We start from the raw sequence: 57,671 nt of genomic DNA, 5'->3' as shown, positions 1-57,671 counted from the left end.
GTCACCTCGCTGCCCGTCCCGGACGTGGTGGGGCACGCGATGTGCGGCTTGAGGGGCCCGGGCACCGCTCTGCCCTCCCCTACCGGCGCGTTCACGTAGGCGAGGAAGTCCGCCGGATGCGTGGCGTAGAGGTTCGCCGCCTTGCAGGTGTCGATGACCGAGCCGCCACCCAGCGACACGTAGCCATCCGGCCGGGCCTCGGAGGCGAAGCGCGCCGCTTCCAGGAAGGACTGGTCCGTGGGCTCGACGTGCACGTCCGTGAAGACGACGACGTCCAGCCCGGCGGCGAGCAACGACTGGCGCACCTTTTCGAAGTGCGGCAGCCGCGCCACGCGCGCGTCGGAGAACAGCGCCACCCGCTTCATCCCGAGCGCCCGCGCCCGGTCGCCCACTTCCGCCAGGCAACCCGGGCCGAAGGTGATGCGGGAGGTATCCACCGTGAAGGCGCTGTCGCAGCCTTCCTTGACGGCGGGGTAGTGGCAGCAGCCCATGCGCGCTCCTTGGCGGACGTGTCCCGCCCCAATCTACAGGGCGGGACCGGGCTGGAGGTCAACGCGAAGTGCCGGTGTCAGGGTTTGTGCAAGACCGCCGAGTCGCCCACGAGCCACAGCTCCGACGAGGACGGCGCCCACACGCCCCGGAGGACGCGGCGGGTGCCCGTGGTCTCCGCGTTCCACGTCGTGCCGTCGAAGCGCAGCAGCGTCCCGTTGTCGCCCGTGGCCCAGACCTCGGAGGCGGAGCGCCCCATCAACCCGTTGAGCTGGGACGCGGTGCCGCTGGCCACGGCAGTCCAGACGGTGCCGTTGTAGCGCAGCAACGTGCCCCCTGCTCCCGCGGCCCAGACGTCGTTCGGCCCGCTGCCCCACACGGCCTTCAGGGACACGCTGGTGCCTGACGTCATCGTGCTCCAGGCCGTGCCATCCCAGCGCAGGACGGTGCCGGCCTCGCCCACCGCGATGGCCAACGAGGGTCCCTGCACCCAGACGCCGTTGAGCGTCACGCTGGCCCCCGTGGGCTGCCGCGTCCAGGTGGTGCCATCCGAGTGGACCGCCTCGCCGGACTTGCCCACGGCCCACACGTCCGTCGCCGACGCGCCGTGGATGGCGAACAGGTCCGGCGTCTCCGGATCACGCTCCTCGATGAAGCGGGTCCCATCGAACCGGAGGATGCGGCCGTAGAACGACGTCGTCACCCAGACCGCCGTTGGCGAGGCCGCGTAGACACCCGATACGTTGTCGGAGGTGAAGGACTCCAGCGGGATCTCACGCCAGCCGCCACCGTTCCAGTGCAGCACCCGGCCCGTATCCGCCACCACCCACACGTCCGAGGGCCCCGTGCCGTGGATGGCCCGCGCCGCCCCCAGCGTGATCAGCGGCGCCTTGAAGGTCCACACCTGGCCGTTCCACTTCTGCACCAGCCCACCCCGGCCGAAGGACCACACGTCGTCAGGCCCGCTGCCAGCGATGGGACCCGCGGAGTCCGCGGCCGTGTCCGTCCACTTCGTGCCGTTCCAGAAGTAGCCGAAGTCCTCTCCACCGGTCATCACCAGCGAGGGCGACGCGGCGTACACGTAGTACAGCTGATCCGACGAGCGCAGGGACTGCTCGACGCCGGTGGGCGTGGTGCGGAACACCTGGCCGAAGTCGTCGCAGATGAGGCAGGGGTCATCCGAGGCGACGGTCCAGACGTCGTTCGGGCCGGTGCCCGTCACCTGGTGGAAGTCGATGTCCGTCGTGCCCGCGTCAACGCTGGAGACCGCATTGCCGTCGTACCGGCGCAGCGTCCCGGACTGCCCCACCATCCAGACGTCCGACGGCCCGCTGCCCCACACGCCGTTGAGCCCCTGGGTCGTGGACACATCCACGCCCTGGAAGCCGCTGCCCCGGTCGCGCCGCACCGTGCCGTTGGCGCCCACGGCCCAGACGTCGCTCGGGCCGGAGGCCCACACGGACGTCAGGTCGCGCGTCGTCCCGGAACTCACGGGGGAGAAGGCTGCGCCTGTCGTGGAGTGGAGCACGGTGCCGCCCGCGCCCACCGTCCACACGTCCGTCGGCGTGATGGCGTGCACATCGCGCAACGGCGTCAGCGTCCCGCTGGCCACGCGCGTCCACTGCGTCCCATCCCAGTGCTGGATGAAGCCATCCTCGCCCACGGCCCAGCCATCATTGGCCGCGCTGAAGTGCGCCCCCAGGAAGCTGTAGCCGTGGGGCAGCGGGTACTCCCAGCACCAGCCGTCGCTGCACTCGCGGTTGGCGGCGGGGATGCCGCAGGTCTTCTCCACGCCGCGCCCACCGCACACCTCCGGCGCCGTGCAGGTGCCGCAGGAAATGGTGCCACCGCAGTCATCCGGTTCGACGCCGCACTCGGCCCCGGGGCTGCACGCCGTCTTCATCGAGCTGCAACCACAGACGTTCTCCTGGCCGGCGCCGCCACAGGTGGAGGGCGCCGCGCAGGTTCCGCAGTCGAGCGGCTGGCCACATCCATCCGTCGAGTCACCACAGTTGAAGCCCTGCGACTCGCACGTCCTCGGAACGCAGTCGACGTCATCGTCGCCACAGCCCGCGGCGAATGGCGCCACGAACAGGAGCATGAGTGGGAGGGCCACCCTCTTCCACGGAGAAAGGCTTGAACGCGGCGCATCCTGCAGGCGCGAAGTCCGCACCGCACCTGCCGCGAAGGAGTTGTCACGGGACATGGGCATCTCCAGACCGGACGCGGGCGTGAAACCCGCGAAACCACGTGGGGCGTGGCTCCGGTGCGGAAGAAGGTTGCAATCAGCGGTCCGTTTGGATCGCCGCACACACGCGGCGCTTGCGAAGGGCCGCACGATGACGCGGCCCGCCGGGATGACGCGCCGGGCTGCGACGAGATGCCTAGCGTGAGCGGAGGACCGTGGAGCAGCTGCTCCCGACGACAGGAAGGCCACCTCGATGCCCGCCATCCATGGAAACATCCAAGGGCTCAAGCCCAGCCAGCTTCAGCGCCTGGAGGCGACCTGGCGCCAGCACGTGCGGCCTGACGAGGTCGTGAGCCCCGAGCTTGCCGGCCATCTCTGCGCCCTCACCCAGGAGACGGGCCGCCAGGTGGGCGTGCTCGTCGACCGGCGCGGCGACATCGAGCACGTCATCGTCGGTGACGCGACCCGCCTGGACCTCCCAGACATCGGCCGCATGCGCGCGGGGGACACGCGGCTGCGAGGGCTGCGCCTGGTGCACACCCACCTGAAGGACGAACCGCTGACGCCCGACGACATCACCGACCTCGCGCTGCTCCGGTTGGATCTCGTCTGCGCCATCGAGACGCGTCCGGACGGCCAGCCGGGCAAGGTCTACCTGGGCCACCTCGATCCCGAGTCCGTCGGTCCTCGGGAGCGGTTCTGGAAGACGCGGAAGGCTTCGGGTCTCCACACGCTCGACGTGGACCCCGTGGCGCTGGCCGAGGAGCTGGAGGAGGCCTTCGGCCATGCGATCGCAGGCCGGGAGGTCACCCCGCAGGGGCGGGCCCTGCTCGTCGGAGTGGCGCTGGAGGGCCGCGCCGCCGCGGAGGCGACCATGGTGGAGCTGCGGGAGCTGGCGCGGACGGCGGGCATCGAGGTGCTCGACGTCGTCTTCCAGTCCCGTGAGCAGATCGACCCGCGCTTCGTCGTGGGCCGGGGGAAGCTGGAGGAGCTGAACCAGCAGGCGATGCGGCGGTTCGCGGACATGATCATCTTCGACCACGACCTGACGCCCGCGCAGGCGCGGCACATCAGCGACCACACGTCGCTGAAGGTGTTGGACCGCACGCAGCTCATCCTCGACATCTTCGCGCAGCACGCGCACAGCGCTGAAGGCCGGCTCCAGGTGGAGCTGGCCCAGCTGCGCTACCGGCTGCCCCGGCTCGCGCAGCGCGACGAAGGGCTCTCCCGGCTCACGGGAGGCATTGGCGGGCGGGGGCCCGGTGAGACGAAGCTGGAGATCGACCGCCGGCGGGTGCGCGACCGCATCGCGCTGCTGGAGAAGCGCATCGACGCGGTGGGAGCCAGCCGGCAGGTGCGCCGCAAGCAGCGCGTGCGGCATGACGTGCCCATCATCTCCATCGTTGGCTACACGAACGCGGGCAAGTCCACGCTGCTCAACCACCTGACGGACTCGGACGTGGTGGTGGAGGACAAGCTCTTCGCGACACTCGACCCCAGCAGCCGCCGGCTGCGCTTCCCGCAGGACCGGGAGGTCGTCATCACCGACACGGTGGGCTTCATCCGCGCGCTGCCGCGCACCCTGGTGAACGCCTTCCGCGCCACGCTGGAAGAACTGGAGGACGCGGACCTGCTGCTGCACGTGGTGGACGCGTCGGACCCCGCGTACCGGCTGCAGATGGAGGCCGTGGAGAAGATCCTCCAGGACCTGGGGCTTCAGGACACGCCGCGCCTGCTCGTGTTCAACAAGAGCGACCTGCTGGAAGGCGGCGTGGAGGGCGTCATGGCGCTCCTGGAGGCCCACGCGAGTGAAGGTGTCCCCATCAGCGCGCGCACGGGCGAAGGGCTCACGGAGCTGCTGCTGCGCACGGAGGAGCTGCTCTGGCACGAGGGCAAGGCGCTCACCGCCAGCGGCCGCTCGTTCCAGGAGGACTCCGTCCCCTATTGAGAGCAGGCCACGTCAATCCAGGGTGGTGCGCGACCGTGCGAGCGCCACACCCGCCACCCCGAGCACGAACAGGCCCAGCGCGAGCAGGTCGTTCCCCATGTCCGCGAGCACCTGGTCCTTGAGCAGCGCGCCCCGGACGATGCGCAGGAAGTGCGTGACGGGGATGATCTCCCCCAGCACCCGCGCCCACGGCGGCAGCCCCAGGAAGGGGAAGGCGAAGCCAGAGAGGAAGATGGACGGCAGCATGTAGAACATGGACATCTGCATCGCCTGCAACTGGCTGCGCGCCACGGTGGAGATGAGGTAGCCCAGCGACAGGTTGCCCACGATGAACAGCACGATGCCGCACGCCAATGCCAGCCATCCCGCGGGCGTGCGGGCCATGGGCACCGAGAACAGCCCCCGTGCCATGCCCAGGACGACGACGGTCTGCACCAGCCCCACGACGACGTACGGCGTGAGCTTGCCCACCATGATCTCCGCCGGGGTGGCGGGCGTGGACAACAGCGTCTCCATGGTGCCGCGCTCGCGCTCGCGGGTGACGGCCATGGCGGTCATCATCACCAGCGTCATGGACAGGATGATGCCCAGCAGGCCCGGCACGATGTGGAACGGCGAGCGGCTCTCCGGGTTGTAGCGCCGGTGCACCACCACCTCGAACGCGGGCGCGGCGGACCGGGGCGTCCCCAGTCCCAGCCGTTCGTTCCGCAGCGCCTCCGTGGGCAGCACGCTCACCGCGGCCAGCGCTCCGGCGGCGGCCTGCGGGTCGGACGCGTCCGCCTCCGCGAGGATTTGGGGGCGCTCCCCCTTGAGCAGCCGCCGCGTGAAGTCCGGCGGGATGGTGATGCCCAGCATCACCTGTCCCCGGCGGATGAGCTGATCCAACTCCTCGTCGGAGCGCGGCAGGTAGCGCACGTCCACGTAGCCGGTGCGCTCCAGCGTGGCGACGACGGAGTTCGCCAGGGTGCTGGTGTCGTGGGACAGCACCGCGGCGGGCAGGTGCCGGGGGTCCATGTTGATGGCGTAGCCGAAGATGAGCAGCTGCATCACCGGCATGAGGAGGATCATCGCGTAGGTGATGCGGTCGCGCCGCAGCTGCGTGAACTCCTTGAGCAGCACGGCCAGGATGCGCGGAAGGGAGCCCGTCATGACGTGTACCGTTCGTCGCGCTCGCGACCCATGAGCTGGATGAAGACGTCCTCCAGGGACGGCGGCACCTCGCTCCACCGGAAGGGCTCCTTGCGCCAGGGGACGAGCGCGGCCTCCAGGGCCTCGCGCTTCACCCCGCTGACGTGCACGGAGGCGCCGAACGCGGAGGCGCTGAGCACGCCGTCCGCCTGGGCCAGCAGGTGCGCCGCGCGGTCGATGCCCGGCCCCTCGCCCAGGAATGTCACCAGCCCCGAGTCGCGGATGATCGCGTCCGCCGTGCCCCGGGCGATGAGGCGCCCATACAGGATGTAGCCGATGTCGTGGCAGCGCTCCGCTTCGTCCATGTAGTGCGTGGACACCAGCACCGTGAGGCCACCCGCGGCGAGCGTGTGGATTTCATCCCAGAACTCGCGGCGGGCCTTGGGGTCCACGCCCGCCGTGGGCTCATCCAGGAGCAGCAGGCGGGGCTCATGCAGCGTCGCGGCGGCCAGCGCCAGGCGCTGCTTCCAGCCTCCGGAGAGCGCGCCCGCGAGCTGCTTGCGCCGGTCGAAGAGGCCCAGCCGGTGGAGCGTGTCCTCCACCCGCTCGCGCCGTTGCTCCAGCCCGTGGACGCGCGCGACGAAGGCCAGGTTCTCCTCCAGCGTCATGTCCTCGTAGAGGGAGAACTTCTGCGTCATGTAGCCCGTCTGGCGCTTGATGGCGTCGCCCCGGGCGCGGAAGTCCATGCCCAGCACGGTGCCCTCGCCGCTGTCGGGCGTGAGCAGCCCGCACAGGAGCCGCAGCGTCGTCGTCTTGCCGGAGCCGTTGGGTCCCAGGAAGCCGGTGATGCGCCCGGTGTCCACGGCGATGGATACGTCCCGCACGACGTGCCGGTCGCCGAAGGACTTGTTGAGCCCGCGCACGTCGATGGCCCGCTCGTTCATCGGTCCGCCTCCACCTGCGCGTGCTTCAGCGGCGTCACGTCGATGGGCTGCCCTGGCAACAGCTGCGTGGGCGCGGAGGGCACCGCCTCCACCAGGAACACCAGCTTCTGCCGCGTCTCCAGGCTGTAGATGATGGGTGGCGTGTATTCAGGGCGCGGGGCGACGTAGTCCACGCGCGCCGTCATCCCGGTGTCGCAGCCGTCGCAGGCGATGTTCACGGCGGTGCCCGGTGGGAAGGACGCCACCCTTCCCTGCGGCACGTAGAAGCGCACCTTCAGCTTCGCGTCCGGGATGATGCTGACGACGGGGGCGTTGGGCATGGCCCACTCGCCCTGCTGGAAGAGGACGTCCTCCACGCGGCCCACCACGGGGGACACGGGCGCCAGCTCCACGACCTGTTGCTCCGCGGCGGTGACACCCGCGCGTCCGCTGGTGAGCTGGGCGCGGACGACCTCCAGCTGCGCGCCCGCCGCCGCCACGTCCGTGCGGGCCACGTCGCGCTGGGCATGGGCCCGGGTCGCCGTCGCGCGCAGCAGGTCCAGCTGCTGGGGCGTCACGGCGCCTTCGATGGCCTTCTGGACGGCGACCAGCCGGGCCAGCTCCGCGTCCGCGCGGTCCGCTTCCGCCTGCGCGGCGGCGAGCGAGGCACGGGCGCGGGCCACGTCCGACTGCCGCGCGAGGAGCTGAGCTTCCACCTGCCCCACCTGCGCCCGCGCCTGGTCGGCCCGCGCCACCAGCGACGTGGGCTCCATGCGGAACAGCGGCGTGCCCACCGCCACGCGCTGCCCGCGCACCACCGCGACGGACGCCACCATGCCGGCCACCGGCGAGGACAGGTAGACGTTGTCGCTGACGACGTAGCCGGTGAAGCGCGGCGGCGGCTCCGGAACCGGCCGCCGCAGCCAGAGGATGCCGCTGACGATGATGGCCACCAGCACCGCCCCCGCGACGATGCCCCGCTTCGAGTGTTTCGACTTCCTCGCCGGTCCCACCCGTGCCTCCTGGCGCGGCCCTCGCCGCGAATGGAGCGCCCCCCTGAGCGCGGCGGGTCCACGCTACGCCTGCCCATCCCAGGGGGTCCGCTTCTGGTACACGGGCGTGTCCTGAACCCGTGTCCTGGCGTCACCTTGAGCACTGGACGTGCCAGCACCGAACGCCAGGGGAGCCCCCAGGGGCAGGGCCTTCACCTGTTCGGACTTCCGGCGCCGGGCGCCGGGCCGCCGGACAGGAAGGGGCGGGGCGCCTGGAGCGGGCCGGGCATCCACCAACGTCTGTCACTTCTCACGCACTGAGTCAGACGGACGCCCAGTCAAAAAATATCATTCCAATTGTGAACACCTCCAGGGAAGTCAGGTAAGAGCCTTCAGAGCAGGATGGGCGTCGGCCGCGCGACCCGCAGGCAAGACAGCCGTGATTCCACAGCCACGGGCTGGGACATCCATTGAATCTCCACAGATGAACCACTGCACATGTTTCGCAGTGACATGCGGCCACGGGCCGCGCCAGGGAGACGTATGCGGAAGCTGTCCATGATGGGTGTCTTGCTGTGTGGCGCGCTGGTGTCTGGGTGCCAGGGAGAGGACGGGGCGCAGCCCCCCAGCGAACAGCCCGGCGGCACCGGCACCGAGGCATCCATCGCGGCCACCCGGCAGGCGGTCGTCTCCCCGGAGCTCGCGGCGTCGCTGGCGTGCGTCGAGACGTATGTCAACGCGGGGACCTGCGACTGGGAACACTGGAGCGAGCTGTGGGAGACGTGCCAGACCTACGAGCACGCGGAGCTCGAGGACGGCCTCTTCCTGGATGAGGTGCAGTCGGAAAACTGCACGGCGGCCAACTGGCCCGCGCTGCGCGAGCAGCTCATCGCCCCCCGCTCTCCGCTCGTCCGCGTGCGGGAAAACTGTAACGGCGGCTCCCAGGTGATTCAGGAGGCCACGTCCAACGGCTGCCACACCCTCCCGCAAGCCGCGGGCGCCTCCTTCGTCGACGTGCCCATCGGCAAGGCCGTGACGCTCCACGCCGCCGCGGACTGCGGCGGCGACTCGGTCACTGTCGAGACCGACACGAACCTCTGTGAGACCTCGTTCGGGAGCGGCGCGAGCACGAACGACAAGGTGCGTTCGTTCCGGGTTCAGGACGCCGAGGCGCTTCCCTCGGAGAACCGCTACGACTGCGCTGGCGATGAGTCGACCTGCGTCAAGAACTACAACAGCGTCAGCAGGTTGGGCGCCATCAACAAGAAGCTCACCGTCCGGATCGTCCGCATGGCCCTGGATGGCAGGACGACGCCCTCGTTGGACGCCATCAGGAACACCGTCCGCAACCTGTCTGACTTCTACGCCGTCGCGTCTCGCAACCAGGTGAGCCTGGAGATCATCGGTTCGCAGACCGTGCAGGTGACCAGCGCAAACTGCACGACGGCGAAGAACCAGGCCCGCCAGAAGGCCAACTCGAACGCGTTCCTGACGGTGTATGTGCTGCCGGGTGGGGTGTGCTCCACCTCGAACGCCGGCTCGCGCAGCGTCTTCCTCAAGGGCACCCTGTTCCGGGACTACGCCCACGAGGTCGGGCACGTCCTCGGCCTCGCGCACGGCAACGTGCGGGACCCCTCTACCGGGAAGGTCAACTCGTCCGCCGACGCAAGCACGTACATGGGCACTTTCGCGTCGGACAACTACAACCTCCCGCAGCTGCACTGGCTGGGGTGGACGAAGAAGGAGGACCTCGTCCGGATCAACCCGGAACTCGACAGCAATGGTTCCACCGTGGTGACCCTCCGTCCGGTGGGGAGCAACGCCGAGAGCACCAGCAGCCACCCGCTGGGCGCGGTCTGGGATATTCCTGGCACGGATCAGCGGCTGTTCATCGCCGTCCCGAAGCCGCGCCTCAACGGCACGAACCAGATCGAGGGCGGCACGGTGTTCGCGTACCGGGCCCCCAAGTGCGAGGGCTGCACGGGCATGGCCATGGGCACGATGCAGATGGCGCGGTTCAACGCCAGCTCCGCCAACGAGCACGAAGCGAGCGGCCTCTTCATCCAGCGGGTGAGCTACGAGAGTGACTTCGTCCAGGTGGACGGGAAGAGCGTCGAGGTGTTCACCTCCGTCACGCTGAGCATCCGGCGGTAGCGGCGGCCTTCGTCCCGGAGGAACCGGGCCAGGGACTCCGCCCTCTTTCAGTGCGTGGCGGAGTCCTGTACGGCCATCGCGTGGCGCGTCCGCCCGCGCCCGCGCCCCCACCCGGCGTGCCAGCACGGAGCGCGAGGGGAGCCCCCCGGGGGCACAGGGCCATCACCTGTTCGGATTTCCGGCGCCGGTCGCCGGGCCGCCGAACAGGAAGGGGCAAAGCGGGCGCGGCCCCAGGGCACACGGGCTGGGGCATCCGGCTTGCTTGGGCATAGGGTAGCGCCCACGGTCCAGGAGGACGCGCCTTGCCTTCCCTACCCCAGCCCACGGCCGCCGGAGTCGAACAGGTCCAGCGCGAGGCGTTCTCGCGGATGTTCCGGCAGGTGACGAAGGTGCTGTTGTTCCTGAGCCCCCTCCCGGTGGTGATGGTGTCACTGGGGCTGATGGGTGACACGTCTGCGTGGCGCCCGTGGTGCGTGGCGCTGGCGTTGGGGCTGGTGCTGGTGGGGTTGGGGGTCGCCCTGTCGTGGCGGCGTCAGCCGGTGTTGTCGTACGAGCAGGGCACGGCCTTGCCGCTGGTGGCGTTCCCCCTGTTCACGGTGGTGAACCTGTCGCTGGGAGGGCTGGAGAGTCCGCTCATTCCCCTGGTGCTGCCGGTGGCCTTCGCCACGGCGATCCTCTTCCCGCCCGCGCGGTCCCGGAGGTGGGTGGGCTACCTGCTCGCGCTGCTGGGCGTGCAGGCGGCGGCGACCTTCACGGGCGCGGTGGAGGACCTGGTGCCCGCGCTCTTTGGCGGCGGCCGTCGCGCGGGACACAGCGATGCGCTGCTCCTGACGATGCTCACGGTGACGGCGGTCCTCGTGGTGTGGGCGAACTTCATCGGCACGACGCTGCGGCGCACGTACCGGGGCATGGTGCGCACGGCGCTGGATGCGCGGGATGAAACGCTGAAGGCGCACGAGGAACGGGTGCGCTCGCTCACCACGCTGTCCGGAGAGATTGCCCACGAGTTGAAGAACCCGCTCGCGAGCGTGAAGGGATTGGCCGCGATGATCGCGCGCGAGGTGGAGGGCCGGCCCGCGGAGCGGATGGCGGTGCTGCGCCGGGAGGTGGACCGGATGCAGGAGATCCTCGAAGGGTTCCTCAACTTCTCCCGGCCGCTGCTCCCGCTCAACGAAGCACATGTGCCCCTGGACGGCCTGTGCCGGCAGGTGGCGGAGCTGCACGAAGGCATGGCGGGAGAACGGGGCGTGGGGCTGAAGGTCGCGGAGGGGCCGCCGGTGGATGCGTGGTGCGACGCGCGCAAGGTGCGGCAGGTGATGATCGACGTGGTGCAGAACGCGCTGGACGCCGCACCAAGAGGCACGACGGTGGAGCTCCAGTCCTGGATGACGCCGGGAGGCGGAGGCCGCGTGGAGGTGCGCGACCGGGGACCCGGGCTCGCGGCCGAGGTGAAGGAGCGCGTCTTCGAGCCGGGCATCACCACGAAGCCCCATGGCTCCGGTCTGGGACTGGCGCTGTCGCGAGCGCTGATGCGCCAGCACGGCGGTGAGTTGAGCCTGCGCGCCCGCGAGGGCGGAGGCTGTGTGGCGGAGCTGCTCCTGCCGCCCGCGCCTCCGCCGGTCGAAGCGCCGCGAAAGGAGGCCCTGCCGTGAAGGCCCGCGTGCTGGTGGCGGATGACGACGCGGGCGTGCGCTACACGCTGCGCGGCTTGCTGGAGGATGACGGGCTCACCGTGGAGGAGGCGGTGGATGGCGAGGCCGCGCTCGCGCGCCTGGACTCGGAGCCGCCCGTGGACCTGGTGCTCAGCGACCTGCGCATGCCGCGCGTGGATGGCATGGAGCTCCTGCGCCGCGTCGCCGCGCGCCCGCATGCGCCGCGCGTCATCCTCATCACCGCGCACGGTTCGGAGCGCCACGCGGTGGAGGCCATGAAGCTGGGCGCGCTGGACTACTTCCGCAAACCCTTCGACGTGGACGACGTGCTGGCCGTGGTGCGCCGGGCGCTCGGGATGGTCCGGCTGGAGGCGGAGAACGAGCGGCTGTCCGGCGAAGTGAACCTGCTGCGCTCACTGGTCTTCGTGTCGCCGTCCATGGCGCGGCTGGCCCTGCTCATCCAGCGCGTGGGCCCCCGCGACGTCACCGTGCTCATCACCGGCGAGAGCGGCACCGGCAAGGAGCGCGTCGCAGAGGCCCTGGTGCGCGCCTCCCCGCGCGCGGACAAGCCCTACGTGCGCTTCAACTGCGCCGCGCTCACGCCGGAGCTCGCGGAGGCGGAGCTCTTCGGCCATGCACGGGGCGCGTTCACCGGCGCCGTGCGCGCCCGTCCGGGCCTCTTCCGCGAAGCCTCCGGAGGCACCCTGCTCCTGGATGAAGTGGGAGAGCTCGCCCTGCCCCTCCAGGCAAAGCTCCTGCGCGTCTTGCAGGAGGGCGAAGTGCGGCCCGTGGGCGAGGACCGCTCCCTCCCCGTGGACGTCCGCGTCCTGGCCGCCACCCACCGCGACCTGCCCCAGCGCGTGGCGGAGGGCCGCTTCCGCGAGGACCTCTACTACCGCCTCAAGGTCGTGACGCTCCAGGTGCCCCCGCTGCGAAGCCGCCCGGAGGACATCGCCGCGCTCGCGAAGCACTTCCTCGCCCGCCACACCGAGCGCTTCCGCATGCCGCCGGTGCCCCTGACACCCGCGCTGCTGGAGCGCCTCACGGCCCACTCCTGGCCCGGCAACGTGCGCGAGCTGGAGAACGCACTGGAGAGCGCCGTGGTGCTGTCCCCTGACGGCACGCTGGACCTGGAGCTGCTGCCTGCCGGAGGCCCCAGCACGTCCGCGCCGCAGGCCTCACCCAATGGAGGCACCTTGCGCGAGAAGTTGGACGCGCACGAGCGGGAGCTCATCCTCGCGGCGCTCGCGACGTCCAGGGGCCAGCGCACGGAAGCCGCGAAGTCACTGGGCATTGGCCGCGCCACGCTGCACGACAAGCTCCGCAAGCACGGCCTCCTGAACGAGGACGAGGAGCCGGAGCGCTGAAGGCTCACGGCTCCGGCGGCAGGGTATGGCGAGGCTGCCCGCGGGAAAGGGCAAGCGAGCCTCGAACAAAAACATGGCAGGAGCGTAACGACACCTCCGTGAACCATGTCAACGGTGACGGCCTCGTGGCTTCCCCGTAGCAGCGCGAATAAAACCAGACGCCTGCCCCGCAAATTCACGTCATCAATGGAAAACCAGTCGATCCATTGACATTCATCAAAGGTCAGATTTACAAATATTACAGACCTTCATCGACTCGAACGTCTTTCATCAGATGGTCGTGGCCATGTCCCTGGAGCCCCTCTGAGAGGGCTCCCGGGCAGAGCCGAAAGTCGTAGTGCGGCGGGGAGCGCGTCGTCAGCGGACGCGTGCGAGCACCGAGCCCTTTGAAGGAGCACCGACATGCAAGAATCATCATTGTCCCGGCGAGTGCCGTCCTGGCGCCGTCTGTCTGCCTTTGCGCTGGGCTGCACCCTGACACTTCCCACGGGCGCCCTGGCGGCGCCTCCCTCCCGGGGACCCCCTCCCACTTCACGCACCCCGGACGCGTCACCCGCGAAGCTCGTCGTGGACAAGACCCAGGGCGTGACGCCCGGAAGCCGCGTGTCCTCGCTCGTCACCGCCGCCGGCTTCGTCTTCCACCGCACCCAGCGCCCCGTGTCCTCGCTGCGCACCGTCACCGCGCCGGAGCCGGGCCTCCAGCTCCACGTCTGGAAGGAGCAGCAGCCGGACGGCACGCGTAGGGACTTCATGGCCTACACGCGCGGCGGCACGGAACTGCTCGGCCGCGTGCGCGACACCGAGTACGTGGTGCGGCTGGCGGAAGCCCCGTTTGATCCACTCCAGGGCGGCCCGTCCCTGACCGGCAACCTGCTCGCCGCGGACGCGGGCAACACGCTGCACCTGGTGCAGTTCCTGGGCACGCCCCTGCCCTCCTTCCGCGACGCCATCGAACGGGAAGGCGGCAAGGTGCTGCGCTTCCTCACCGACCACACCTTCGTCGTGGAGATGGACGGCGACACCCACAAGCGCGTGGCGGAGCTGCCCTACGTGCGCTGGGTGGGGCCCTACCATCCCGAGTACCGCCTGGAGCGCGAGCTGCGGGACGCCCTGCTGGGCCGCTCCGCCCGGCTGCCGGACGCGCAGCGCTACTCGCTGATGCTCGGCGAGCGGGGCGCGGCGCGGCAGGAGGCCCTGGCCCAGCGCGTGCGCGCCCTGGGCGGCACCGTGGACCTGGTGGAGCCGGGCGGTTTGCGCATCGAAGCGACGCTCACGCAGGACCAGCTCGCGCGGGTGGTGCGCGCGAACGAGGTGCAGTTCATCGACCGCTGGGGTGGCCCCGGCGAGGTGGACATGGACATCGTCCGCGAGCTGGGCGGCGCCAACGCGCTCCAGTCCCTCAAGGGGTGGACCGGCCAGGGCGTGCGCGGAGAGGTCTTCGACACGGAGCTGCGCACCACGCACCGGGAATGGCCCACCGCCCCCATCATCCACAGCACGGGCACGTCGTCGGGGTCGCTCCACGGCACCAGCTGCTACAGCAACAACTTCGCGCAAGGCGTGGACCCCGCAGCGCGCGGGATGATCCCCAGCGGCCAGGGCATCTTCTACCTCTACAGCGAGTCCACCCAGTTCGGCGGCACCAAGTCCCGCTACACCGCGAACCAGGAGCTCACCGATCCGGCGGGCCCCTACCGCGCCGTGTTCCAGACCTCCAGCGTGGGCAGCACGCTGACGACGTCGTACACGACCCTCTCCGCGGAAGTGGATGACTACCTCTTCAAGAGCCCCATCCTCAGCACCCAATCCCAGAGCAACGCGGGCAGCCGGCAGTCCCGCCCGCAGGCCTGGGCGAAGAACATCGTCTCCGTGGGGGCCTTCCAGCACCTCAACACCCTGTCGCGCGCGGATGACCGCTGGGGTTTCAGCGGCAGCATCGGGCCGGCGGCGGACGGCCGCATCAAGCCGGACCTGTCGTTCTTCTACGACTCCATCCACTCCGCGCACGGCACCAGCGACTCCGCCTACACGGAGTTCGGCGGCACCAGCTCCGCCACGCCGCAGACGGCGGGCCACTTCGGCCTGCTGTTCCAGATGTGGCACCAGGGCGTGTGGTCCGGCCATGGCACCAAGGCGGACGTCTTCGCCAGCCGCCCGCAGATGGCCACCGCCAAGGCGCTGATGATCAACCACGCGTACCGCTACAACTGGCTCGCGGGCGGCGCCAACGCGGACATCGACCGCTTCAAGCAGGGCTGGGGCACGTCCGACGTGAAGCGCCTGCTGGACCGCGCCCCCGTCACCAGCATCATCGACGAGACGGACGTCGTGGGCCCGCTGGGCATCAAGGCCTACAGCGTGAAGGTCGCCACCGGCCAGACGGAGCTCAACGTCACCCTGGCCTACACGGACCCCATGGGCACCGTGGGCGCGGCCCAGGCGCGCATCAACGACTTGTCCCTGCGCGTGACGGCGCCCGACGGAACCGTCTACTGGGGCAACAACGGCCTCACCGCGGGCAACACCTCCACCTCCGGCGGCACGTCCAACAAGGTGGACACGGTGGAGAACGTCTTCCTCCAGAACCCGGCCGCGGGCCTGTGGAAGGTGGAGGTGCTGGGCGACGAGGTGGTCCAGGACAACCACCTGGAGACGGCCGCGGTGGACGCGGACTACGGCCTCGTCGTGAACGGCGGCGTCATCCTGGTGGGGGACGTGTCCGGCAACGGCTGCATCAACGACGAGGACCTGAACCTCATCAACGCCTCCTTCGGTCAGACCGTGCCGCCCGGCAACCCCGCGTACGACCTGGATGGCAGCGGACGCATCGACGTCTTCGACCGCAACCTCGTCCTCCAGAACTACGGCAAGGGCTGCCCGTAGGGCCCCGCCCGCTTCGCTCGCAGTGCTTCCCGCTTCACCGCCGCAAGGTCGTTCATTTCCCCTGACTCCCAGGAGGTCGTTCCATGCGTCTTGAATTGAAGCGTCGTTCCCTGTCCCAGGCCGCCGTGGCGCTCGCGTGCGTGGGGGGGCTGTGCTCCAGCGCGGCGATGGCCGACGAGCACGTCCTCATCCTGTTGGACCGCACGGGCAGCATGGGCTCCACGTCCGTTCCCGGCCTCACGCGCCTGCAGGTGGCCAAGGCGCGCATCGACGGCTATCTGCAGATCATCCCCAGCGTGACGACGAAGTACGCGTTCTGGACCTTCGAGAACGCCGGGCCCACGCAGGTCTTCAGCTTCGCGGACAACAAGACTCCGGCGCAGATCAGCGCCGCCGTCAACGCGGTGACCCTGGGCGGCAACACGCCGCTGGCCGGCTCCGTGTGCGCCGCGGTGGACGCGCTCATCAACTACCTGCCCAACCAGCTCCACACCAAGCGCATCTACCTGGTGACGGACGGCGACGAGAATGCCACCGCCAGCCTGGACCAGTGCTACGGCCCCTGGAGCGCGGGCGTATGGCCCAACCTGACCGTGGGCAGCTGGCAGGAGAAGGTCCGCAACAAGGCGTGCACGGGCAGCGCCACCTCCGCGGGCCCCTGCGGCATCTTCCCGGCCCCCTACCCGCCGGGCCTCACGCTCATCGCGGACATCGACTTCCTCTTCGAGGACTACGTCCCCCTCCAGGGCGAAGCCCAGGCGCGCGAACCGGACGACGCGGCGAAGACCGTGATGGGGCCCTACCAGGTCGGCGCCAGCGCCGCCGCCGAGGTGCCCTTCTTCAACGGCCTGGCGCAGGCCACCCACGGCCGCTACGCCTCCATCACCCAGAAGACGCCGCCTGCCCAGGCCACGCCGCTCCCGGGTGACGCGAACCTGGATGGCTGCGTGAACGTGGCGGACCGCACGAAGGTGCTGGCCGAGTACGGCACGAAGGTCCCCACGGGCACGGGCTCCGACTTCAACCGCAACGGCACCGTGGACACCGGTGACTACCAGACCGTGCTGAACAACTTCGGCCGCGGCTGCACCACGCTGCGCGAGTAGTCATTCCTCGCCGTGCACGGCCGGGCGCGGGGAACCTCCCGTGCCCGGCCGCTCGCGCGTGCAAGGGCTTCAAGACATGCCGTCCGTGGACGGTCCCTGCTGGTTGCCTGGGGACCCGCGCTCCCGCCCGGACGGACGGGTTCATTCTGGAGGGAGCAGGGCTTCGGGCCCGGGATGGTGCGTGCATGGTGGCTCCCGCGTGGTCGACGATCCGGGGCGTGGTCCTGGCGGTCCTGCTCTCGGCGTGCTCGGGCGATCCACCGGAAGAGCGTCCGGACGCAAGCAACCCGGATGCGGGCCTCGTGGACGCGGGCACCGGAGACGCCGGGCAGCCGCCCCTGGATGGCGGCACGTCACCGGAGGACGCGGGGACGTGCGGGGACGACGACCCGTGCACGGTGGAGCAGCGCGACGACGCCGGCCGCTGTGTCGTGTCGCCCGCGCCGGATGGCACCGCGTGTGACGACGGCGACGCCTGCACCACGCAGGACCAGTGCGTGAGCGGGGTGTGCGGGGGTTCGCCCACGACCAGCGCGCCCACGACGTACGGCACGGCGTGGAGCCATGGCCCGTCCCCGGCGGAGCGCTCCACGGCGCCCCTGGAGGGACTGGCGGAGTTCGTGTCGGACGACCGGCTCCTGTTTGGCGACCGGCTGGGCGGCAGTGGCCTGTCGGTGTCGCTGGTGCGTGTAACGGAGGACGGACTGACGCGGCTGGATCATGCGGCCCTGGACATCCGGGTGGACCGCTTCTTCGGCACCACGGACTGGTCCGACCGGATGCTCACCTTCTTCGTGCCCCTGGGCCCGGACCGCGTCCTCGTCGTCGGGAGCCGGCAGCGGCTGGAGCTGCTGGGCCTGGAGGGCGACCGCCTCACGACGCTGGCCCGGCTGCCCCTGCACCCCAGCAGCAACAGCATCCTCGGGGGCGCGGGACGGGGCGCGCACTTCTGGCTGTGCAACGGCAGCGCGGTGACGCCCTACCGCATCGACCCCGGCAACGTCCTGGTGGCGGATGACGCGCACAACCTGCAACTGCCTGGCACCTGCAACTCGCTGTCGGTGTCCCCGGATGGCAACACGCTCTGGGTGGGCACGACGCGCGGGCTGGCGCCGGTGGACATCACGAAGCCTGAAGAGCCGGTGCTCAAGCCCACGCTGCTGTCAGGCCTGTCCTTGTTCCAGGCGCAGGGCGACGGCACGTTCGTGGTGGCGCACGAACTGCTGCGCTACGGGCAGATGGGCCGCATCCTGGTGTACCGGCAGTCCGACCTGGGCGGCACCGCGACGCCCACGCCGGTGAAGTCCTTCCTCCCCGTGGAGGAGACCTCCCGCTGGGAGCGGCCCGTGGGCTTCGTCCTCCTCCAGGATGCGCTCCTGGTGGAGTGGGTCCGGCTGACCGGCCCCACGCGGGCCTACGTCGTGGAGCGCCACGCGCTGAACGCCAGTGGCGTGTCGTCCGTGGTGGCCACGCAGCCCCTGCGCCAGAGCGAGGAGGTGGGGCTGACGCTCTCGCCGTTCCAGCTCGCGGGACGGGGACGGCACGCCGTCCTCCAGCCGTGGCGGCGCGTGGTGGCGATGGAGGGCACGGACGCCCTGCGCTTCCGCACGGGCATCCATCACGGCTCCTTCGAACGCGTCCAGGCCGCGCCCGATGGCTCCCTTCTCGCGGTGGGCCCCTTCGGCTCGCACCGCGTGAGCGTGGACGATCCGGCGGCGCCCGCCGTCCTTTCGGGCGGCACGACGTTGGCGGCGGACACGCAGCGGCTGCGCATCGCGCCCGCGCGTCCGGGGTCGGCCACGCGCGACCTGGTGACCCTGCCCGCGGCCGGAGCCAACGTGCACCAGGAGGCGGGCACGGCGGTGATGAGCTGCCTGCGCTCGTCGGTGGACGGGCTCCTGGAGCCGGACGGACAGGTGCGCCTCGCCGGAGGACCGGCGGTGCTGGCCTCCGCGAAGGGACAGCTCTTCCAGGCCGCGCCCATCCCCTCCGGAGGCTTCAAGCTGCGGCGCTTCGCGTTGGACGTTGCCTGCGCGGGGCAGGACCTCGCGCCGGCCTCCGAGCAGACCGTCACGGTGGATCCGGCGCCGCCGGACACGCGCAAGGGCCATGCGCTCGCGGTGGACGGGGACCGTTCCGAACTGTTGCTGGGGGAGATGCACTACGTCTCACCGGACAAGCCCGCGCGCATGCCGCTGCTCTGGCGCTCGTGGTCCGGCGAGGGCGGGGTGGCCACTGGCGAGCTGACGGGGAGCACGGATCAATTCACGGCCATGGCGCTCGCGGGAGGCAGGGGCCTGGTCATCGAGAACGGGCGGGAGGTCTACCTGCTGGAGCGCGCAGGGACGCGCATCGAGACCCGGGCCCACGTCAACCTGGCGGAGCGGTCAGCGCCGGTGGACGTCTCGCGCATCCTCGCCTTCGACGGAGCGGTCGCGTACCTGGCCATCTCCACGGTGCCGTCAGGCGTGCTGGCGTTGCGCGCCGACGACCTGTCGGAGATCGGCCGCTACCCGACGCCGGCCCCCGTGCGCTCCCTGACCTTCGCGGGCTCGCGGCTCGTGCTGGGGATGAACGAGGCGCTGACAGTGGCCGCGCCCGCCTGTCCCGCCGCTCCGGTGCCACGGGCCCGTTAGGGCTCGCGGGGGGCAGCGGAAGTCCCATCCCGGACGCATGGCGTTGACGCGCCCGCGCCCGCATTGACCTGTCCGCCAGGAATGACAGAGAACCCGCGAGGAGCGTGACGCAGGAAGGAGCGGGGGCATGCAGCTCGACAGGTCCGACCACGAGTCCCTGGCCCGCTGGGCCGCCGACTGCGCCGAGCACGTGCTCCCCTACTTCGAGCAGCAGTTCCCGGAGGACCACCGTCCCCGCCGGGCCATCGAAGCAGCGCGAGCCTGGCAACGGGACGCACTGTCGATGGACGAAGCACGCGCCGCCGCCTTCGCCGCGCACGCCGCCGCCCGGGATGCCACCTCGCACGCCGCCGCATGCGCCGCGGCCCGCGCCGCGGGACATGCCGCCGCGACCGCCCACGTCGCCACCCACGCGCCGCACGCCGCCACCTACGCGGCCACCGCCGCCGCCCACGGCGCGGCCGAAGCCACCGGCGCCGCGGAAGCCACCGCTCGCGAACGCGCCTGGCAGCGCCAACAGCTTCTGGAACACCTCCACGCGATGGCGTTTCCAGCCCGCGGCAATCCCTGAACGCACTGCGCGTGCGCGACGCAATCCGGCCATGACGCCTGGCGGGCAATGGCGGAGCCGCGTCATTTGACAAAGCGAGTAAAATCAGATTTCCATTTTTACCATGAACTTCAAGAAGCCGGTGTTGTGCACGATGGTGTTGGCCTCTGTCGCCTGTGGTGGCGAGGCGTTCGAGGGTGACGCGGTATCAGCGGAGGACCTGGCGGCCACGCGGCAGGCGGCCTTCTCCGGCGTGAACGGCACGGTGTGCGAGGAGAGCGCGTACAACTGCAAGCTGCGGCCCTCCGGCGGCAACCGCGTGGAGACCAACGACGCGGATGACGACGACTCGTGGGGAATCACCACGGGCGTGCCCATCCGCGACGGCAACGGCACCGTGGTGGGCACGTCCACCCGGACGCGCTCCCTCTTCAACTACGGCCAGACGCGCACGTTCGCCGGGGAGCTGCACGCGTTCGCGACGTCGACGTCCAACTCCAGCTCCGGCTGGCTGCCCATGTCCGCCATCCTGGGGCGCACCTCCTTCGAGGAGAAGGTCGGCCACGTCTCCGCGCTGAGCTCCGGGCTGAGCAAGATGGCGTGCTACGCCGTGCGCAACTCGCACGACCCCGCGCTCGAAGTGAAGAAGGTGGTCTACGACACCACGTCGTCCAACGAGCGCGCGGGCGACTACCTGCCGCTCGTGCGCGCCAACGGCCTGCGCTCCGCGAACCTCACCTTCAACGTGCCGGGCTTCGGCCTGGGCGGCGTGGCGGTGGACCACTTCCCCGCGGGCACGAAGTTCCAGCGCCTGGACGTCCCGACGACCAATGGCGCCCCCTCCATCGACATCCCGCTCTGGGTGCTGGACAGCGCCGGGCGCTACCGCCAGCAGTCGGGGACCATGAAGTTCATCTACGGCTACGTCATCGCCGCCACGGGCACCCGCCGCAACGGCTGGATGGCCTATGACGCGCTCGAGGTCAGCTCCGGCTGCCCGTGAACCTTCGCGGTGCTGTAGGGGCCCGCGTTCCAGGACGCGGGCCCCGTCCTCAGCGGGCCTTCTTCGCGAGGGAGTGCACGACGAACCGGCCGTCGACGTAGTCGATGGTCCCCAGCTTCTTCCCATACACGCCGGCCGGCTCGTCCACGTTCGCCTTGATGGTGATGACGCGCCCCTTGCGAGGCAGGCTGAGGGTCACGATGGAGCCCGCCCAGTCCTGGAGGGTCTTCTCGCTCAAGCCCTTCTTGGCGTTCGCCTTGAGGAGGCCCGCGTCGGTGTAGAGCTGGACGGCCTCCGCGTCGGAGAGCTCCAGGGCCGTGTTGTCTGCCTTCAACCCCTCCGCGTCACACTTGAAGACAGCCGTGTGGCTCACGGACGCGCCCGAGGACACCACCACCAGGTGGTAGCCATTCGGGTTCTTGAACAAGGCGGCTTCGAAGGTCTCGATGAGGTCCGGGTTCTCGATGAGCGCGTAGCCATTCGGCACGTCACGCACCTTCAGGGACTCCGCGATGAACCGCGGCGTGATGGGCTCGCCGGAGTCCCGGGTGACGTCCAGTGTCCCGCCGTCCTTGTAGCGCTCGAACAGGTGGCGGAGCGCGACTTCGATGCTGGTGGTGGCGCACCCGGACTTCGCGGGCGCGGCTTCGGGGGCGGCTGAGGTCAGGGCCAGGATGAGGGCGGTCTTCAAGAGAATCACGGCGGCTCCTTTCAGCGGGGGTACTCCTCCAACCACGCAACGCCTCGGCGGACCAACCGGCGTGCGTCAAAGAGATATGACAGGGATTGGCCGACCGTTCCGGAGCGGCCGATTCCCTCCGCGAGGCATTGCTCTCCAATGCGCGTGAAGGGGTCCACGCTGGACGCGCGCAGGGCGTCGGTCACCGGCTCGCTGGTATCGAACTCCTCGAAGTCCACCCAGCGCCGCTCGCCGTTGACGAACAGCGGCCGCTGGTAGCGGACGACCCGTTTGCCGGGGAGGTCCGCCAGGTGCTCCGCGTGGTGCAGCACCGTGAGCGTCTCCAGCGGGGCTCCGAGCATCAGCACCTTGCCCTCCGCCTCCACCAATCTGGCCAGCGGTGACCCGGGGCCGTAGCCGTAGTGGAGGGGGTGGTCCGCGCAGAGCCACTCCGCGCGCGCGCCAATGGCGGCCATGCCCGCGTCCGGATGGCCGCTGCGGACCGCGCCCGGCCACGTCCGGAGCGTCTCCGCCAGGATGCCGTGGTCGCGGCTGGCCCGTGCGGTGCGCATGTCGAAGGTGGGGATCTCCTCCCGGAGGCGTGCGTCCTCGAAGTCCTCCGGCTCCACGCCCATCTCCCAGTCCAGGTACGCCAGGAGCGTGCCCCGGGCGCCCACCGCGTCGAGCAGCGCCTGCACCACGGTGTTCACCCCGCCCAGGACGGGCCCGAGGCTCCGGAGGCCGGCGTGGACCATCACGAGGTCGCCCTCCTCCAGGCCCAGCCGCAGCAAGGCCTCTCTCAAGTCGGTCCGGGTGGCGGGTGCCCTCGTCATGGTGCTCCGTCCTTCCTGTCGCGGCACACGGGAGGATAGCAACAGCCCCGCCCCCTGGGGCGCGGTAGGCCTGTCTGCCTCCACGCAGTCCCCTGGCACCATTGGGCGGACTGGGGGGCGCGAGGCGGGGTGAGCAGCCTCCCCGCGCGGGGGCTGACAGCCTCCGGCGAGGGGGAATCATCATGCAACGGATACGAGGTGGGGTCGTGACGTGGCCCCTGGCGCTGCTGCTCCTCGCTGGGACCGCCGCGAAGGCCAGCGACCCGGAAGCGGCGGAAACCTTCGAGGCCCGCGCCGTCCGGTGCGGAGACGTCCTGACCCGGAACACGCGACTCACGCGAGACCTCGTCTGTCCGGGCACGCCGGAGCCCGCGCTCCGGATCGCCGCTTCGGGCGTCGTGCTCGACCTGGGGGGCTACACCGTCCGCCGCTCCGGAACCGGGACGGATGATTCGACGGGCGTCGTGGCCGAACAGGGCAGCACGGTGCGCAACGGCAAGATCCGGGGCTTCTACCGGGGCTACGCGTTCGACGGCGCCCCAGTGCAGGTGCACAAGGTCGCGCTCGTCGACAATGTGATCGCCATCTACCACCGGAACGGTGGCGGGGGGCTCCTCCTCACGGACTCGAGATTGAGTGGAAACTCGCTGGGCTTCGGCAGTGAGTTCGACGCGACCTCCGGCTTCATCGACATCCGGGGGTCCCGGTTCGCCGGAAACGGGCTCGTGTTGTTCGTGGACTTTCACGACACCCGCATCTCCGGTTCGACCTTCACGTCGAACGAGAACGTCCTGTACTGCTACTCCGGCAGTATCCGCGTCAGGTCGAGCACGTTCACGGGGAATGCTTCCGTGGCGGACCTGACGTGGGACAACGGCCGCTTCGACAACTGCTACGAGCTGGTGTTCGAAAACTCCATCCTCGCGAACAACACCGCGTTCGGGACGCCCGAGCATCCCGACTGGCAGGCGTTCGACTTCCAGATGCGCGATTCGTGGGTCATGAACAATGGCGAGGGACTGCGCCTGGCGGCCCAGACGCTCGACGTCCGGAGCAACCTCTGGTGGGACAACGCAGGAGGGCTGACGCTGTCCAACCTGCCGGACTTCGAACCCGTCCCGCAGGAGGGCCCGGTCCGCGACAACCGCTTCCTGTCGAACGACGGGGACGGCCTGCGCGTCCTCCCAGGCAGCATCCCCACCCTCTCCCGCAACGTCTGCCGGGGCAACACGGGCTGGGGCATCCACGCGCCGACAGCCATTGACGGAGGCGGCAACGCCGCGCGCGGCAACGGCGCGGGAGGCTGCGTGGGCGTCGTCTGCGCCCCTTGAGGCATTCCTGACGGCGTCCACCACCCGGCCTGAAGAAGCGACCGCTCGGTCGTAGCGCGGGACCGCTCGGCAACCGGAAGGTCTTCCGGGCGGGCCCCGCCGCGATGCTCCCTGGCATGAACGCCTCGAGGCATCCTCTTTCAAGATGGGCCTTCGCCGTTGGGCTCGTCACGACCCCCATGGCCCTCGTCCTCTTCGCGCTGGCGGCCTGCATCGGCGCGTCGGCCTCGGGCTGGGGATACGCGCTGGGAGGCGTCCTGTTCTCGCTGGGACTCCTCACGAAGCCCTGGCGGACGCGGAGGGGGCTGGCCCGCGCGGGGCTGGGGCTCATCGTCGCCGTCGCGGCCGTCCGGCTCGCGGTGGCGGATGGCGCCCGGGTGCACACCGAGCGGATGCCGGTCCCGGGAACGCGCTACCTGAACCGGCTGGTGGACGAACGGGACGGAACGCTGCTCGCGGCCCACGCCCTCTTGCTCACACGGCGGCTTCCCGCCTCGGACACGGCCGGGTTCATTCCCGCGCTGGAGGCGGCTTTCGACCGGCTCTCCCGGGAGGAAGGCACGGTGGCCACCCCCGCCATCGCGACGTGGCTCGGGCTCCAATCCCCCGACGCCTTCGACACGGTGGTCATCACGCCGGAGCACCCCAGCTCCGACACCGCCGTGGTGATGCTGCACGGCTACACCGGCAACTTCACCGTGTATTGCTGGCAGCTGGCCCGGGCCGCCCGGGCCATCTCCGCCAGGACCGTCTGTCCCTCCGTGGGTCCCCAGGGAGACTGGTGGACCGACGACGGAGCGAGGACGCTCGAGCGGACCCTGGCCTGGCTCAAGGGCCAGGGCATCCGCCGCGTGTATCTGGGGGGTCTGTCCAACGGAGCCGTGGGCGCGCACGTGCTCAGCAGCCGGGTCGCGTCCGCGGGCATCGAGCTGCGGGGGCTGGTGCTGATCGCCGGTGCGCAGCGCCGGGCGTCGACGCCGCCAGTTCCCGTGCTGTTCGTGCAGGGGGCGCGCGACACGATGATGCCCGCACGCATCGCGAGGGACGCGGCCGCGCGCCTGGGAAGGCGCGCGACCTGGTTCGAGGTGGACAGCGGGCACTTCGCCTTCCTGGACCGCCATGCCGCCTGCGAGGAAGCCATCCGCGGCTGGCTGCTCCAGCAAGAGCAGCGCACCCGCGGGCAGACGTCACGGTGAGGGCTGCGCGGACACGCGGTCCTTCCCCGCCACCAGCACCTCGCGCCGCAACAACAGCCGGGCGTCCGTGTTGGGCAGGATGCGCACCTGGAAGCGCCGCTGGGCCATGTCGTCGGCCGTGAAGACGTTCCGGTCGCTCACGAGCAGGAGCGCCGTGGGCACCACGTACCGCGACGAGCGGTTGCCGTAGTAGTGCACCACCACGTGGTACGGCCCCGGCGCCGCCTTCCGCGCGTGGTACAGCTCCGGCCCCAGGCCATCCGTGATGTCCCAGTACAGCTGGCCACCCAGCGGCGTCCGCATGTTCCGGTAGAAGCACTTCTCCCCGTCCGGCTCGATGACCCACAGGTCGATGTCCGTGTTGTCCGAGTTCCAGTGCGTGGTGAGCTGGTAGTCGATGGGCCGCGCGTCCGCGAACATCGCATCGCCGTCGGGCCCCCGCAGTCCGGCGCGGCGCTCGCGGAGCACGCCAGCCACCTGCGCGAGCCGGGGCTGCCGCTCCAGTCCCGCCAGCATCCGCGCGTAGTGGAAGCTCGCCACCGTCCGCAGCTCGCTGCCATGCCGCTTCCAGGACCGCGCCAGGACGATTTCGTAGTTCCGGGCGGCCTCCGAATAACGCCCCGCCGCATCCAGCGCGAGCGCTTCCTCCAGGAACGCCTGCGCCTCGAAGGGGCGGTTGAGGCGCACGTGTTCGAAGAGCTCCGCCGCGGCCGGGTACTGCCCCAGCGCCAGCAGGCCATACCCCACCAGGCGCAGCGCCTCCGCGTCCCGGGGCCGCAGCTCCACGGGCGACGACAGCGCGCGCACGGCGCCCCAGGTGTCCCCGGAGAAGGCGCGTCTGCGGGCCACGGCCTCGTAGATCATCACGTCGTCCCGGTTCGCCTGCCGCGCCTTGCGATAGGCCAGCTCCGCCTGGAGCCGCTCGTCACCGCCCGCGTAGGGCGCGTCCTTCAGCGGCTGACGCCGCAGGAGCGCGGGCAGGCCCTTCTGTTCAGCGAGCCGGGCCACCACCGCGCGGCCTGGAGCGGGCACGTCGTCCAGCGCGATGCCCAGGAGCTTGTCGCGGCGCTGGTCCTCTTCCTTGCGCCGCAGCGACTCCAGGTTCGCCAGGTCCACCTGCTCGTCGCGGACGGCGTAGCGCGTGTAGTCGCCCTCGGACTCCAGCACGAGCATGGACGCGCGGGCGTTGGCCAGGCGGTAGTGCTGGCTGAGCGCCACCACCATCCGGTCCAATCGCTCATCATCCAGGGACACCAGCTGGGACACGAAGAGCTCCGCCCACGCGCGCGGCGCGAAGGCGCTGTCCTCGTCGAGCGGCAGGGGGATGCGCAGCGTGCGCTCGGGTCCGGTGCCCGCCTGGGTCACCACCTCCAGCGCAGCGTCGCCCTTGCCCGGCAGCCGCCCCGCGACCTGAAGCTCCTGCCCGGGGAAGACGAGCCGGGGCCGCCCCGCCACCACCAGGTCCTTCACGTCCGCGCCCACCACGGACACGCGGGACAACACCACGGACGCCGCGCGGTGCGCCTTCGCCGCGGCATCCACCTCCGCGGCGGACAGGACGTTCACGACGCGCCCGCCGCTGGAGCGCGCCAGCGCATCGAAGAGCTCCGTGTTCACCGCCGACTCACCGAAGCGGTACGTCACCCAGCGCAGCGCTTCCACGCACGGGTGCCGGGAGAGGAGCGCGTCCACGCGGCTCTGTCCCCAGGTGACGTTGCCGTCGGAGAGCAGGAAGGCCGTCACGCGCTCCCCGGCGGCGGAAGGCTTGAGCCATTCACGCCCGGCCTGATCCAGCTCCTCCAATGCGCCGTCCACGTGTGACGCGCCCTCCAGGTAGACGCGCTCCAGCTCCGCGAAGCTCGCCTGCCGGTGCGCCGCGTCGTTCGGGCGGAAGCCAGGCCCGTGCAGCCAGCGGGGACGCACGTCGAAGAGGAGCACCGCGTACTCCTTCAACGTCGCGTCCTTCTCCAGGAGGGCGCGCAGCGTGGCCGCCTGGATGGCCCAGGCGTTGCCGTCCTCGGAGGACAGCGAGGTGTCCACCACCAGCACCGCGCGGCCCGTGGGCGGGCCCTCCGCGCCGGAGGTGAGCCGTTCTGGCAGCCGCACCCGCGCGTGGAAGGCGCGGCCCGCGAGGCCCGCGGCGTCCGAGCCCACCAGCACGTCCGCGTCCTCGCCGCGAGGCTTCAGGGCCAGCCCCAACGCGCCGTCCCCCGCGAGCTTCGGGAAGTCGTAGACCTGCCACGCGCCCACCTTGCGCGCCTTCGCGCCCGAGTCCGGCTGCACCGCGACCTCCGGGGCCTGCCGCGGATCCACGTGGACGCGAGCGGTGACGCGCAAATCCTTGCCCGCGCCCGGAGGCAGCGGCCACGTGTAGCGCAAGCGGGTGCCGTCGAAGAGGAGCGTCTGCTCGTACGCGATGACGACGCGCTTGAGGGACTTGGGAGGCAGGGGGAAGACGCGGGCGCTGAAGGTGGACGCGCCCGACCATTCGAGCAGCGCGGGGTCCACGTTGCGGCGCACGACGTCCTCGTACACCTCCCGTGCGCGCTTCTGTTCCACGACACGGGCCTCCTGGATGTCACCCCAGGAGCGCTTCGCGCCACGGGCCGCGGGCGGCGCGGAGGCGGCGAGCCGCTCCAACTCCGTCGAGTCGTCGCCCAGGGGAGGCAGCAGGTCCGGCGACTGGAACAGCGAGGGCGAGTCCACCGCCACCGACCCCGAGTACAGCGCGAAGCCCGCCACCGTCGCTCCGCCGGGCAGCGGGTAATAGAACGTGCCTTCGAGGCTGCGGCCGGTGTCGTTCTCGAAGAGGTGGTCGACCACGGTCCGCGCCCGGGAGCCCTGGATGTACGTGACGACGCGCACGGAGCGGGCCTTGAGGGGCTGGTAGCGGCCGTCGTCGCTCATCACCAGCACCTTGGCGGCGCGAGGCGCGGCCTCCACGCGAGGAAGCACGGGCGTGGGCGCCTCTTCCGGTTCGGCGGCCTGCTTCTTCGCGGGTGCCGCGGCGCGCCCGCCGGAGCCGAATCCAACGCCAGTGCCACCGCCACCGGCTCCGGCCCCCCTGATGACCAGCATGGCGGAACGCAGATGCTCCTGCGACGCAGAAGGCGCGGCGGATGGCGCTGGCGCCGCGAGCCGGCCGCCAACGACGCCTCCGATGACACCTCCGGCGACGCCTCCCTCCACGCCATCGGCATCAGCGGGAGCCGGTGGCGCGGACCGTTCCTCTTCCGCCTGTGCACGCATCAAGCGTCTGGGCCTCTCGCGCGGCGCCATGTCCGCGCTCAGCGCGGAATCCATCACGTCCGCCTCCCCCAGCCCGGGCGCCTCGGGGGCGCGCGCGCTCGGCGGTGGGGCCGCGACTTCGAGGGCCGCCCCTGAGCGGGCAGCGTCCGGCGAGAGCGCCTGCACCTCTTCTTCGGAGAGCACCCGCGGATCCGCCACGGAGTCGCGCAGCGCCGCGAGGTCCACCTCGCCCGTGTCTGGCTGTCCCGCGGCGGTGACGGGGGCCACCAGCCCCGCCTTGGCGAAGGGCGCCGGAGCATCGACCGGGGCCTTGGCCGGAGCTTCGACCGGAGCGGTGGCCTTGGGCGGAGGACCGTCAGCGTCTCGTTTACAGCCCGAGGCGAGGAACCCCATCAGCAACAGGACGGCGGAAGCACGAAAAAGGCGCATGATTGGAACGCTAACCCATCCGCGAATGGCGAGCTGATGCCCGCCAAGACATGGCCCCCCCATGACACCGCCATGACGCGATAGGTTCCCCCAAAAAAGGGGATGCCCATGGACTGGTCTGCGGCGCAGTACACGCGATTCGAAGACGAGCGGAACCGTCCCATCCGGGACCTGCTCGCCCGGATTCCGACGTCCGAGGTGAAGCGGGCCGCGGACCTCGGCTGCGGTCCCGGCAACTCCACGGAGCTGCTGCGCGCCCGCTATCCGGAGGCCGCCGTCACCGGCATGGACAGCTCGCCGGACATGCTCACCGCGGCGCGCAAGCGGCTGCCGGACGTCCGGTTCGACCTGGGAGACCTCGCGGCCTGGAGCGATCCGGGCCCCTACGACGTCATCCTGGCGAACGCGGTGCTGCAGTGGGTGCCGGACCATTCCACCCTGCTGCCAGCGCTCCTTGGCAAGCTGGCGGAGGGCGGAAGCCTCGCCGTGCAGATGCCGGACAACCTGGATGAGCCCTCACACCGGTTGATGCGGGAGACCGCCAGCGCGGGTCCCTGGGCCGGCAAGTTGAAGGAAGCCGCGAACGCGCGGACGGTCCGCCAGGATGCCGAATGGTACTTCCGCAGGCTGCGCGAGGCCGGAGCCACGGTGGACATCTGGCGCACGACCTACTTCCACCCGCTGACCGGCGGCGCCGGGGCGGTGGTGGAGTGGTTCAAGGGCACAGGGCTGCGGCCCTTCCTCGAACCACTCGATGCGGGCGAAAAGACAGACTTCCTCGCCCGATATCAGACCGAGATTGACCGGGCCTACCCTGCCCTGCCCGACGGAACGGTCCTGCTGCCCTTCCCCCGGCTGTTCATCGTCGCGACGCGCTAGCAAGGCCGGAGGCGATGTTCCCCAGCGTGGCGACGGCGGCTTCGATGCGTGGCGTCCACGGCTGTCCGCAGCTCAGGCGGATGAAGTTCCGGTAGGAGTCCGGCCGCGCGGAGAAGATGGACCCGGGCGCGATGCTGATGCCCGCCTCCAGGGCCCGCGCGTTGACCGCGTGATCATCCACCGACGGCGGCAACTGCACCCAGAGCAGCAGTCCTCCCGACGGCAGCGCCACGCGCGTACCTGGAGGGAAGTGCTCCGCGACGGCGTGGGCCACGTGCTCCACCTGCGAGGCGAGGTTGCGGCGCAGGGCGCGCAGGTGTCTGTCATAGCCGCCGCTCTCCAGGAAGCGCGCGACCGCCTCCTGGGTCAGCAGCGGCGACGCCACGGTGTGCGCGAACTTGAGCAGCTCCACGCGCTCCCGGAACCGGCCCGGGGCCACGTAGCCCACGCGGAAGCCCGGTGCGATGGTCTTGGAGAACGAACCACACAGCATCACCTGTCCCCGCGTGTCGAAAGTCTTGCACGGGCGGGGACGCTCCGGACCGAAGTGCAGGTCGCCGTAGATGTCGTCCTCGATGAGCGGCACGTCGTGCGCGGTCACCAGCGCCACCAGGCGTCGCCGGTTTTCCTCCGGCATGCAGCTGCCCACCGGGTTGCTGAAGCTGGGGACCACCAGCACCGCGGCCACGCGCCGCCGCTCCAGCGCGGCCTCCAGCGCGGCCAGCTCCATGCCCAGGCGAGGGTGGCTGGGAATCTCCAGGGCCTTGAGGCCCAGTGACTCGATGGCGAGCAGCGTGCCGTAGTAGGCGGGAGACTCGATGGCGATGGTGTCGCCGCTGCGGGCGGCGGCGACGAGGCACAGGTGCACCGCCTCGGAGGCCCCGCTGGTGGTGATGAAGTCGTCGGCCCCCAGCGCGCAGCCCCACTCCAGCGAGCGCTTCGCCAGTTGCTGTCGCAGCAACTTCGAACCGGGAGGCACGTCGTACATCACGCCCTCCGCCTGCCGCTCCCGCGCGAGCTGCGCCAGCTCCCGGGACAGGCGCCGGGTGGGCAGCAGCTCCGGCGCAGGCCACGCGGTGCCCAGCTGCACGACGCGCGGCTCGCGTGACGCACGGTACAGATGCGACACCAGGTCGCTGACGGTGACAGGTGTCGCGGAGGCCGGTGGGCGGGACACCGGAGGCTCGGCGAGGCGGAGCCGTTCCCGTTCGCGCACGTAGTGGCCGGACTGGGGCCGCGTCTCGATGAGCCCCTGGGACTCCAGGTGCAGATAGGCCTGGAGCACGGTGGAGACGCTCACCCGCTCACGGGCGCTCAGCTGCCGCACGGAGGGCAGCCGCTCACCGGGGCGCAGCGTGCCCGCGGCGATGGCGTCCTTCAGCCGCTCCGCGACGCGCTCGTAGAGCTTCAGGGAATGCGCGCGTGCTCCCATGCGGTGGCCCTCCTTCAAGTCCTCAACCGATAGCGCCTGGGGCTTCGGCTGCCCAGGTACAGCTCCGCGACGTGGCGATCAGCACAGTTCGCGAGGTGGGAACTGTACTGGTCACAATTCACATTTCCTGCATCTGTTCTGGTCGAGCCTCCAGACGCATGGTGGGTCCATCACGGGAGGACCGAGATGCTGGACCGTTTCACGTTGCTGAATCCCCGGTGGCTGCACGCGCTGGCCGAACGCCTGCGAGGCCCCACGTCCGGGGACTGCCAGGACCGCGTGAGCCTGCCGGGAGGCGGCCTGTGGAGCAGGCGCCTGCGCGGCCCTTCCCGGCTGCTCGTCTGCGAAGCGGGCCAGGTCTGGCTCACGCTCGAAGGCGACCCACGCGACCACGTGCTCGGCGCGGGCGACACGCTGAAGGTGCCCGCGGGACACGTGGTGGTGCAGGCCCTGCGCGCCGCCCACTTCAACCTGTCCGGCTGCCGGAGCGGTCTGGCGAGGGACGCGGGGACGCCGTCGCCCAAGGCCTGGGTTGACAGTCCTCGCGGGCTCGACTACCTCCGTCGCTGATGCTCATTCGCGCCGCCACGTTCAGGACCTGTTGTCACGGCATGTGTTGCCGTGTCGCGGCCGGTCCGTCCGTTCGCATGCGCTGAGCCTCCCTCCGCGCATTCGCGCCCTGTCGGTCTGGCCTGTTCCCGTCATCCGGGGACGGGCCTTTTCATTTTCCCCACTCCCTTCCCTCGACCGTCCGGCGCCCGCGCTCCCGTGAGCGCGAGCGTCCCAGGAGTTCCCGATGCCGCACCGTCGTGACACAGCCCACGCGCCCCCAGGCGCCCTGCCTGGAGGCGCCCGTGATTGAGCTGCGAGGCGTGGGCAAGGTGTTCGGCCAGGGGGCACGGCAGGTGACGGCCCTGCACGACGTGTCGCTGCACGTGCCCCCGGGCGAGGTGTTCGGCGTGCTGGGCCGCAGCGGCGCCGGCAAGTCCACCCTCCTGCGCTGCGCCAACCTCCTGGAGCGGCCCACGAGGGGCGAGGTGCGGGTGGCGGGACAGGACCTGCTGTCGCTGAGCCCCCGCGAGCTGCGGCAGGCGCGTCAGGGCATCGGGATGATCTTCCAGCACTTCAACCTCTTCGCCTCGCGGACGGTGGAGGGCAACGTCGCCTATCCCCTGGAGGTGATGGGCCTGCCGCGCGAAGCCATCCGGACGCGCGTGGCGGAGCTGCTGTCACGGGTGGGGTTGTCCGACAAGGCGCGGGCATATCCCGCGCAGCTGTCGGGAGGGCAGAAGCAGCGGGTGGGCATTGCCCGGGCCCTGGCGCCCCGGCCGCGCGTCCTGCTGTCGGATGAAGCCACATCCGCGTTGGATCCGGAGACGACCCGTTCGGTGCTCGGGCTGCTGAAGGACCTGCAGCAACAGCTGGGATTGACGCTGCTGCTCATCACCCACCAGTTGGAAGTGGTGAAGGCGCTGTGCGGCTCGGTGGCCGTGCTGGAAGGCGGAAGGCTTGTCGAACAGGGACGCGTGCAGGAGCTGCTCGCGCGTCCGGAGTCCCGGCTCCGCGCGCTGTGCTTTCCGCCCCTGTCCGAGCAGCAGGAGCCCGGCTCCGCGGGAGGTCAGCGCGTGGAGCTGTCGCTGACGGACGCGCATGCCCGCAGTCCGTTGATCAGCACGCTGGCCCGCCGCTTCGACGTGGACGTCCTGCTGCTGGAGGGCGCGGTGGAGCGCGTGGGCGAAGCCCGCGTGGGGCGGCTGCTCGTGGAGCTGCATGGCTCGCCGGGAGCCGTGGCGGAGGCCCGGACCTTCCTGCGCGAGCAGGGTCTGAGCGCTGGGGAGGCCTCCCATGGGTGACCTGCCGCGAGCCCTGGGGGTGGCCACACTGGAGACGCTCTACATGACGTCGGTGGCATCGGTGCTGGTGGCGCTCGCCGGCCTGCCGCTGGGCGTGTTGCTGGTGGTGACGGACCGGGGCGGGCTCTGGCCGGTGCCCGCGTTGAACCGGACGCTGGGCACGCTCGTGAACGTGGGCCGCTCCATTCCGTTCATCATCCTGATGGTGGCCATCGTGCCGCTCACGCGCCTGGTGGTGGGCACCACCATCGGGACGACGGCGGCCATCGTGCCCCTGGTCGTTGCGGCCATTCCCTTCATGGGCCGGGTGGTGGAGCAGGCCCTGCGCGAAGTGGACGCCGGCCGGGTCGAAGCAGCCGTGGCGATGGGCTCCACGCCCCTGCGAATCATCCTCCGCGTGCTGCTCCCGGAGTCCCTGCCGTCGCTCGTGAGAGGCGCCGCGCTCGTCGTCATCAGCCTGCTCGGCTACAGCGCCATGGCGGGCGCGGTAGGCGGCGGAGGGCTGGGCGACCTGGCGGTGAAGTACGGCTACATGCGCTTCCGCGTCGACGTCATGTGGGGCTGTCTCGCGGTGCTGCTGGTGCTCGTGCAGCTGCTGCAATGGCTGGGAGAGCGCCTGGCCTCCCGCTTCGACCACACCCGCTCCACCTCCTCCCCGTCCCCTGATCACACCTGATTCCATGCGCACTTCATTCCGAGTCCTGTCCGCCTCCCTCCTGTTCCTCGCGACGTCGCTGCTGGGAGGTTGCAAGCCCGCACCTTCCGAACCGGCGAATGCCAACCGCCCCTTGAAGGTCGGCGTCAATCCCGTGCCCCACGGCGAAATCCTCCGCGTCGCCGCCAGGGTCGCGGAGCGCGAGGGCGTGCGCGTGGAGATGGTGGAGTTCACCGACTACATCCAACCGAACCTCGCGCTGGCGGACGGACAGCTCGACGCCAACTATTTCCAGCACGAGCCCTACCTGGAGCGCTTCGCCAGCGAGCGCCACCTCGCGTTGAAGAGCGTGGGCGCGGTGCACCTGGAGCCGCTGGCGCTCTACTCCCTGCGGTTCCGGCAGCTCGCTGAGCTTCCCGTGGGCGCGAAGCTCAGCCTCCCGGCGGACCCCAGCAACGCCGCACGGGCGCTGCGCCTGCTCGCGAAGCAGGGGCTGCTGACGCTGCGTGAAGGCGCGGGAGCGGACGCCACCCTCCAGGACGTGGTGGGCAATCCGCGCAAGCTGGACCTGAAGGAGATCGACGCCGAGCAGCAGCCCCGCACGCTGGAGGACGTGGACGGCGCGGTCATCAACGGCAACTACTTCCTGGAGGCCCAGAAGCAATTGCACCTGGACGCCCACGTCCTGGCCCGCGAGTCCGCGACGCGCAACCCGCATGCGAACGTGCTCGCCGTCCGGACGGGCGACGAGGCCCGTCCGGAGGTCCGCGCATTGGTGAAGGCGCTCCAGTCCGACGAGGTGCGCCGCTACATCGAAGCCACCTACGGCGGCGCCGTCATCCCCGCCTTCTGAGCCGGATGACGGCCGGTCCCGTGCCAGGGACTGAGCAAGATTCCCCAAGTCTTCCCGCCCCACTGCTGCTAGCCAGCGCGGATGCGCACCACCCTCCTGCACCGTTCGCGCTCCCTCTCCGTCGTGGACTGCCTGTGCGACGCGAAGCCGGGCGAACGCCAGTTCGAGGAACGACATGCGGCTTTCTCGGTGTCGTACGTCCGGAGGGGGAGCTTTGGCTACCACTCCCGCGGTGCGGCGCACGAGCTCGTGGCCGGAGCAACGCTCGTCGGGTACGCGGGAGACGCCTTCCACTGTACCCACGAGCACCATCTCGCGGGCGATGAGTGCTTGTCGTTCCAGCTCTCTGACGCGCTCGTGGATTCGCTCGGAGCTTCCCTGGACGTGTGGCGCGTGGGCGCCCTGCCCCCGGTCCCATCCGTGGTGATGCTCGGCGAGCTCGCGCAGCAGACCGCGGAGGGAACGACCAGCCTTGGCCTGGACGAGGTGGCGCTCGCGTTCGCGGCGCGCGTCGTGGGGACTGTCTCCGGGAAACACGAGGCACCGTCGCGGATACACGCGAGGGATCGCCGGCGGGCCGTCGAAGCCGCGCTCCTCCTCGACGCACAGGCGGGCGAGCCGCTGACGCTCGAGGGGCTCGCGGCGAGGATGGGCTTGAGCCCGTTCCACTTCCTCCGCGTCTTCCGCGGCGTGCTGGGAGTCACGCCGCACCAGTACCTGGTGCGCATGCGCCTGCGTCAGGCGGCGCGCCTGCTGGCGACGGACGCCCCCATCGCGCGCATCGCGTACGACGTTGGCTTCGGGGACCTGTCGAACTTCGTGCGCACGTTCCACCGCGCGGCAGGCGTCTCACCTCGCGCGTTCCGGAAGGCCTCGCGAGGCGATCGCAAGATCCTCCAAGAAAAGATGGTGAGCAGTTCCTAGAAGGAGCGCTCACTCCAGGAGGCAATCGTGTTCGACCACCTCGGTCTACGTGTGAAGGATCTCCCTCGCAGCATCCGCTTCTACCAGGCAGTGCTCGCGCCATTGGGCTACGTGCTCTGTCACCAGGACGCGGCCAGCGCTGGCTTCGGGCCCAAGGAGCAGCCGGCACTGTGGCTCTATTCGTCGAGCGACGCCCGGAGCACCGGGCACGTCGCCTTCCGGGCCAGCGAGCGCGGCGCGGTGGACCGGTTCCACGCCGCGGGCGTGGCAACGGGCGGGAACGACCATGGTGCGCCGGGCATCCGCGCGGACTACGCGGACAACTACTACGCCGCGTTCGTCCTCGATCCGGATGGGAACAACGTCGAGGCCGTGTGCCTCACGTGAGCGCATCCAGCCGCATGCACACGCATTGAAAACCTGAGTCCAACACACCACGAACATCCCGAAGCCCTGGAGGACGGCGCCATCGGCTCCGGCCTCCGGGCTCGACGTCAGACGATGTCCAGCCCGTACTGCGTCGCGGTCACGTACTGGAGCATGACGAAGTAGACGCTGGAGGTGGCCTTGTGACCCGAGGCCCCCTGGAAGGACTTGATCATCTCGTTGCGCAGCGCCTTCAACTGCAACTTGTTCTGCTTGCGGTTCTCGGTGAAGGGATTGCTGAGCTCCGACAGGATGCCACAGGCACTGGCGAAGGCCTCGAACGACTCCCCGTCCGTGTCTTCCAGTGCCGCGTAGTCGTCCTTCTTCTTTCCACTGCCCTTGACCACGTCCGCCCAGAGCTGTGCGCGCAGCCGCGCCCGCTCTTCCGTGACACTGGTGATGAGCGCGATCTTCAGATGCGCCGCGAGCGTCTCCGTGGCCCATTCCCCACCCGGCTGCACCGACATCCCCCACGCGCCGGTGGGGTTGAAGTCGAACGTGGGCCAGAAGCCCGGGTCCGCGGGCAGGCCCATCCTGGACTCCTTGCGGATGAGCCCGACGAGCCCCCTCCGCACCTCCTCGGGCTCATGCGCATCCGGGAAGGCGAGCGTGCAGTCCTTGAGGGGAATCTCCAGCCCCAGGTGGGTGGGAGACGTGAGCGGATGGGTGACCGTCCCCACGAGCGAGTTCACGGCCGTCACTCCGGAGGTCTTCACCCTCTTGCTGTTGTGCACGGCGTCGTACGGCGAGAAGTGGTGGAACACCTGCGGCTCCCCGCCGAGGTGCAGCTCGATCTTCTCCTTCGCACTCGAGCCGAGCACGACGGGCGGCGCGGAGAGGGCGTAGCAGTAGACGCTCACCCGGTTGCGGATCTTCGCGTAGACCTTCTCCAGGAGCTCGCCGCCCACCAGGTCCAGATAGGCGCACTGGGCAAGCGCGCCCCCCAGGCTGTGGCCGGTGAAGAGGATCTCCCTGGGGACCCGGCCGTGCATCGCCTCCAGGCAGGCCGCCGCCAGGGACTCCTGACAACTCTCATACGCGTACCAGAAGCCGGCGGAGAGCGTCGCGTTGCTGAAGCGGCCGACCTTGGCCTCCTTCAGGTGGTTCATGTCGGTGACCCAGTCCGGGCTCCCCGCGCTGTTGACCAGCGCCTGCCCCAGCGCGCGTCCACCGCTTCCGCTCCGGCTCCCGCGGAAGACAATCACCAGCCGCTCGAGGTCGGGGTCGTAGATGGCGGCCCCCATCCAGCTGGGCCAGCCCGCCTTCGGGTGCGTCTGCGTCATCCCCGTCTTGCCCTGGAAGTAGCAGCACCGCTTCGAGCCGTCCGCGTCGGGGTGCTCGAGGCCCAACAGGGTCTGCTCCCCGAAGAGGCCCTGGATCTTCAGGGGGATGTCCTCCCCCTCCAGGTCCACGCCCTTCGAGAAGGAGATGGAGCGGTCAAGCTCCCTCGGCTGGAAGAGGATGTACGGCGAGGCGCCCGTGCCGCCCCGGTACACGACCCCGTTCCGGGGGTTCGGCGGAGTCTTCAGGTCGTACTCGATGGGATCGAACTTGTGGATGCCCACGTCGCTGCCGAGCAGCTTGTGCACCTGGGCCAGCACCCGGTCCCGCGCGCCCTGCCACATCCCAGCCCCATGGGATTCGTAGAACGGATCCATGGGGTAGACGCAGGACTGGGCGTACGCCTTGTAGGCGAAGCGGCAGTATTCCAGCATCTCCAGCGCCGTCTGGGCATTGGGGTGGGGCACGGGGGGTGACTCCTGGGAAGCAGCGGCGGAAGACGAGGATCAAACGGGCGTCACCGACCTGGAGTCAATGGAGCGGGGTCGACCCAACCCCTTCAGTCGTTGTTCGTGCCGGGCCGCACGCCACCGTTGAAGGCGCCATACGGCTGGAAGGACCCGAGCTGCGCGCCCCACCGCTCGTAGGTCTTGAGCGTGCCGGGGTTGAACATCGTCTGGTGGTAGCAGCCGGCGACGCCGTTCCCGAGCTTCAGCTCCGGGCTGCCGGCGAGCAGGCGAGGCCCCACGCCCGCCTGCTGCACCATGGCCACCTGCGCCGAGTAGTCCGGCTCCGAACCCAGCGTCCCCAGGTACGGGTACGTGAAGATGTTGCAGCCGACCGAGCCATTGGGCTCGCAGAGGTTCTTGTAGTCCCCGTAGGAGACCTCCTGCCCCAGGAAGCCCGTGTTGAGGTCCTCCGTGGAGAAGCGCGCCAGGGCGGCGCCGTCCGGCAGGCGCATGACCAGCGTGTAGGGCGTCAGCACCCAGTAGGCCTTCCGCACGAAGTTGGGCGACACGAAGATGGGCGGAATCTGGCAGTCGTCGCTGCGCTGGTAGTGCGTGAAGAAGCGCCAGTCACTGCCAGAGACATAGAGCTCCGGCGTGCCCCACGGGTCGCTGCCCACCGCCACGCGGTAGCCATTCGTGTAGAAGCCATTGTCATACGGCCGGCGCGGCACCGGCGCGATGTAGCCATACACCTCGCCGCCCAGGCGGTTGAACACCCGCACGTGCGGGCCGCCGCCGAAGCCCGGCACCGTGACGATCTCCGCCACGTTGTCGCGCGTCACGTCGCCCGCGCCCAGCCGCACGCCGCCCGTGAAACCAGGGTCATACGCCCAGAACTCGTTGATCAACCGCAGGCCGCCGTTCACCTTCCACACGCGCACCAGCGGCCCCATGCCCCGGCCCGGCGCGGTGATGACCTCGTCGAAGCCGTCCGCGTCCACGTCGCCCGTGGCCACGAAGACGCCGCCCCGGAAGTTGGAGTCGTAGGCGAACCATTGCGCCAGCACTCCGCCGTTGTTCGGATCCATCACCTTCACCAGCGGGCCACCTCCCTCGCCCGTGCCGGTCACGATGTCCGGACGCCAGTTCGTGGTGACACGGCCCGTGGCCAGCTCCACGCCCGTGCCCATGCTGGATTCGTAGGCGTAGAAGGAAACCCAGTTGACGTTGCTGCCCGGGTCGAACGTCTTGACCGCCGGGCCTCCGCCCGGACCCGCGCCCGTGGCGTACAGCGTCGTGTTGGGCTTGGCGTCCGCCGTCGTCGCGACGGCGAGCGCCGCGAGCAGGATGAGCTGTCTCATGGATTCAACCTCCGGGATGATTCCCGCCTGAAAAATGGAAATCCCATCATCCCGGAAGGGACTGACATCCTGGCACCGAAGCCAGGTGCTCCCGGAGCGCGGTACCCAGCGCATCGGGCGCTTCCAGCTGCGGAAAGTGACCCACGTGCTCCAGCTCCAGCACCCGCGCCCGGGGCAGGGCCTGCCTCCAGCGCGACAGGTGCTCGGGCTTCACGAGCTTGTCCGCCTTGCCCCAGACGACGAGCGCCGGAACGTCCGACAGCCGGCCCAGGCCCCGCCCCTGCTCCTCCATCCACGGGCCTTCGTGGGAGATGGAGCGCGCGAAGCCCCAGGTGCCCATCCGCGACGCCCGGTCCGGGAACTGCGACAGGAAGGACTGGTGCAGTTCGCGCGTCAGCTTCGTGCGGCGGCCCCAGGACATCTTCACCAGCATCCGCGCGGAGAAGTTCCAGGACAGGTACAGCCACCGCATCAGCGCGTTGTCGACGTTGGGCCCCTTCAGGTCCCACAGCCAGCTCTGCACCACGGTGAGGCTCAGCACCCGCTCCGGCGCCGCGATGGCGAGCGGCAGCGCGATGGGCCCACCGAAGTCATGCACCACCAGGTGGAACGGTCCCAGCGCCTGCGGGTCCAACCACGAGCGCAGGTTCTCCACGTGCCAGGGCAGCGAATAGGTGCGCCAGTCCCCGGGCCTTTCGCTGTCCCCGAAGCCCAGGTGGTCCGGCGCGAGCACGCGGTACGACGGCGTGAGTCGCCGGGCCACGTCCCGCCACTCGCGCGAGGAGGACGGCGTCCCGTGCACGAGCACCACCGGCGTGCCCTGCCCTTCCTCCCACCACGCCATCTCACCGCCAGGAACCTTCAGCCGCTTCATGGGGCGTCTGCCTTTCGCTTGCGAGAAGTAGCTCCGGGCCACCGCCGGGCCGCGGCGCGGATCACCTCGGCGGCGGGGTAGCCGCCTTCGTGCTGCACGTATTGCTGGGAGATGCCTTCCACCATCGCGAAGAGCACCCGCGCTTCAATGCCAGCCTCCGGCACCCCGCGCGCCGCCAGCGCCTGCTCCAGCCGCTGTTGCGTGGCCCCCAGGAAGTGCTCCAGCGGCAGCTTCAGCCGCGCCAGCACCTCCGGTTGGTGACGGAGGCTCTGGCTCAGCCGCCAGAGGTCCCGGTGCGCGTCCAGCATCTCCACGGCGGACGTGAGCAGCGCCGTGACGAACCCGCGCGCGGTGGGTTCGCGGTCCGCCGCTTCCAACGTGTGCGCGACGTCCAGCATCGACGACTGCATCAGCGCCGCAAGCACCGCCTCCTTCGACTCGAAGTGCGAATAGAGCAGCCCCACGGCGATGTCCGCCTCCTCGGCGAGCGCGCGGACGCGGGTCCCATCAAAGCCGTGCCGGGAGAAGAGCCGCACCGCGGCCTGGAGCACGCGCTCCCGCGTCTTCTCCCGGAGGGCTGCGTTGGCGTCCGCCGTACGAGGCATGCCCCGCATCTTTGAGTGAACGTTCGCTCAATGTAAAGAGCCCGGCGACGGTTGGACCGCCCGGCGCTCCCGGTCGAAATATCTGTTAATATTGAATTCCCATTAAAGACGGATAAAGTTGTTTTACTCGACGAGTCTCCGCGCCCATCCGGGCGTGGGTCCTAGAGGGGGAAAGACCATGAAGAAGATGATGCGTTCGGCGTCGCTGGCTGGGGTGTGCCTCGCGGTCCTGTCCGGCTGTGGCGGGATGGAGACGGAGGTTCCGGAGGAGCTGGAGCTGGGACAGGTCGAGGCGGGCATTGCCGTCACGGGCTTCACCGCGCCCCTGGCGACGCACGGCGGTACCGGTGGCAACCCTGTCACCCTGGGATGCCAGCCAGGCTACGTGGCCGTGGGCATCTTCGGACGGGAGGCGGCGCTGCTCGATCAGATCGGGCTCCGCTGCGCCTATCTCAATTCGAATGGCAGCCTCGGCTCCGCCATCGTCACGGGGACGGCGGGTGGGACGGGCGGGTATGCCTTTTCGCTCAACTGCCCTTCGGGGCAGGTCGTGGTGGGCTTCCATGGCCGCAGCGCCGCCAGGGTGGACGGACTGGGCCTCTACTGCTCCACCCCGGCGAACTGGCTCACCACGAACGCGCCCCAGTCCTCGACCGTGGCCGTGGGAGGTTCGGGCGGGACGGCCTTCGCGGATACGCTCTACCAGTCCTATGTCGTGACGGCGATCGAGACCCGCGCCGGATCGACGGTGGATCAGATCCGCGGCATCGTGGCCCTCCTCAATCCGTGACGTTGCTTCCCACGCCAGGCGGAGCCTGGATGGGCAGGGGCCGCAGGTCCGGCTCAATGAAGCGGGCCCGCGCTTCAGCGCCGAAGAGGACCTCGCGGGAGTAGTAGTCCTCCAGGAGGTCCTTGCGCTGGAACCGTGGGTTGTCGTGGATGAACGCGGTGAAGTCGAGGCCCGGCTCAGTCGCCGCTCGTTGACTGACGAGCCGGGCCCACGCGACCGTCACGGTGTCGTGGTACTTCTCCGGGACCCCGAGCCGGTGGGTCAGCGCCCTCAGTCCAGCGCGGGTGAGTTCGACGGCGGCATCACCGCCGACGCGGCGGGTGTAGAGGTAGACCACCCGCACATGGTCCAGATGCGCGAACCCGTCCGGCTCGCCGCGTGAGAACTGTTCGAGGAAAACGTCGTCATCCATGGCCATCCCTCCCTTTCAATACTACGAAAACGTACTACACTTTCGTAGTATAAAAAGGAAGCTCAGGAGAGGCCGGTGAGCCGCTTCATCAGCGCGTTGTGACCCCGGACGGCGTCGCGGCCTGCCTCCGCGAGCTTCGCGTCGACACTCGCGAAGGCAGCCTCGGCCGCCTTGCACAGGGCATCCCCGGACGCGGTGTTCGCGACGAGCAGGGAGCGGCCGTCCTCGGGGTTGCGGGAACGCCGCACGTGTCCCTGCTTCTCCAGCCGCGACACCAGGCTGGTCGCCGTGGACGCACCGATGTGCAGCGTCGCCATGACGCCGGTCATCGTCATGGCGCCCGACGCGAGCACGGACAGGAGCACGGCTTCGCCGGCACTCAGCCCCGTCGCTTCGAGCTCGGCCTCCAACAGCCGTGCCGCCTTGTGTCCACCGACGAGCAGCCCCGCGGTCAACCCCACCATCGACTTGGATGCAGCCACCGTTCGTCCACCTCCATGGGACCGTCAACCCACACTGTGGCAGCTGCCACCTGTCGTGCGCTGGCAAAGAAGACAGCCCGGCGGCCCTCACCGGATTGACCGTTTTTACAAGAAAAGCTAATTCCACGGACTGTGCGAGGGCATCCGTCCCGGTGCCCGCACGTTCCCGTGAGGCCGAATGAAACTGAAACTGACCCAGGCGGTGAGTGCCCTCTCGTTGCTGGCCGCGGCATGCGGCCCGATGCCCGAAGGCCAGGAGCCCGACAGCGAGCAGATCGGTCACACGGCGCAGCTGCTCCGCCGTGAGCGCGCCATCCCCAACGAGTACATCGTCGTCCTGCGCGACTCCACGCAGGAGGTCCGGCAGCAGGGTGCGGTGAACATCGCCCAGGAGATGGCATCCCTCACCGGGGCCAAGGTGCTGCGGACCTATGAGCACACCATCCACGGCTTCCTGGCGAACATGAGCGAGGCCGAGGCCCGCCGCCTCCTGAGCGACCCGCGCGTGGCGTACGTGCAGGAGAACGGCCTCATCCACGTGTCGGCGACGCAGACCGGCGCGACCTGGGGCATCGACCGCATCGACCAGCGCGACCTGCCGCGCGACAGCTCCTACACCTACAACGTCGACGGCACCGGCGTGCACGCCTACGTCATCGACACCGGCATCCGGCTGACCCACACCGAGTTCACCGGCCGCCTCGGCAACGGCTACGACTTCATCGACAACGACAGCGACCCCACGGACTGCCATGGCCACGGCACGCACGTGTCGGGCACGGTGGGCGGCACGACCTGGGGCGTGGCGAAGAAGGTCACCCTGCATGGCGTTCGCGTGCTCGACTGCACGGGCTACGGCAACGACGCGCAGGTGATTGGCGGTATCGACTGGGTGGCGGCCAACCACGTCAAGCCCGCGGTCGCCAACATGAGCCTGGGCGACGTCGGCATCCAGGCCATCGATGATGCGACGGAGCGGCTGATTGCCGCGGGCGTCACGACGGTGGTCGCCGCCGGCAACGACAGCGCCAACGCCTGCAACTATTCGCCGGCCCGGACGCCCAACGCCATCACCGTGGGCTCCACCACCAGCACCGATGCCCGCTCGTCGTTCTCCAACTACGGGACGTGCGTGGACATCTTCGCGCCGGGCTCGAGCATCACCTCGGCCTCGAACTCCGGCAACTCGTCGAGCACCTCGATGAGCGGCACGTCCATGGCCTCGCCGCACGTGGCCGGCGCCGCGGCGCTGTACCTGAGCGCCAACCCCACCGCGACGCCCGCGCAGGTGCGCGACGCGCTGGTGAACAACTCCACGCCGAACAAGGTCACCAGCCCGGGGACGGGTTCGCCCAACAAGCTGCTGTACACGCTCTTCATCACCGGCGGCGGCGGCAGCGACACCACCCCGCCCACGACGTCCATCACCTCGCCCGCGGGCGGCGCCACGCTGAGCGGCACCGCGACCCTGAGCGCCAGCGCCACCGACAACGTGGGCGTGGCGCGCGTGGAGTTCTACGCGGGCACCGCGCTGCTGGGCACGGCGACGGCCGCGCCGTACAGCTTCGCGTGGAACACGACGGCGGTGGCCAATGGCACCTACGCGCTGACCACGAAGGCGTTTGACGCGGCGAACAACGTCGGCACGTCCGCCACGGTGTCGGTGACGGTGAACAACGGCACGGGCAGCTGCTCCATCTCCGAGCAGCTCCTGCTCAACGCGGGCTTCGAGAGCGGCAGCACGGGCTGGACCACGTCGTCCGGCGTCATCGACGGCACCACGTCCGGCAGCGCGCCGCGCACGGGCACGTACAAGGCCTACCTGAACGGCTACGGCGCCACGCGCACCGAGTTCGCCTACCAGGACGTCACCATCCCCTCCACGGCGTGCAGCGCCTCGTTCAGCTTCTGGGCGCGCATCACCACGGCGGAGACGACGACCTCGACGGCCTACGACAAGCTGGCCGTCCAGGTCCGCAACAGCGCGGGCACGGTGCTGGCCACGCTGGCCACGTACAGCAACCTGGACAAGGGCACGGCCTACGTGCAGCGCACGTTCGACCTGGCCGCGTACAAGGGCCAGACCGTCCGCATCTACTTCAACGGCACGGAGGACTCGTCGCTGCAGACGAGCTTCTTCATCGATGACACCGCGCTGAACATCGTCCGGTAGTCCTCCGGACGGACCGGAAGCCAGGCTTCAGAGGCCCAGCAACCCCAACGGGTTGCTGGGCCTGTTGTTTCTTGCACGAAGCAGGTCTGCCAGCGGAAGAAGCAGACGCGCAGGGTGTTGGAGCGGCGCGAACGACGGCACCGGGAGACGCGATGCGGCTGCTCATGGGGGTGGGAGTGTTGATGCTGTGGGCCATGCCCGCGCTGGCGGACGTGCCGCCCGTGATTCCCCGGGAGCTGCTCTTCGGCAACCCCGTCCGGGATGATCCGACGCTGTCGCCGGACGGCGAGAAGCTGGCCTGGGTCGCGCCTGATGCGAAGGGCGTCATGCAGGTCTGGGTGCGGACGCTGCAAGGCAAGGACGACACCCGCGCCGTCACGAAGGAGCCCGAGCGGGGCGTTCGGTACTACGAGTGGGCGCAGGACTCGCGCACCCTCCTCTACCCGCAGGACTCCGACGGCGACGAGAACACCCACGTCTACTCCGCCGACCTGTCGACCGGCGTGGTGCGCGACCTGACGCCCTTCCAGGGCATCCGCGCCCGGCTGCTGGAGTCCTCCCCCACCGCGCCGCGGGAGGTCCTGGTGACGATGAACCTCCGGGAGCGCACGGGCTCGGACATCTACCGCGTGTCGCTCGACACCGGCGCCATCACACTCGACACCCAGGACCCGGGCGACGTGATGACCTGGACGGCGGACGCGAAGCTGAACGTGCGCGGCGCACTGGCGCAGAAGCCGGACGGCACCACGGTGCTGCGCGTCCGGGACGCCGTGCGCGCCCCGTGGCGGACGCTGCTGGAGGTGCCCCTGCGCGAGAACGTCTTCCCACAGTACATGGGGTTCATCGGCTTCTCACGCGACGGCGCCAGGGTGTACCTGAAGAGTCCGCACGGCTCCAACACCTCGCGGGTGGTGGAGAAGGTGCTGCGCACGGGCGCGGAGAAGGTGCTCGCGGAGGACGCGGGCTCGGACGTGATGGACGTCCTCTTCCATCCCGAGCGAAAGGTGGTCCAGGCGGTGGCCTTCACCACGGACGGCCACCTGCGGTGGACGGTGCTGGACCCGGGCGTGCGCGAGGACTTCGAGGCGCTGGGCCGCGTGGCGCGCGGCGACTTCTCCCTGGTCAGCCGCGACCGCGCGGACCGCCGGTGGGTGGTGGCCTTCGAGCAGGACACCGCCCCCTTGCGCTACTACACCTACGACCGGTCCACCCGCCGCGCGGAGCTGCTCTTCTCCAACCAGCCGTCGCTGGACGGGGTGCCGCTGGCGGAGATGAAGCCCTTCCAGCTGAAGTCCCGCGACGGCCTGACGCTGACGGGCTACCTGACGCGGCCGGTGGGAGCGCCGCAGGGCCCGCTGCCCACGGTCCTGCTGGTGCACGGAGGCCCGTGGACGCGGGACACGTGGCGCTTCAACCCGGAGGCGCAGTGGCTGGCGAACCGGGGCTATGCGGTGCTCCAGGTCAACTTCCGCGCGTCCGCGGGGCTAGGCAAGGCCTTCCTCAACGCGGGCAACCGGCAGTGGGGCCGCGCGATGAACGACGACCTGGAGGACGCGGTGGCGTGGGCGGTGAAGGAGGGCCAGGTGGATCCCGCGCGGGTCGCCATCATGGGCAGCTCCTACGGCGGCTACGCGGCGCTGGCGGGCGCGGCGTTCAGCCCCGCGGTGTACCGCTGCGCGGTGGATGCCTTTGGCATCTCCAACCTCTTCACGTTCCTGAAGTCCTTCCCACCGCAGTGGCAGGTCATCCGGGGCTCGTATGCCCAGCGGGTGGGCGACGTGGACGACCCGTCCGAGCAGGAGCGGCTGCGCGCCACCTCGCCTGTCTTCGCCGTGGACCGCATCCGCGTCCCCATGTTCGTGGCGCAGGGAGCGAACGACCCGAGGGTGAAGCAGGCCGAGTCCGAGCAGATGGTGTCCGCGCTGGAGAAGGCCGGGCGCGACGTGACGTACGTGCTCTATCCCGACGAAGGCCACGGCTTCTACCAGCCCGAGAACAACCTGGACTACCACGCGCGGGTGGAGGCGTTCCTGGCGCAGAACCTCGGCGGCCGGCTCGAGCCGCTTCCAAAGGAAGGCCGCGTGCCGGGCTCCAGCGCCGTCGTCCGTCAATCCAGCGGAGCGGCGAAGCCATAGGGGGATGGCCCGCTACGCCGCCATGAAGCCATGGCCGCGGACCTTGTCCGGCGTGGTGCCCGTCATCCGCCGGAACATCGCGATGAAGGCGGAGGCGCTGCTGTAGCCCAGGTCGAGCGCGATGGCCTCCACCGCGTGTCCCTGCTCCAGCATCGCGAGCGCCTTGACCACGCGCAGCCGCTGGCGCCATTCGCTGAACGACAGACCCAGGTGCTGCTGGCAGCGCCGCTCCAGCGTGCGCTCGGTGGTGTGCAGCTCCCGGGCCCACTCGGACAGGGAGCGCTCATCCTCCGGGTGCTGCTCCAATGCCGTGAGGACCGGCACCAGGAGCGGGTCCTCGGACATGGGCAGGTAGCTCCCATGGGCGGGGGCCACCGTCAGCTGGTCGATGAGCACCCGGAACAACCTGCGCTCGGCGCTGGTGCGTGGCTGCGCCAGGTCCTGCGCGCGCAGATGCTCCAACAAGGACTTCATCAGCGGGCCGACCGCCATCGCGCACGCCGTCCGGGGCAGACCCCGGCACCACGCGGGCGCGAGGTAGAGCGAGCAGTGGGTCGCCTCGAAGCGGTTCATGCCCCGGTGCTCGACGTCGGGCGGAAGCCAAATGCCGTACTGCGGTGGCGCCAGGTAGTGGCTGCCTGCCAGCTTGAGCTCCATCACCCCACTGAAGGCGTAGACGAACTCACCCCACGGGTGGCGGTGCCGCGGATACGTGGCCGCCGCGGGCAGGTTCGCCGAGCGGAAATACACGGGGTGTGGAAGCTTTGAGGTGAAGGGAACTTGCAGCTGCTTTGCCATGGCGGCTTCTCGGCATGGGTTGTCGGAATCTCGCTATATCCATCCGCCCCGTCAGCCGCAGTATGAAGTCATGAGTTCTCACCGGAAACCCGCGGACGGCTTCGCGCTCGCGACCATGCTCCTGCTGTGCGCCATCTGGGGCATGCAGCAGGTGGCCGTCAAACTGGCCGCTCCCCACATCCCTCCCCTGATGCAGATGGCGATGCGCTCGGGCGTGGCCGCGCTGCTCGTCGGGCTGCTGTGCTGGCTGCGTGGCGAGCGGGGGCTGCTGCGCCGGGGTCCCTGGCGCTCCGGCCTGCTCGTGGGCGTGCTCTTCGCCTCGGAGTTCCTCTTCGTGGGAGAGGGGCTGCGCCACACACACGCCTCGCACATGGGCGTCTTCCTCTACACCGCCCCCGTCTTCGCGGCGCTGGGCCTGCACTGGCTCGTGCCCTCCGAGCGGCTGAAGCGGACGCAGTGGCTGGGGATTGGCGTGGCCTTCGCGGGCATCGCGCTGGCCTTTGGCGGCGGCTGGCTCCAGGGTGGCATCAGCCCGGGCGTGCTCCTGGGCGACGCGATGGGCCTGCTCGCGGGCCTGTCCTGGGGTGCCACCACCGTGGCGATTCGCGTCTCGCCGCTGTCCGAAGCACCGCCCACGCAGACCCTGCTGTACCAGCTCGTGGGCGGCGTCGCGCTGCTGCTCCCCGTGGCCCTGCTCACGGGCCAGGCGGGCCCCATCACGATGGCCCCCGTGGCCTGGGCGAGCCTGCTCTTCCAGGGCGTCATCGTCTGCTTCGCCAGCTACCTCACCTGGTTCTGGCTCCTGCGCCGCTATCTCGCGTCCAACCTGTCGGTCTTCTCGTTCATGACGCCGCTGTTCGGCGTCAGCGCGGGCATCTTCGTGCTGAACGAGCACGCGGACCTCTCCTTCGCCGTGGGCGCGGTGCTGGTCCTCACCGGCATTCTCATCGTGAGCGGCGCCGGCCTGTTGCGCTCCGCGTCCGCGTTGAAGCCGGGCGCGACTTGATATCGGGTCACGTGCGCCGTGTAGCCTCACCCCCTCCAAGGAGAAGCCCATGACGTCAGCGAAGCATCAGCCCATCCTCGCGCCTGGTCTGCCCAAGCCCGCGGGCCCGTACTCACCCGGCATGCAGCTGGGCCAACTGCTCTTCATCTCCGGACAGGCGGCCAGGGACCCCGCCACCGGGGTGCAGGCCGAGGGAATCGAAGCGCAGACGGAGCAGGTGCTGCGCAACCTGGAGCGCATCCTCGTGGCCGGCGGCTCCAGCCTCCAGCACGTCCTGCGCTGCGGCGTCTTCCTGGTGGACATGCAGGAGTTCGCCCGGATGAACGCCGTCTACGAGCGCGTCTTCGCCGGACACCGGCCCGCGCGCACCACCGTGCAGGTGTCCGCGCTTCCAGACGCCGGCCTGCGCGTGGAGATTGATTGCATCGCCTACGTGCCTTGATTCGCCGGCCACGGAGTGCACGGGCGCGATGAGGTGGGAGCCGAACGTGTACGTGGATACGTCCGCGATGGCGCTGCGCTATCCGCCCGAGGCGCTGGCCGCGATCCTGCGAGACGGGTTGCGCCAGTGCCCCGGCTCGGAATGACCACGATGCAGTACCTGGTGCACTGGCGCATGTGACGGCGCTATCCAACGGCCTCGAGCCCCATCCCAGGAGTCACGCACATGACGTGGTGGATCTACGCACTGGCTTCCGCGGGCTTCGCCGCGCTGACCGCCATTCTCGGCAAGGTGGGCGTGGAGGGCGTGCCGTCCACACTCGCCACCGCATTGCGCACCGTGGTGGTGCTCGTCTTCGCCTGGACCATCGCGCTGGCCCGGGGAGAAGGGACCGCCCTTCCCACCCTCAGCCGTCGCACGCTCCTCTTCCTCGCACTCTCCGGCGTGGCCACGGGCCTGTCCTGGCTGGCCTACTTCCGGGCGCTCCAGCTCGCTCCCGCCTCGCGGGTGGCGCCCATCGACAAGCTCAGCCTGGCACTCACGCTCGTCCTGGCGTGGGGGCTGCTGGGAGAACCCATGTCGTGGAAGCTCGTCGTGGGCGTGGGGATGATGGTCGCCGGCGCGCTGCTGACGCTGGGCTGACGGCCGGAAGTCAGGCTCCGGGGCCACCAGCCCGCGCGGACCGCGTGGGGCGCAGATGCACCGGAGGGCCCTCGGGCGCGGGGAGGATCCATGCCTTGGGGCCAAGCCCGTCCTCCTCCCTGGCCAGGTCCACCGTGGGATCCACCAACGGCTCCGACATCCGGCCGTTCAGGGACACCCGCACGTCCGCCCGCACCTCCACGGGGTGGTGCGTGGTCGCTTCGTAGTCCCGTGCAATCTGGTGGGCCAGTTGCAGGATGAGGTCCGGCTGCACCGCCATCTCCCGCTCCTGCAACCGCGTGAGGTACTGGCTGGGCGGCACGTGCCACTGGCGGCCGGTGACGCTGTCGCGCACCATGAACGTCGCGCTCCCGTTCTTCTCCCGCGTCATCACCCGCCAGGAGAAGCGCATCCCCTGCTCGTGCCAGAGCACGTTGCCTCCGTACGCGTGCGTGCGCAGCGGCAGCACCACCTGGAGGAACGCGTAGACCAGCGCCGCGCCCAACGCCACGCGGCCCTTCCAACCCGGCGCCGCCGGAGGCGCCCCCTGGTCCGCCACGGAGGGACGCACGGTGGCGGGAAGCCGCCGCACCCGGGCGATGAGCGCGCGCGGCCACGACGGATCGAAGAACACCAGCGCCGCCGTCACCATGATGAAGGGGAACATCCCGATGGGGAACAGCACGAACGTCACCACGTGGAAGCCCACCACCACGACGTACGCGAACGGCCGCGTGCGGCGCCACAGCAGGAACAGCACGATGGTGCTGTCGAACAGCATCCCGCCCCCGGCCGCCGCCGAGCCCGCTGTCGCGCCGCCCGCCACCGAACCCGTGCCCGAGCCGGCTCCCGCCGCCGCGGACGCGCCGCTCCAGGCCCAGACACCTTCCGAGCCCTTCTTCCCGGGCCCGCCCCGGCCGACGCGCCCCTCGACGGGACGCCGCCCGCCGACAGCCGCCGCTTCGAGAGCGTCGTGGTGGGCACGTCCGAGGCGAAGACGAGCGGCTCCATCCACATCCTCAAGCCGGAGAAGCTCCAGCGCTACGAGCTGGACGACCCCCAGGCCATCCTCCAGTCCGTGCCGGGCGTGTACGGCCGTGGCGAGGACGGCTTCGGCCTGCGGCCCAACCTGGGCCTGCGCGGCGTCAACCCGGACCGCAGCAAGAAGGTCACCCTGCTGGAGGACGGCATCCTCTTCGGGCCGGCGCCGTACTCCGCGCCCGCCGCGTACTACTTCCCGCTGATGACGCGCATGCAGTCGGTGCGCGTGCTCAAGGGCCCCTCCTCCGTGCAGCAGGGCCCGCAGACGGTGGGCGGGTCGGTGGACCTCATCACCCGGGACATCCCCACGCAGGAGTCGTTCGGCCTGGACGTCGCGGGCGGCCAGTACCTCTACGGAAAGGCGCACGGCTACTTCGGCGCCAGCACCGAGCGCGCGGGCTTCCTCATCGAAGGCATCCACCTGCGCAGCAGCGGGTTCAAGGACCTCGACAACAGCGACGCCACCACCGGCTTCCACCGCAACGAGTGGATGGCCAAGGCGCGCTACCGGCTGGTGCCGGATGGCGAGCTGCGCCAGACGCTCCAGCTCAAGCTGGGCTACTCCGACGAGGGCTCCAACGAGACGTACCTGGGCCTGTCGGACGCGGACTTCGCGGCGAACCCGCTGCGCCGCTACAAGGCCAGCCAGTTCGACCACATGCAGTGGCACCGCACCCAGGCGGTGCTCAGCCATGTGCTGGAAGGCCGCGACATCGCGGTGACGACGTCGCTGTACCGCCAGGACCTGGACCGCACCTGGCGCAAGGTGAACGGCTTCCGGGGCATCAGCATCTCCGACGTGCTCGCGGACCCCACCAGCGCGCGCAACGCCATCTACTACGGCGTGCTCACCGGGGAGCTGGACTCGTCCACGCCGGGAGAGACCATCCTCATCGGGCCCAACCACCGCGTCTTCGTCAACCAGGGCCTCCAGAGCGTCGCCCGCTGGACGGCGAAGACGGGCCCGCTGTCGCACAACGCCGAGTTCGGCGTGCGCTACCACTTCGACAGCATCGACCGGCGCCACACGCAGGACGGCTTCCGCATGGTGTCCGGCGAGCTGGTCGCCGAGGGTGGCACCACGGAGGTCACCGCCGACAACAAGGACTCCACGCACGCGCTCGCGCTGCACGCGACGGACGCCATCGCCTGGGGCCCGCTGGTGGTGACGCCGGGCGTGCGGCTGGAGATCATCCGCTCCAAATCCGTGGACAAGCTGGAGGGCACCACCCAGAACGGGTCGCTGGAGGCGCTGATGCCGGGCGTGGGCGTCTACGGCGCGCTCAACCCCGCGCTGGGCCTGTTCGCCGGTGCCTACCGGGGCTTCTCCCCGCCCGCGCCGGGACAGCCGCAGGCCGTGGGCCCGGAGAAGAGCATCAACTACGAGGCCGGCGCACGCTGGTCGCGGCGCGGTGAGCGCTTCGAGGTGGTGGGCTTCTTCAACGACTACTCCAACCTCACCGACGTCTGCACCTTCTCCAACGGGTGTCTCAACGACAACCTGGACCGGCAGGTGGACGCGGGCGCGGCGAACATCTACGGCCTGGAGGCCTTCGCGGAGAAGACCTTCCGTCCGGGCGGCGGCCTCACCTTCCCGCTGACGGTGGCGTACACGTTCACGCGCACGAAGCTGCTCAACGACTTCCGTTCGTCGGATCCGCAGTTCGGCAACGTGGTGGCGGGAGACGAGCTGCCGTACGTGCCCCACCACCAGCTCTTCGCGTCCATTGGCGTGGAGGGCGCGCGCTGGGGCGCCTTCATCAGCTCCACCTACCTGGGCAGCATGCGCGAGGAGGCGGGCCAGGGTGAGATTCCCGAGGGCGTGAAGACGGGGGCCCTGCTGACGTTCGACGTGAACGCCAACTGGAACATCACCCGCTGGGGGCAGCTCTACGTGAGCGGCCGCAACCTCCTGGACGAGGCCGTCATCGTCGGCCGCCGTCCCTACGGCGCGCGCCCCAACGCGCCCCGCACGCTCATTGGCGGCTTCAAGATCCAGCTGTAGGCGCCGCTGGCGGCTGTCTCCTCCCGAAGCGCAGGTACAGGGAGGGGACGAGCAGCCGAGCCCAGGGAGACGACCCCGCCGGTGAGCAGCACGCCCGCCACCCCGCCCACCCGCGCGAAGGGCAACGTCCCCAGGGTGAAGGCGACGAGCCAGCCCGACTGGAAGTCCAGGTAGAGCACCAGGGCGATGCCCAGCACCGCGAGCGGACGGAAGAAGGCGCCGCTCACGCCCTCCAGCAGGAACACCGTCAGTCACGTGAGCAGCATCAGGCGGGCATCGGGTCTTCGGAGCCTGCACCGGGAAGCCATGCGGCGACCCTGCCAGCGGGGGGTTGAACGGCGGCTGAACGGCGCCGGGAGCCCTCCGGCCCGAGCCTTCCCGCCAGTGGTATAGCTCCGGGCGGGAAACCCGCCATGCGAGTCCTCGTCGTCGATGATCACCAGGAGCTGCGCGCCCTCGTCGCCCGGGCCCACCGCGCCCATGCGGAGTTTCTCCCCTCGCCGCGGGGAGCCCACCTGCGGTTGTCCTTCCCCCGCGACGGCCACTCCCGTGCCACCGCCGGGCCTCGTTGCCAGGAACCTCATCGTGTCCATCCTCATCGTTGAAGACGAACTGCGGGTCCGCGCCTTCATCTCCCGGGGCCTCACCGAAGAGGGCTTCCGCGTGCGCGAGAGCGTGGACGGCGCGCAGGCCCAGGAGATGATGCGCCACGAGCGCTTCGCGCTCATCATCCTGGACTGGATGCTGCCGGGGCTGTCCGGGCTGGACCTGCTCCGGGCGCTGCGCGCGAAGCAGGACACCACGCCCATCCTCATGCTCACCGCGAAGGACGCGGTCGCGGACCGCATCAGCGCGCTCAATGCAGGCGCGGACGACTACCTCATCAAGCCCTTCGCCTTCGAGGAGCTGCTGGCGCGCATCCGCGCCATCCTCCGCCGCGTCGACAACCGCGCCACGCCCCTGCTGAGCCACGCGGACCTGACCATGGACCCCACCACCCGGAAGGTGGTCCGGGCCGGCGTGGAGATTCCGCTGACCGCGCGGGAGTACGCCCTGCTGCAATTCATGCTCGAGCACGCGGGCGAGGTCCTGTCCCGGACCCGCATCGTGCAGGCCGTGTGGGAGCATGACTTCGAGACCTTCTCCAACGTCGTGGAGGTCTACATCCGCTACCTGCGGACCAAGGTGGATACCCCCTTCGCCACCAAGCTCATCCACACCGTGCGCGGCGTGGGCTACGTGCTCCGGAGCCGCCCATGAGGCGCCCGCGCACGCTCCGCCAGCAGCTGACCCTCTTCTTCGCCAGCTCCGTCCTGGGAACCACGCTCCTCTACGGCGTGCTGGTGACGGCGGTGCTGGCCATCTCCGAGACGTTCCAGCACGCGGAGAACCCCAGCCTGTGGCTGCACGAGGGAATCTTCGACGAGGCCCTGCAGGCCCTGGGCGCCATCGTCTTCAGCATGCCGTTCGCGGTGCTGGGGGCCACGGTGATAGGCAGCACGCTGGCGCGCAAGGCATTGGAGCCGCTGCGCGAAGCCAGTGACCGGGTCCGCGCCGCGCGGGCCTCGGAGCTGGACCTGAGCCTTCCCGACCGGGGAACCGGGGACGAGTGGGACACGCTGGCGTCCACCCTGAATGAGCTCCTCGCGGATGCCCGCGCGTCGCTCCTGCGCATCCGTTCGTTCACCTCCGACGCGGCGCACGAGCTGCGCACGCCGCTCACCATCATCCTGGGTGAGACGGAGGTCAGCCTGCGCCGGGAGCGGACGCCGGAGGAGTACCGCCGCACGCTGGCCATCGTGCTCGATGAGACCCGCCAGCTCACCCACCTGGTGGACGCGCTGCTCCAGCTGGCGCGCGCGGATGCCGGCACCCAGGTAATCAACCTGGAGCCCGTGGACCTGCACTCGCTGGCGCGGCAGTCCCTCCAACGCACGGAGCAGCACCCGGCGGCGCAGTCCCGGAGCCTGAAGCTGGAGCTGAACGGTGCCCCCACGCGGGTCCGGGGCAATCCGGTCCTGTTGGCCCATGTGCTGGACAACCTGCTCTCCAATGCGTGCCGCTACGCGCGCGAGCGCGTCCGCGTGGAGCTGGACGCGACGGACACCGGCGTGCGCGTCACCGTGGGGGATGACGGCGAGGGGGTGGACACCGCCTTCCAGGCCCGGCTCTTCCAGCGCTTCGCCCGGGCGGATGCGTCCCGGCAGGGCGAGGGCACCGGCCTGGGGCTCGCGGTGTCGCGGACCATCGCCGAGGCGCATGGCGGCACGCTCGACTACGCGCGGGTCGACGGAGAGAGCCGCTTCATCTTGCGACTCCCGAAGCCGGAGGCGTCCGCCGCACCGCCACTTCCGGCCGGGAATGCCAGCGCTGACACGACCACAGCTTGAAGGTCGTCACCGGCCGGTCGCCGCGGTGCACCGTCACGGAGGGCAGCTCGCGCACCGCCGCGCAATGCTCCGCCAGCCGCGCCTCCGCGTCGCGCAGCGGCTGGCGCAGGTCCGCGACGATGAGGGCGTCCGCGCCGGGGCGCACCCGGTCCAGCCAGAAGCCATACGCCAGCCCGTCTCCGCCCAGCGCGGAGTCGGATTGCGTCTCCGGATGGTCTGGCAGGTACCAGGCCAGCTCGCTCGCCGTCTTGTAGCCCCACCCCACCACCATCGGCGCGGGCGTGCCGGACTCCTCGCGGTGCTGTTGCACGGCTTTGGCCAGCTCACGCCAGCCGCTCACCAGGTTGTCGCGCTCGCGAAAGGGAATCCACGGGCAGAGCGGCATCAGGTACATGCCTGTCATCAGCACCGCGCCCACGCCCACGCTCAGCGCCGCGTAGCCGCGCACGGCCCGGTGCTCGCGCAAGGCCCACGCGCCCGCGGCGGCGGCCACCATCAAGCCCAGATACGCGGGGGCCACCCAGTTCATCTTCACCCAGTGCAGGGGGCTCACCAGGGTGAACAGGGCGAGGCCCGGCACGCTCGCGAAGGCCAGCAGCCGCGCGCGGTCATCGCCCCGCCACGCCTGACGCACGAGGGCGCCCGCCGTCAGCAGCAGCGCCAGGTAGAGCAGCGGCCCCACCGCCACCGCCTGGAGGCCCAGGTAGCGGCCGACGAGGAAGCCGTGAAAGCCATCCACCGTCTTCGCACGGCCGGTGGTCTGGAACGCGAAGGACGCCCAGCCATGCGCCTGGTTCCAGAGGAGCACCGGTGAGAACACCGCGATCATGAGCAGACTGGCGGCGTAGGGATGCGGGGTGCGCAGGGCTTCACGCCCCCGCCGCGTCACCAGCGCCGTCCCCAGCACCTGGAGCGGCAACAGCGCGGCGGTGTACTTGGACAGCAGCGCGCACCCGCAGAGCAGGCCCAGCAGGTACCAGCGCCAGCCGAAGCGCCCGCCCCCCTGGCCATCGGGCAGCACCAGCTCGCAGAGCACGCGCAGCGCGGCGGCCCAGAACAGCACGAGCGGGACGTCCGGCGTCATCACCACCGCGCCCAGGCCAAAGAGGACCGTGGCGTTCGCGGCGACCGCCGTCAGCATCCCGACCGCGGGCGAATACAAGCGCCTGCCGAGTGAAAACAAGACGCCACCGAGCGCGGCGGAGGAAAGGATGGCGGGCAGGCGCAGGGCCACCTGTGAATCCCCCAGGAGCCGGACGGACAATGCCATCCACCAGGCGCACATCGGAGGATGGTCCAGGTAGGACAGGTCCAGGTGCCGCGCGTATTGCCAGTAATAGGCTTCCTGCGGAGCCAGCTCCACGTGCCCCGCGTAGAGCAGCCGTACGAGCACGAGCACCAGGGTCGCCCCCAGGCCCCATGGCCACCCACCGCGATGGGCGGCGCCTCCGGGCGTGCTCGGCATCTGACGTCCTTTCGCCCCCGAAGACACCTGGGCATCCGTGCTCCGCGGCGCGGGGGGCTTTCGAGTCATGCCTGATGCAGGAGGGCTGTGTCCGCGAACCGATGGCTCGCTGAGAGACTTTTCATCGCCTCTTCATCTTCGCGCGGGAAAAGACCGTGGAAGACATTCCGCTCAATCCGTGACACGCGCCATCCATTCCATGGCGCCCTGGAGTCGGCGAACCCGTCAGGCCGGCGTCTCATCCGCCCTGATACCGGCAGTGCGCATCTTGCGTTTCACGTGCCATCGTCAGCGAATGAGAATTCCCTCATCCCTTCCCCATGCGATTCTCATCGCTGCTCATCAAGATGCCGCCATGCATGAGGTGGAGCTCAAGAGCGTCGTGGACGACCTGCTGCTGCGCCGCAGGCACGTCGAGGAAGCAGGCGGAAGGCTGCGCTTCACTGGAACGATGGTGGACCGGTACTACACGCTCGAGTCAGGTCCAGACCGAGGTGCCGGGCGGCTGCGGGTCCGCGCCTACAAGGCGCCCGCAGGCGGCTGGACGGAGTTGACGTGGAAGGGCGGCGCCCGCCTGGAGCACGGATACAAGGTGCGAGAGGAATTGAACACCCGGGTGGAGGATGAAGCCACGCTGCGGAACATCCTTGAGCGCACGGGCTTCGAGGAGAGCGAGTGCATCACGAGGGAGATCGCCTGGTACGTGTTCGGCGATGCCACCCTTCGCTTCGAGCAGTTCCCATGCATGGACCTGCTCGTCGAAGTGGAGGGCGCCCCCGGGGCCATCGAGCACGCCATCCCCGCCACGGGGATTCCCCGTGAGCTCGCCCTACTCGATTCAGCTGCGAGGCGTCTCCAACTTGGACCCCGGAGCACTGGGCTGCGAGGGCTGGAAGCTCGTCTTGAGCCAGTCATTCTCCAGAGCCACCAGGGCGTTCGGTGGACGCGAAGCGCGTCTCGATGTGAAGGGCCCGTGACAACGTCAGCGTGACGGGCGTCTTCGCGGCGATCTCAAGCAGCCGGGCCCGCTGCTCCGCCGTCACCGTGTCAGCGCAGTCGAGGATCCGCTCGACGCGCTCACCCGCGGGCTCGCGCAGGAGCTTGAGGCGCACGACGAGACTGCCCAGGTCCCACTTCTTGCGCTCCGCGTACATCCTGAGCGTGATGGCCGTGCACGCACCCAGCGAGCCCATGAGGAGCTGGTACGGCGCGGGGCCCAGGTCCGCGCCGCCGCGCGAAGCCGGCTCATCGGCGAGGAACTGGTGGTGGCCGGTGCGGATGTGCTGGGCGAGTCCTTCACCGCCCTCCACCGTGGCGGCGGCGAGCAATACGCTGTCAGAGGCTGGGGTCATGGCTTCTTCGTAAGCGTTCACGGGGTCTGGCGACCGCGAGCGTGAATCAGGTCCCGGGCAGCAGCGATGGTGCGGGAGTGCCGTGGAGATGGGCTTCAAGGGACGCAGTGAGAGCGTCGAGCACGTTGCGCTCCTGCTTCCTGAGGCTCATCACGGCCGTGAGGATGCGCTCGACGAAGCGGCTGCCGTCCTCGCTCTGGGTGCCAA

At 70.1% G+C, this 57,671-nt stretch carries 46 protein-coding genes and 1 pseudogene (1 of these 47 running past the window's edge); 27 read left to right on the top strand and 20 right to left on the bottom strand.

From position 1 onward, the window contains the following. Together D7X32_RS12080 and D7X32_RS12075 are read right to left on the bottom strand one after the other, a co-directional pair. A protein-coding gene (locus D7X32_RS12080; protein ID WP_120602676.1) for a hydroxyacid-oxoacid transhydrogenase crosses the window boundary here: on the bottom strand, nt 1-491 show its start. 817 nt of this gene lie to the left of the window's left edge; only the first 491 of its 1,308 coding nucleotides appear in the window; its start codon is at nt 489-491; its stop codon lies beyond the left edge, outside the window. Between the two features lie 77 nt (nt 492-568). Further along, the gene (locus D7X32_RS12075) at nt 569-2,605 is read right to left on the bottom strand and encodes a hypothetical protein (RefSeq protein ID WP_147450119.1); all 2,037 of its coding nucleotides are present in this window, start codon (nt 2,603-2,605) and stop codon (nt 569-571) included. Between the two features lie 325 nt (nt 2,606-2,930). On the opposite strand from D7X32_RS12075, the gene hflX reads away from it, so the two are divergent. Further along, the gene (gene hflX, locus D7X32_RS12070) at nt 2,931-4,625 is read left to right on the top strand and encodes a GTPase HflX (RefSeq protein WP_120602674.1); all 1,695 of its coding nucleotides are present in this window, start codon (nt 2,931-2,933) and stop codon (nt 4,623-4,625) included. Between the two features lie 12 nt (nt 4,626-4,637). On the opposite strand, the gene D7X32_RS12065 is transcribed toward hflX, so the two are convergent. The 3 genes from D7X32_RS12065 to D7X32_RS12055 are packed head-to-tail and all read right to left on the bottom strand — an operon-like array spanning nt 4,638 to nt 7,689. Further along, nucleotides 4,638-5,774: an ABC transporter permease gene (locus D7X32_RS12065; protein WP_120602673.1), complete on the bottom strand. Its 1,137-nt coding sequence runs from the start codon at nt 5,772-5,774 to the stop codon at nt 4,638-4,640. Beyond that, nucleotides 5,771-6,697, bottom strand: a complete 927-nt coding sequence (locus D7X32_RS12060) for an ABC transporter ATP-binding protein (protein WP_120602672.1) — start codon at nt 6,695-6,697, stop codon at nt 5,771-5,773. Before D7X32_RS12060 ends, D7X32_RS12065 begins: the two co-directional genes overlap by 4 nt. Next, on the bottom strand, nt 6,694-7,689 hold the full coding sequence (locus D7X32_RS12055; protein WP_120602671.1) for an HlyD family secretion protein: 996 nt from the start codon (nt 7,687-7,689) through the stop codon (nt 6,694-6,696). Before D7X32_RS12055 ends, D7X32_RS12060 begins: the two co-directional genes overlap by 4 nt. 537 nt (nt 7,690-8,226) lie before the next feature. Here D7X32_RS12055 and D7X32_RS12050 point away from each other — a divergent pair. From D7X32_RS12050 to D7X32_RS12015, 8 genes are all read left to right on the top strand, one after another. After that, nucleotides 8,227-9,822 carry a M10 family metallopeptidase domain-containing protein gene (locus D7X32_RS12050; protein WP_244238974.1) on the top strand — a complete coding sequence of 532 codons (1,596 nt, stop codon included), beginning with the start codon at nt 8,227-8,229 and terminating at the stop codon, nt 9,820-9,822. Between the two features lie 302 nt (nt 9,823-10,124). Next, nucleotides 10,125-11,474 carry a sensor histidine kinase gene (locus D7X32_RS12045; protein WP_147450118.1) on the top strand — a complete coding sequence of 450 codons (1,350 nt, stop codon included), beginning with the start codon at nt 10,125-10,127 and terminating at the stop codon, nt 11,472-11,474. Then, a complete protein-coding gene (locus tag D7X32_RS12040; protein ID WP_120602669.1) occupies nt 11,471-12,841 on the top strand; it encodes a sigma-54-dependent transcriptional regulator in 1,371 nt (456 codons plus the stop codon). Before D7X32_RS12045 ends, D7X32_RS12040 begins: the two co-directional genes overlap by 4 nt. Nucleotides 12,842-13,408: 567 nt before the next feature. After that, nucleotides 13,409-15,724: a DUF8729 domain-containing protein gene (locus tag D7X32_RS12035; protein WP_438358981.1), complete on the top strand. Its 2,316-nt coding sequence runs from the start codon at nt 13,409-13,411 to the stop codon at nt 15,722-15,724. An 83-nt stretch (nt 15,725-15,807) separates the two neighbouring features. Next, nucleotides 15,808-16,830, top strand: a complete 1,023-nt coding sequence (locus tag D7X32_RS12030) for a VWA domain-containing protein (protein WP_120602667.1) — start codon at nt 15,808-15,810, stop codon at nt 16,828-16,830. Between the two features lie 185 nt (nt 16,831-17,015). Beyond that, nucleotides 17,016-19,466, top strand: coding sequence for a hypothetical protein (locus D7X32_RS12025; protein WP_120602666.1), 2,451 nt, complete (start codon nt 17,016-17,018; stop codon nt 19,464-19,466). Between the two features lie 127 nt (nt 19,467-19,593). Further along, nucleotides 19,594-20,037, top strand: a complete 444-nt coding sequence (locus D7X32_RS12020; protein ID WP_120602665.1) for a putative immunity protein — start codon at nt 19,594-19,596, stop codon at nt 20,035-20,037. A gap of 103 nt (nt 20,038-20,140) precedes the next feature. Next, nucleotides 20,141-21,019: a hypothetical protein gene (locus D7X32_RS12015; RefSeq protein WP_120602664.1), complete on the top strand. Its 879-nt coding sequence runs from the start codon at nt 20,141-20,143 to the stop codon at nt 21,017-21,019. Between the two features lie 49 nt (nt 21,020-21,068). On the opposite strand, the gene D7X32_RS12010 is transcribed toward D7X32_RS12015, so the two are convergent. Both D7X32_RS12010 and aac(3) read right to left on the bottom strand, forming a co-directional pair. Further along, a complete protein-coding gene (locus D7X32_RS12010) occupies nt 21,069-21,719 on the bottom strand; it encodes a hypothetical protein (RefSeq protein ID WP_120602663.1) in 651 nt (216 codons plus the stop codon). Between the two features lie 11 nt (nt 21,720-21,730). Beyond that, nucleotides 21,731-22,531 (bottom strand): aminoglycoside 3-N-acetyltransferase, encoded by an 801-nt coding sequence (gene aac(3) / locus D7X32_RS12005; RefSeq protein WP_120602662.1) that lies wholly within the window; start codon nt 22,529-22,531, stop codon nt 21,731-21,733. A 206-nt stretch (nt 22,532-22,737) separates the two neighbouring features. Here aac(3) and D7X32_RS12000 point away from each other — a divergent pair, with 206 nt between their 5' ends. Both D7X32_RS12000 and D7X32_RS11995 read left to right on the top strand, forming a co-directional pair. Continuing rightward, nucleotides 22,738-23,862: a right-handed parallel beta-helix repeat-containing protein gene (locus D7X32_RS12000; RefSeq protein ID WP_120602661.1), complete on the top strand. Its 1,125-nt coding sequence runs from the start codon at nt 22,738-22,740 to the stop codon at nt 23,860-23,862. Between the two features lie 179 nt (nt 23,863-24,041). Next, nucleotides 24,042-25,058, top strand: a complete 1,017-nt coding sequence (locus tag D7X32_RS11995; RefSeq protein ID WP_244238973.1) for an alpha/beta fold hydrolase — start codon at nt 24,042-24,044, stop codon at nt 25,056-25,058. Here the strand turns inward: D7X32_RS11995 and D7X32_RS11990 are convergent. After that, the gene (locus tag D7X32_RS11990) at nt 25,050-28,736 is read right to left on the bottom strand and encodes a DUF2135 domain-containing protein (protein ID WP_171448597.1); all 3,687 of its coding nucleotides are present in this window, start codon (nt 28,734-28,736) and stop codon (nt 25,050-25,052) included. The two genes, D7X32_RS11995 and D7X32_RS11990, sit on opposite strands and share 9 nt — an antisense overlap. Nucleotides 28,737-28,844: 108 nt before the next feature. On the opposite strand from D7X32_RS11990, the gene tam reads away from it, so the two are divergent. Continuing rightward, a complete protein-coding gene (gene tam, locus D7X32_RS11985; RefSeq protein ID WP_120602682.1) occupies nt 28,845-29,615 on the top strand; it encodes a trans-aconitate 2-methyltransferase in 771 nt (256 codons plus the stop codon). On the opposite strand, the gene D7X32_RS11980 is transcribed toward tam, so the two are convergent. Next, nucleotides 29,596-31,047: an aminotransferase-like domain-containing protein gene (locus tag D7X32_RS11980; RefSeq protein ID WP_120602683.1), complete on the bottom strand. Its 1,452-nt coding sequence runs from the start codon at nt 31,045-31,047 to the stop codon at nt 29,596-29,598. The genes tam and D7X32_RS11980 overlap by 20 nt on opposite strands. Before the next feature lie 186 nt (nt 31,048-31,233). Between D7X32_RS11980 and D7X32_RS11975 the strand changes: the two genes are divergently transcribed. The 6 genes from D7X32_RS11975 to D7X32_RS11950 all read left to right on the top strand — a co-directional run bounded on the left by D7X32_RS11975 (nt 31,234) and on the right by D7X32_RS11950 (nt 35,719). Next, nucleotides 31,234-31,617, top strand: coding sequence for a DUF2917 domain-containing protein (locus tag D7X32_RS11975; protein WP_120602658.1), 384 nt, complete (start codon nt 31,234-31,236; stop codon nt 31,615-31,617). A 284-nt stretch (nt 31,618-31,901) separates the two neighbouring features. Continuing rightward, nucleotides 31,902-32,900 carry a methionine ABC transporter ATP-binding protein gene (locus D7X32_RS11970; protein ID WP_120602681.1) on the top strand — a complete coding sequence of 333 codons (999 nt, stop codon included), beginning with the start codon at nt 31,902-31,904 and terminating at the stop codon, nt 32,898-32,900. Then, nucleotides 32,893-33,576, top strand: coding sequence for a methionine ABC transporter permease (locus D7X32_RS11965; RefSeq protein WP_120602657.1), 684 nt, complete (start codon nt 32,893-32,895; stop codon nt 33,574-33,576). Before D7X32_RS11970 ends, D7X32_RS11965 begins: the two co-directional genes overlap by 8 nt. 4 nt (nt 33,577-33,580) lie before the next feature. Continuing rightward, on the top strand, nt 33,581-34,408 hold the full coding sequence (locus D7X32_RS11960; RefSeq protein WP_120602656.1) for a MetQ/NlpA family ABC transporter substrate-binding protein: 828 nt from the start codon (nt 33,581-33,583) through the stop codon (nt 34,406-34,408). A gap of 81 nt (nt 34,409-34,489) precedes the next feature. Next, complete coding sequence (locus tag D7X32_RS11955) at nt 34,490-35,332, top strand: AraC family transcriptional regulator (RefSeq protein WP_120602655.1); 843 nt, start codon at nt 34,490-34,492, stop codon at nt 35,330-35,332. Nucleotides 35,333-35,359: 27 nt separating this feature from the next. After that, nucleotides 35,360-35,719, top strand: a complete 360-nt coding sequence (locus D7X32_RS11950; RefSeq protein ID WP_120602654.1) for a VOC family protein — start codon at nt 35,360-35,362, stop codon at nt 35,717-35,719. Nucleotides 35,720-35,826: 107 nt separating this feature from the next. Here the strand turns inward: D7X32_RS11950 and D7X32_RS11945 are convergent, their stop codons facing one another. The 4 genes from D7X32_RS11945 to D7X32_RS11930 form a co-directional block, all read right to left on the bottom strand. Beyond that, on the bottom strand, nt 35,827-37,506 hold the full coding sequence (locus D7X32_RS11945; protein WP_120602653.1) for a lipase family protein: 1,680 nt from the start codon (nt 37,504-37,506) through the stop codon (nt 35,827-35,829). 92 nt (nt 37,507-37,598) lie between these two features. Continuing rightward, a complete protein-coding gene (locus D7X32_RS11940) occupies nt 37,599-38,849 on the bottom strand; it encodes a hypothetical protein (RefSeq protein WP_120602652.1) in 1,251 nt (416 codons plus the stop codon). 46 nt (nt 38,850-38,895) lie between these two features. Then, nucleotides 38,896-39,723: an alpha/beta fold hydrolase gene (locus D7X32_RS11935; RefSeq protein WP_120602651.1), complete on the bottom strand. Its 828-nt coding sequence runs from the start codon at nt 39,721-39,723 to the stop codon at nt 38,896-38,898. After that, on the bottom strand, nt 39,720-40,328 hold the full coding sequence (locus D7X32_RS11930; RefSeq protein WP_158625663.1) for a TetR/AcrR family transcriptional regulator: 609 nt from the start codon (nt 40,326-40,328) through the stop codon (nt 39,720-39,722). Before D7X32_RS11930 ends, D7X32_RS11935 begins: the two co-directional genes overlap by 4 nt. Nucleotides 40,329-40,506: 178 nt before the next feature. On the opposite strand from D7X32_RS11930, the gene D7X32_RS11925 reads away from it, so the two are divergent. Beyond that, nucleotides 40,507-41,118, top strand: a complete 612-nt coding sequence (locus D7X32_RS11925; RefSeq protein ID WP_120602649.1) for a jacalin family lectin — start codon at nt 40,507-40,509, stop codon at nt 41,116-41,118. On the opposite strand, the gene D7X32_RS11920 is transcribed toward D7X32_RS11925, so the two are convergent. Then, nucleotides 41,108-41,530 (bottom strand): hypothetical protein, encoded by a 423-nt coding sequence (locus tag D7X32_RS11920; protein WP_147450117.1) that lies wholly within the window; start codon nt 41,528-41,530, stop codon nt 41,108-41,110. The two genes, D7X32_RS11925 and D7X32_RS11920, sit on opposite strands and share 11 nt — an antisense overlap. 62 nt (nt 41,531-41,592) lie before the next feature. Further along, a complete protein-coding gene (locus D7X32_RS11915) occupies nt 41,593-42,012 on the bottom strand; it encodes a MarR family winged helix-turn-helix transcriptional regulator (RefSeq protein WP_147450116.1) in 420 nt (139 codons plus the stop codon). A 178-nt stretch (nt 42,013-42,190) separates the two neighbouring features. On the opposite strand from D7X32_RS11915, the gene D7X32_RS11910 reads away from it, so the two are divergent. Next, entirely contained in the window at nt 42,191-44,185 is a 1,995-nt protein-coding gene (locus D7X32_RS11910; protein WP_120602646.1) for a S8 family serine peptidase, read from the top strand. 152 nt (nt 44,186-44,337) lie between these two features. After that, on the top strand, nt 44,338-46,323 hold the full coding sequence (locus D7X32_RS11905; protein WP_120602645.1) for a S9 family peptidase: 1,986 nt from the start codon (nt 44,338-44,340) through the stop codon (nt 46,321-46,323). Between the two features lie 12 nt (nt 46,324-46,335). Here D7X32_RS11905 and D7X32_RS11900 read toward each other — a convergent pair whose 3' ends face one another. Beyond that, nucleotides 46,336-47,073 carry an AraC family transcriptional regulator gene (locus D7X32_RS11900; RefSeq protein WP_244238972.1) on the bottom strand — a complete coding sequence of 246 codons (738 nt, stop codon included), beginning with the start codon at nt 47,071-47,073 and terminating at the stop codon, nt 46,336-46,338. A 118-nt stretch (nt 47,074-47,191) separates the two neighbouring features. On the opposite strand from D7X32_RS11900, the gene D7X32_RS11895 reads away from it, so the two are divergent. The 3 genes from D7X32_RS11895 (at nt 47,192) to D7X32_RS11885 (ending at nt 49,211) form a co-directional block, all read left to right on the top strand. Beyond that, on the top strand, nt 47,192-48,127 hold the full coding sequence (locus D7X32_RS11895) for a DMT family transporter (protein ID WP_120602643.1): 936 nt from the start codon (nt 47,192-47,194) through the stop codon (nt 48,125-48,127). 49 nt (nt 48,128-48,176) lie between these two features. Next, a complete protein-coding gene (locus tag D7X32_RS11890) occupies nt 48,177-48,569 on the top strand; it encodes a RidA family protein (protein ID WP_120602642.1) in 393 nt (130 codons plus the stop codon). 225 nt (nt 48,570-48,794) lie between these two features. Further along, a complete protein-coding gene (locus D7X32_RS11885) occupies nt 48,795-49,211 on the top strand; it encodes an EamA family transporter (RefSeq protein ID WP_120602641.1) in 417 nt (138 codons plus the stop codon). A 10-nt stretch (nt 49,212-49,221) separates the two neighbouring features. Here D7X32_RS11885 and D7X32_RS46680 read toward each other — a convergent pair. After that, nucleotides 49,222-50,010, bottom strand: a pseudogene (locus D7X32_RS46680) (HTTM domain-containing protein); the annotation flags it as partial. 174 nt (nt 50,011-50,184) lie between these two features. Here D7X32_RS46680 and D7X32_RS11875 point away from each other — a divergent pair. Beyond that, nucleotides 50,185-52,257, top strand: coding sequence for a TonB-dependent receptor family protein (locus D7X32_RS11875; RefSeq protein WP_244238971.1), 2,073 nt, complete (start codon nt 50,185-50,187; stop codon nt 52,255-52,257). Here D7X32_RS11875 and D7X32_RS11870 read toward each other — a convergent pair. Then, nucleotides 52,197-52,502, bottom strand: coding sequence for a hypothetical protein (locus D7X32_RS11870; RefSeq protein WP_120602640.1), 306 nt, complete (start codon nt 52,500-52,502; stop codon nt 52,197-52,199). The genes D7X32_RS11875 and D7X32_RS11870 overlap by 61 nt on opposite strands. 340 nt (nt 52,503-52,842) lie before the next feature. Between D7X32_RS11870 and D7X32_RS11860 the strand changes: the two genes are divergently transcribed. Both D7X32_RS11860 and D7X32_RS11855 read left to right on the top strand, forming a co-directional pair. Then, the gene (locus D7X32_RS11860) at nt 52,843-53,517 is read left to right on the top strand and encodes a response regulator (protein WP_120602638.1); all 675 of its coding nucleotides are present in this window, start codon (nt 52,843-52,845) and stop codon (nt 53,515-53,517) included. Then, nucleotides 53,514-54,647, top strand: a complete 1,134-nt coding sequence (locus tag D7X32_RS11855) for a sensor histidine kinase (protein ID WP_120602637.1) — start codon at nt 53,514-53,516, stop codon at nt 54,645-54,647. The genes D7X32_RS11860 and D7X32_RS11855 overlap by 4 nt, the downstream gene beginning before the upstream one ends. Here the strand turns inward: D7X32_RS11855 and D7X32_RS11850 are convergent. Together D7X32_RS11850 and D7X32_RS11845 are read right to left on the bottom strand one after the other, a co-directional pair. Beyond that, nucleotides 54,562-56,046: a glycosyltransferase family 39 protein gene (locus D7X32_RS11850; RefSeq protein ID WP_158625662.1), complete on the bottom strand. Its 1,485-nt coding sequence runs from the start codon at nt 56,044-56,046 to the stop codon at nt 54,562-54,564. The two genes, D7X32_RS11855 and D7X32_RS11850, sit on opposite strands and share 86 nt — an antisense overlap. A gap of 977 nt (nt 56,047-57,023) precedes the next feature. After that, nucleotides 57,024-57,464, bottom strand: a complete 441-nt coding sequence (locus D7X32_RS11845; RefSeq protein WP_120602635.1) for an OsmC family protein — start codon at nt 57,462-57,464, stop codon at nt 57,024-57,026. Between the last annotated feature and the right edge of the window lie 207 nt (nt 57,465-57,671).

It is taken from the genome of Corallococcus carmarthensis (assembly GCF_003611695.1).
GTDB classification, from domain to species: domain Bacteria; phylum Myxococcota; class Myxococcia; order Myxococcales; family Myxococcaceae; genus Corallococcus; species Corallococcus carmarthensis.
The sequence above is the reverse complement of the archived record's forward strand: the minus strand, read 5'-3'. Positions and strand labels throughout refer to the sequence as shown.

Excerpts from the sequence above, each read along its gene's own strand:
- D7X32_RS11990 (WP_171448597.1), bottom strand. The coding sequence starts at position 28,736 with ATGCGCCTTTTTCGTGCTTCCGCCGTCCTGTTGCTGATGGGGTTCCTC.
- D7X32_RS12060 (WP_120602672.1), bottom strand. The coding sequence starts at position 6,697 with ATGAACGAGCGGGCCATCGACGTGCGCGGGCTCAACAAGTCCTTCGGC.
- D7X32_RS11910 (WP_120602646.1), top strand. The coding sequence starts at position 42,191 with ATGAAACTGAAACTGACCCAGGCGGTGAGTGCCCTCTCGTTGCTGGCC.
- hflX (WP_120602674.1), top strand. The coding sequence starts at position 2,931 with ATGCCCGCCATCCATGGAAACATCCAAGGGCTCAAGCCCAGCCAGCTT.
- D7X32_RS11995 (WP_244238973.1), top strand. The coding sequence starts at position 24,042 with ATGGCCCTCGTCCTCTTCGCGCTGGCGGCCTGCATCGGCGCGTCGGCC.
- D7X32_RS11955 (WP_120602655.1), top strand. The coding sequence starts at position 34,490 with ATGCGCACCACCCTCCTGCACCGTTCGCGCTCCCTCTCCGTCGTGGAC.
- D7X32_RS11930 (WP_158625663.1), bottom strand. The coding sequence starts at position 40,328 with ATGCCTCGTACGGCGGACGCCAACGCAGCCCTCCGGGAGAAGACGCGG.
- D7X32_RS11855 (WP_120602637.1), top strand. The coding sequence starts at position 53,514 with ATGAGGCGCCCGCGCACGCTCCGCCAGCAGCTGACCCTCTTCTTCGCC.
- D7X32_RS11935 (WP_120602651.1), bottom strand. The coding sequence starts at position 39,723 with ATGAAGCGGCTGAAGGTTCCTGGCGGTGAGATGGCGTGGTGGGAGGAA.
- D7X32_RS12050 (WP_244238974.1), top strand. The coding sequence starts at position 8,227 with ATGATGGGTGTCTTGCTGTGTGGCGCGCTGGTGTCTGGGTGCCAGGGA.
- D7X32_RS11925 (WP_120602649.1), top strand. The coding sequence starts at position 40,507 with ATGAAGAAGATGATGCGTTCGGCGTCGCTGGCTGGGGTGTGCCTCGCG.
- D7X32_RS11980 (WP_120602683.1), bottom strand. The coding sequence starts at position 31,047 with ATGGGAGCACGCGCGCATTCCCTGAAGCTCTACGAGCGCGTCGCGGAG.
- D7X32_RS11965 (WP_120602657.1), top strand. The coding sequence starts at position 32,893 with ATGGGTGACCTGCCGCGAGCCCTGGGGGTGGCCACACTGGAGACGCTC.
- D7X32_RS11920 (WP_147450117.1), bottom strand. The coding sequence starts at position 41,530 with ATGGATGACGACGTTTTCCTCGAACAGTTCTCACGCGGCGAGCCGGAC.
- D7X32_RS11960 (WP_120602656.1), top strand. The coding sequence starts at position 33,581 with ATGCGCACTTCATTCCGAGTCCTGTCCGCCTCCCTCCTGTTCCTCGCG.
- D7X32_RS12025 (WP_120602666.1), top strand. The coding sequence starts at position 17,016 with ATGGTGGCTCCCGCGTGGTCGACGATCCGGGGCGTGGTCCTGGCGGTC.
- D7X32_RS11905 (WP_120602645.1), top strand. The coding sequence starts at position 44,338 with ATGCGGCTGCTCATGGGGGTGGGAGTGTTGATGCTGTGGGCCATGCCC.
- D7X32_RS12065 (WP_120602673.1), bottom strand. The coding sequence starts at position 5,774 with ATGACGGGCTCCCTTCCGCGCATCCTGGCCGTGCTGCTCAAGGAGTTC.
- D7X32_RS11845 (WP_120602635.1), bottom strand. The coding sequence starts at position 57,464 with ATGACCCCAGCCTCTGACAGCGTATTGCTCGCCGCCGCCACGGTGGAG.
- D7X32_RS11940 (WP_120602652.1), bottom strand. The coding sequence starts at position 38,849 with ATGAGACAGCTCATCCTGCTCGCGGCGCTCGCCGTCGCGACGACGGCG.
- D7X32_RS11890 (WP_120602642.1), top strand. The coding sequence starts at position 48,177 with ATGACGTCAGCGAAGCATCAGCCCATCCTCGCGCCTGGTCTGCCCAAG.
- D7X32_RS12015 (WP_120602664.1), top strand. The coding sequence starts at position 20,141 with ATGAACTTCAAGAAGCCGGTGTTGTGCACGATGGTGTTGGCCTCTGTC.
- D7X32_RS12020 (WP_120602665.1), top strand. The coding sequence starts at position 19,594 with ATGCAGCTCGACAGGTCCGACCACGAGTCCCTGGCCCGCTGGGCCGCC.
- D7X32_RS11975 (WP_120602658.1), top strand. The coding sequence starts at position 31,234 with ATGCTGGACCGTTTCACGTTGCTGAATCCCCGGTGGCTGCACGCGCTG.
- tam (WP_120602682.1), top strand. The coding sequence starts at position 28,845 with ATGGACTGGTCTGCGGCGCAGTACACGCGATTCGAAGACGAGCGGAAC.
- D7X32_RS11895 (WP_120602643.1), top strand. The coding sequence starts at position 47,192 with ATGAGTTCTCACCGGAAACCCGCGGACGGCTTCGCGCTCGCGACCATG.
- D7X32_RS12030 (WP_120602667.1), top strand. The coding sequence starts at position 15,808 with ATGCGTCTTGAATTGAAGCGTCGTTCCCTGTCCCAGGCCGCCGTGGCG.
- D7X32_RS11885 (WP_120602641.1), top strand. The coding sequence starts at position 48,795 with ATGACGTGGTGGATCTACGCACTGGCTTCCGCGGGCTTCGCCGCGCTG.